At 68.0% G+C, this 57671-nt stretch carries 49 protein-coding genes (2 of these 49 cut by a window edge); 28 read left to right on the top strand and 21 right to left on the bottom strand.

Going from position 1 to position 57671, the window contains the following annotated elements; translation table 11 throughout:
• Positions 1–598, bottom strand: the 5' portion of a protein-coding gene (cbiB, locus tag V7Q42_RS04180) for an adenosylcobinamide-phosphate synthase CbiB (protein ID WP_333822644.1). Its footprint begins 401 nt before the window's first position; only the first 598 of its 999 coding nucleotides appear in the window; it begins with the start codon at positions 596–598; the stop codon falls past the left edge of the window.
• Between cbiB and cobD the strand changes: the two genes are divergently transcribed.
• The 6 genes from cobD to V7Q42_RS04150 all read left to right on the top strand — a co-directional run bounded on the left by cobD (position 597) and on the right by V7Q42_RS04150 (position 6702).
• The gene (gene cobD, locus V7Q42_RS04175; protein ID WP_333822643.1) at positions 597–1664 is read left to right on the top strand and encodes a threonine-phosphate decarboxylase CobD; all 1068 of its coding nucleotides are present in this window, start codon (positions 597–599) and stop codon (positions 1662–1664) included. The two genes, cbiB and cobD, sit on opposite strands and share 2 nt — an antisense overlap.
• 510 nt (positions 1665–2174) lie before the next feature.
• Positions 2175–2642, top strand: a complete 468-nt coding sequence (locus tag V7Q42_RS04170) for a PAS domain-containing protein (RefSeq protein ID WP_333822642.1) — start codon at positions 2175–2177, stop codon at positions 2640–2642.
• On the top strand, positions 2611–3939 hold the full coding sequence (locus V7Q42_RS04165) for a methyl-accepting chemotaxis protein (protein ID WP_333822641.1): 1329 nt from the start codon (positions 2611–2613) through the stop codon (positions 3937–3939). Before V7Q42_RS04170 ends, V7Q42_RS04165 begins: the two co-directional genes overlap by 32 nt.
• A gap of 173 nt (positions 3940–4112) precedes the next feature.
• A protein-coding gene (prfB, locus tag V7Q42_RS04160; protein ID WP_333822640.1) for a peptide chain release factor 2 occupies positions 4113–5244 on the top strand; the annotation gives its coding sequence in 2 pieces (ribosomal slippage) (positions 4113–4181 and positions 4183–5244; 1131 coding nt in all).
• Positions 5245–5549: 305 nt separating this feature from the next.
• On the top strand, positions 5550–6362 hold the full coding sequence (locus tag V7Q42_RS04155; RefSeq protein ID WP_333822639.1) for an undecaprenyl-diphosphate phosphatase: 813 nt from the start codon (positions 5550–5552) through the stop codon (positions 6360–6362).
• Between the two features lie 73 nt (positions 6363–6435).
• The gene (locus tag V7Q42_RS04150) at positions 6436–6702 is read left to right on the top strand and encodes a hypothetical protein (protein WP_333822637.1); all 267 of its coding nucleotides are present in this window, start codon (positions 6436–6438) and stop codon (positions 6700–6702) included.
• A gap of 33 nt (positions 6703–6735) precedes the next feature.
• On the opposite strand, the gene V7Q42_RS04145 is transcribed toward V7Q42_RS04150, so the two are convergent.
• The 5 genes from V7Q42_RS04145 to bcp all read right to left on the bottom strand — a co-directional run bounded on the left by V7Q42_RS04145 (position 6736) and on the right by bcp (position 10706).
• Entirely contained in the window at positions 6736–8049 is a 1314-nt protein-coding gene (locus V7Q42_RS04145) for a M23 family metallopeptidase (protein ID WP_333822636.1), read from the bottom strand.
• 97 nt (positions 8050–8146) lie between these two features.
• Complete coding sequence (locus V7Q42_RS04140; RefSeq protein ID WP_333822635.1) at positions 8147–9304, bottom strand: glutathionylspermidine synthase family protein; 1158 nt, start codon at positions 9302–9304, stop codon at positions 8147–8149.
• Positions 9304–9804 (bottom strand): hypothetical protein, encoded by a 501-nt coding sequence (locus V7Q42_RS04135; RefSeq protein WP_333822634.1) that lies wholly within the window; start codon positions 9802–9804, stop codon positions 9304–9306. Before V7Q42_RS04135 ends, V7Q42_RS04140 begins: the two co-directional genes overlap by 1 nt.
• An 8-nt stretch (positions 9805–9812) precedes the next feature.
• Entirely contained in the window at positions 9813–10217 is a 405-nt protein-coding gene (locus V7Q42_RS04130; RefSeq protein ID WP_333822633.1) for a DUF350 domain-containing protein, read from the bottom strand.
• 30 nt (positions 10218–10247) lie between these two features.
• On the bottom strand, positions 10248–10706 hold the full coding sequence (bcp, locus tag V7Q42_RS04125; protein ID WP_333822632.1) for a thioredoxin-dependent thiol peroxidase: 459 nt from the start codon (positions 10704–10706) through the stop codon (positions 10248–10250).
• 289 nt (positions 10707–10995) lie between these two features.
• On the opposite strand from bcp, the gene V7Q42_RS04120 reads away from it, so the two are divergent.
• The 5 genes from V7Q42_RS04120 (at position 10996) to V7Q42_RS04100 (ending at position 18397) form a co-directional block, all read left to right on the top strand.
• Positions 10996–14514, top strand: a complete 3519-nt coding sequence (locus V7Q42_RS04120) for a YhdP family protein (RefSeq protein WP_333822631.1) — start codon at positions 10996–10998, stop codon at positions 14512–14514.
• 112 nt (positions 14515–14626) lie between these two features.
• The gene (locus V7Q42_RS04115; RefSeq protein WP_333822630.1) at positions 14627–15358 is read left to right on the top strand and encodes a CerR family C-terminal domain-containing protein; all 732 of its coding nucleotides are present in this window, start codon (positions 14627–14629) and stop codon (positions 15356–15358) included.
• Positions 15358–16308 (top strand): HlyD family secretion protein, encoded by a 951-nt coding sequence (locus V7Q42_RS04110; RefSeq protein WP_333822656.1) that lies wholly within the window; start codon positions 15358–15360, stop codon positions 16306–16308. The genes V7Q42_RS04115 and V7Q42_RS04110 overlap by 1 nt, the downstream gene beginning before the upstream one ends.
• A complete protein-coding gene (locus tag V7Q42_RS04105; protein ID WP_333822629.1) occupies positions 16305–17258 on the top strand; it encodes an ABC transporter ATP-binding protein in 954 nt (317 codons plus the stop codon). Before V7Q42_RS04110 ends, V7Q42_RS04105 begins: the two co-directional genes overlap by 4 nt.
• Entirely contained in the window at positions 17255–18397 is a 1143-nt protein-coding gene (locus tag V7Q42_RS04100) for an ABC transporter permease (RefSeq protein ID WP_333822628.1), read from the top strand. The genes V7Q42_RS04105 and V7Q42_RS04100 overlap by 4 nt, the downstream gene beginning before the upstream one ends.
• 28 nt (positions 18398–18425) lie before the next feature.
• On the opposite strand, the gene V7Q42_RS04095 is transcribed toward V7Q42_RS04100, so the two are convergent.
• The 4 genes from V7Q42_RS04095 to V7Q42_RS04080 form a co-directional block, all read right to left on the bottom strand.
• Positions 18426–19163 carry an alanyl-tRNA editing protein gene (locus V7Q42_RS04095; protein WP_333822627.1) on the bottom strand — a complete coding sequence of 246 codons (738 nt, stop codon included), beginning with the start codon at positions 19161–19163 and terminating at the stop codon, positions 18426–18428.
• Between the two features lie 33 nt (positions 19164–19196).
• Positions 19197–20261 (bottom strand): cysteine synthase A, encoded by a 1065-nt coding sequence (locus V7Q42_RS04090; protein WP_333822626.1) that lies wholly within the window; start codon positions 20259–20261, stop codon positions 19197–19199.
• 187 nt (positions 20262–20448) lie between these two features.
• Complete coding sequence (locus V7Q42_RS04085) at positions 20449–22041, bottom strand: MFS transporter (RefSeq protein ID WP_333822625.1); 1593 nt, start codon at positions 22039–22041, stop codon at positions 20449–20451.
• A gap of 113 nt (positions 22042–22154) precedes the next feature.
• Entirely contained in the window at positions 22155–23642 is a 1488-nt protein-coding gene (locus V7Q42_RS04080) for a cryptochrome/photolyase family protein (protein WP_333822623.1), read from the bottom strand.
• A 491-nt stretch (positions 23643–24133) separates the two neighbouring features.
• On the opposite strand from V7Q42_RS04080, the gene V7Q42_RS04075 reads away from it, so the two are divergent.
• On the top strand, positions 24134–25777 hold the full coding sequence (locus V7Q42_RS04075) for a methyl-accepting chemotaxis protein (RefSeq protein WP_333822621.1): 1644 nt from the start codon (positions 24134–24136) through the stop codon (positions 25775–25777).
• 53 nt (positions 25778–25830) lie between these two features.
• Here V7Q42_RS04075 and V7Q42_RS04070 read toward each other — a convergent pair whose 3' ends face one another.
• Positions 25831–27363 carry a TadE/TadG family type IV pilus assembly protein gene (locus tag V7Q42_RS04070; RefSeq protein ID WP_333822619.1) on the bottom strand — a complete coding sequence of 511 codons (1533 nt, stop codon included), beginning with the start codon at positions 27361–27363 and terminating at the stop codon, positions 25831–25833.
• Between the two features lie 283 nt (positions 27364–27646).
• Entirely contained in the window at positions 27647–29155 is a 1509-nt protein-coding gene (locus V7Q42_RS04065; RefSeq protein ID WP_333822618.1) for a TadE/TadG family type IV pilus assembly protein, read from the bottom strand.
• Between the two features lie 240 nt (positions 29156–29395).
• Here V7Q42_RS04065 and V7Q42_RS04060 point away from each other — a divergent pair, with 240 nt between their 5' ends.
• Positions 29396–29806: a DUF2147 domain-containing protein gene (locus V7Q42_RS04060; protein ID WP_333822617.1), complete on the top strand. Its 411-nt coding sequence runs from the start codon at positions 29396–29398 to the stop codon at positions 29804–29806.
• 256 nt (positions 29807–30062) lie between these two features.
• Here V7Q42_RS04060 and V7Q42_RS04055 read toward each other — a convergent pair whose 3' ends face one another.
• Positions 30063–30545, bottom strand: a complete 483-nt coding sequence (locus V7Q42_RS04055; RefSeq protein WP_333822616.1) for a hypothetical protein — start codon at positions 30543–30545, stop codon at positions 30063–30065.
• 291 nt (positions 30546–30836) lie between these two features.
• The gene (gabT, locus tag V7Q42_RS04050) at positions 30837–32126 is read right to left on the bottom strand and encodes a 4-aminobutyrate--2-oxoglutarate transaminase (RefSeq protein WP_333822614.1); all 1290 of its coding nucleotides are present in this window, start codon (positions 32124–32126) and stop codon (positions 30837–30839) included.
• Positions 32127–32290: 164 nt separating this feature from the next.
• Here gabT and V7Q42_RS04045 point away from each other — a divergent pair, with 164 nt between their 5' ends.
• Positions 32291–33265, top strand: coding sequence for a LysR substrate-binding domain-containing protein (locus tag V7Q42_RS04045; RefSeq protein ID WP_333822613.1), 975 nt, complete (start codon positions 32291–32293; stop codon positions 33263–33265).
• A 136-nt stretch (positions 33266–33401) separates the two neighbouring features.
• Here V7Q42_RS04045 and V7Q42_RS04040 read toward each other — a convergent pair whose 3' ends face one another.
• A complete protein-coding gene (locus V7Q42_RS04040) occupies positions 33402–35180 on the bottom strand; it encodes an acyl-CoA dehydrogenase (protein ID WP_333822611.1) in 1779 nt (592 codons plus the stop codon).
• Positions 35181–35294: 114 nt separating this feature from the next.
• Positions 35295–36926 carry an acyl-CoA synthetase gene (locus V7Q42_RS04035; RefSeq protein WP_333822610.1) on the bottom strand — a complete coding sequence of 544 codons (1632 nt, stop codon included), beginning with the start codon at positions 36924–36926 and terminating at the stop codon, positions 35295–35297.
• Between the two features lie 608 nt (positions 36927–37534).
• Between V7Q42_RS04035 and V7Q42_RS04030 the strand changes: the two genes are divergently transcribed.
• Together V7Q42_RS04030 and V7Q42_RS04025 are read left to right on the top strand one after the other, a co-directional pair.
• A complete protein-coding gene (locus V7Q42_RS04030) occupies positions 37535–37951 on the top strand; it encodes a group II truncated hemoglobin (RefSeq protein WP_442958162.1) in 417 nt (138 codons plus the stop codon).
• A gap of 100 nt (positions 37952–38051) precedes the next feature.
• Entirely contained in the window at positions 38052–38462 is a 411-nt protein-coding gene (locus V7Q42_RS04025; RefSeq protein ID WP_333822608.1) for a group II truncated hemoglobin, read from the top strand.
• Positions 38463–38591: 129 nt separating this feature from the next.
• On the opposite strand, the gene ccoG is transcribed toward V7Q42_RS04025, so the two are convergent.
• Positions 38592–40010, bottom strand: coding sequence for a cytochrome c oxidase accessory protein CcoG (gene ccoG, locus V7Q42_RS04020; RefSeq protein ID WP_333822654.1), 1419 nt, complete (start codon positions 40008–40010; stop codon positions 38592–38594).
• A gap of 459 nt (positions 40011–40469) precedes the next feature.
• Here ccoG and V7Q42_RS04015 point away from each other — a divergent pair, with 459 nt between their 5' ends.
• The 7 genes from V7Q42_RS04015 (at position 40470) to V7Q42_RS03985 (ending at position 47446) form a co-directional block, all read left to right on the top strand.
• Complete coding sequence (locus tag V7Q42_RS04015; RefSeq protein WP_333822607.1) at positions 40470–41480, top strand: NAD-dependent epimerase/dehydratase family protein; 1011 nt, start codon at positions 40470–40472, stop codon at positions 41478–41480.
• A gap of 176 nt (positions 41481–41656) precedes the next feature.
• A complete protein-coding gene (locus tag V7Q42_RS04010; protein WP_333822606.1) occupies positions 41657–42967 on the top strand; it encodes a UDP-glucose dehydrogenase family protein in 1311 nt (436 codons plus the stop codon).
• Between the two features lie 101 nt (positions 42968–43068).
• Positions 43069–43623, top strand: a complete 555-nt coding sequence (locus V7Q42_RS04005; protein WP_333822604.1) for a DUF2478 domain-containing protein — start codon at positions 43069–43071, stop codon at positions 43621–43623.
• Positions 43624–43771: 148 nt separating this feature from the next.
• On the top strand, positions 43772–44479 hold the full coding sequence (locus V7Q42_RS04000; RefSeq protein ID WP_442958161.1) for an ABC transporter permease: 708 nt from the start codon (positions 43772–43774) through the stop codon (positions 44477–44479).
• Between the two features lie 5 nt (positions 44480–44484).
• Positions 44485–45210, top strand: a complete 726-nt coding sequence (locus V7Q42_RS03995) for an ATP-binding cassette domain-containing protein (protein ID WP_333822603.1) — start codon at positions 44485–44487, stop codon at positions 45208–45210.
• 85 nt (positions 45211–45295) lie between these two features.
• Positions 45296–46099 carry a substrate-binding domain-containing protein gene (locus V7Q42_RS03990; protein ID WP_333822651.1) on the top strand — a complete coding sequence of 268 codons (804 nt, stop codon included), beginning with the start codon at positions 45296–45298 and terminating at the stop codon, positions 46097–46099.
• A gap of 93 nt (positions 46100–46192) precedes the next feature.
• Entirely contained in the window at positions 46193–47446 is a 1254-nt protein-coding gene (locus V7Q42_RS03985) for a molybdopterin molybdotransferase MoeA (protein WP_333822602.1), read from the top strand.
• Positions 47447–47631: 185 nt separating this feature from the next.
• On the opposite strand, the gene V7Q42_RS03980 is transcribed toward V7Q42_RS03985, so the two are convergent.
• From V7Q42_RS03980 to purM, 4 genes are all read right to left on the bottom strand, one after another.
• On the bottom strand, positions 47632–48690 hold the full coding sequence (locus tag V7Q42_RS03980) for a neurotransmitter-gated ion-channel ligand-binding protein (RefSeq protein ID WP_333822601.1): 1059 nt from the start codon (positions 48688–48690) through the stop codon (positions 47632–47634).
• Positions 48687–49700, bottom strand: coding sequence for a cache domain-containing protein (locus tag V7Q42_RS03975; RefSeq protein WP_333822600.1), 1014 nt, complete (start codon positions 49698–49700; stop codon positions 48687–48689). Before V7Q42_RS03975 ends, V7Q42_RS03980 begins: the two co-directional genes overlap by 4 nt.
• A 102-nt stretch (positions 49701–49802) precedes the next feature.
• On the bottom strand, positions 49803–50507 hold the full coding sequence (gene purN, locus V7Q42_RS03970) for a phosphoribosylglycinamide formyltransferase (RefSeq protein WP_333822599.1): 705 nt from the start codon (positions 50505–50507) through the stop codon (positions 49803–49805).
• Positions 50504–51613, bottom strand: coding sequence for a phosphoribosylformylglycinamidine cyclo-ligase (gene purM / locus V7Q42_RS03965; protein ID WP_333822598.1), 1110 nt, complete (start codon positions 51611–51613; stop codon positions 50504–50506). Before purM ends, purN begins: the two co-directional genes overlap by 4 nt.
• Before the next feature lie 171 nt (positions 51614–51784).
• Between purM and V7Q42_RS03960 the strand changes: the two genes are divergently transcribed.
• From V7Q42_RS03960 to V7Q42_RS03940, 5 genes are all read left to right on the top strand, one after another.
• Positions 51785–52354, top strand: coding sequence for a CDP-alcohol phosphatidyltransferase family protein (locus V7Q42_RS03960; RefSeq protein WP_333822597.1), 570 nt, complete (start codon positions 51785–51787; stop codon positions 52352–52354).
• 34 nt (positions 52355–52388) lie between these two features.
• Complete coding sequence (locus V7Q42_RS03955) at positions 52389–53483, top strand: AI-2E family transporter (protein WP_333822596.1); 1095 nt, start codon at positions 52389–52391, stop codon at positions 53481–53483.
• On the top strand, positions 53476–54201 hold the full coding sequence (locus V7Q42_RS03950; RefSeq protein ID WP_333822595.1) for a hypothetical protein: 726 nt from the start codon (positions 53476–53478) through the stop codon (positions 54199–54201). Before V7Q42_RS03955 ends, V7Q42_RS03950 begins: the two co-directional genes overlap by 8 nt.
• 62 nt (positions 54202–54263) lie before the next feature.
• Positions 54264–56444: an RNA degradosome polyphosphate kinase gene (locus V7Q42_RS03945; RefSeq protein ID WP_333822594.1), complete on the top strand. Its 2181-nt coding sequence runs from the start codon at positions 54264–54266 to the stop codon at positions 56442–56444.
• A 46-nt stretch (positions 56445–56490) separates the two neighbouring features.
• Positions 56491–57671, top strand: the 5' portion of a protein-coding gene (locus V7Q42_RS03940; RefSeq protein WP_333822593.1) for a Ppx/GppA family phosphatase. 304 nt of this gene lie beyond the right edge of the window; 1181 of the gene's 1485 nt are visible here — the first part of the coding sequence; its start codon is at positions 56491–56493; its stop codon lies off the right edge, out of view.

Genomic DNA, 57671 nt, shown 5'->3' with positions numbered 1-57671 from the left:
TCCTGTGGCCGATCATGCTGTCGGCGGTGTTCGCCGCCTTGTAGAGCGCCGCGCCGGGCAGGCCGCCGACAGCCATCCAGAACAGCGGCGCGACGACGCCGTCGGAGAAGTTCTCGGCGAGGCTCTCGATCGCCGCCCGCGCGACGCCGGCCTCGTCGAGGCTCTCGGGGTTGCGCCCGACGATCATCGAGACGGCCCGCCGGCCCTCGTCGAGGCCGCGGTCGAGGGCATCGGCGACCGCCGCGACATGAGCATGGAGGCTGCGTTGCGCCGGCAGGCTGGCGGCGAACACGGCGAGCACGACGAGACCCGGCACCCCCGGCAGCAGCGCCTCGACGACACCGGTGAGCGCCACCGCGACGGCTCCGGTGACGGTGAGGAGGACGAGGAGGGCGACCACGCCGAGGAGGCGTCGACGGCGGTCGGCGTCGCCTTCGTGGTTGAGAGAGCGATCGAGACGGGCGACGAGCGCACCGATCCAGGTGACGGGATGGCCGATCGCGGCGTAGAGAGGAACGGGCCAGCCGACCGCCGCTTCGATCGCCGCCGCGACGAGCGCCAGTTCGGCCATGGGGGCGAGGGACGAGGCGAGAGACATGGAACCGAGCGGCAACCGGTGGGCGGGAACGGACGCGAGCCCCGTCTATCACGGCGGCGACCTCGCGCAAGTTCGTAACCGCTTTCCCGATGCGCCCGAGCCGTGGATCGACCTGTCCACCGGCATCAATCCCTGTCCCTATCCGATCCCGCCGATCCCGGCCGAGGCCTGGACGCGGCTGCCGGAGGCGGCGGAGGTGTCGGACCTCGAACGTGTCGCGGCGGAGGCCTACGGCGCCCACGACCGATTTCACGTCGCCGCGACGCCCGGCACCCAGGCGGCGATCCAGATGTTGCCGCGCCTCCTCGCCGGCGCCCGCGTCGGCATCCTCGGCTTCACCTATCAGGAACATGCGCGGGTATGGCGCGAAGCCGGACGTGAGGTGGAGATCGTCGAGCGGGCGACCGATCTGGCGCGCTTCGACATCGGTCTCCTGGTCAATCCCAACAACCCCGACGGCCGCATGGTCTCGACCGACGAACTCGCGGCCCTGGCGCTCGACATGGCGGCGGCGGGGCGGCGACTGATCGTCGACGAGGCCTTCGTCGACGTGATGGAGGAGGGCGCGAGCCTCGCCCCGCGGCTGCCGATGGGTCGCGCGATCGTGTTGCGCTCCTTCGGCAAGACCTGGGGTCTCGCCGGCCTCCGCCTCGGCTTCTGCCTCGGCGACGCCGATTTCACCCGGTCGATGCGCGCTGCCTTCGGGCCATGGGCGGTCTCGGGCCCGGCGATCGCGATCGGCCGCGCCGCGTTGGCGGATCGGCCTTGGCTCGAAGCGGCGGTCGCACGATTGAAGCGGGATGCCGATCGGCTCGATGCGCTCACCACGGCGGCCGGCTGCCCGACCGTCGGTGGAACGCCTCTGTACCGCCTGATCCGCAGCTCGAACGCGGAGCGATTCGCCGAACACCTGGCTGAAGCCGGGATCCACGTCCGACGCTTTCCGCACGCCCCCGACCTGCTCAGATTGGGACTTCCCGGCGAGGCGGCGGCCTGGACGCGACTGGAAGCGGCACTCCGTTCGGCCTCGTCGCAACAGCGGGCGCGATCAGATTACGCAGGGTAATTTCAATCCCGTGATGAACGATCGAGCAACGGCGGGAACAACTACCATACCAAAGCCGCCGCCATGTCGTGACGGCCGCGTGTGACGCTCAATCGCATGTAGTAACTGCAATAATTGTAGACATTATGCACATAAATATGGCACATTCACCATGTGTGACACATGTGTCAACTACACCGTGCAATTATGGCAGTATAAGAATACGATTAGATATAGCTTTTTGCATATTTCATGTACTTCGGATACTATTTCCGATGATCGAGTACGGCGAATTGTGTATCGCTTTTGATCCTAAACGTTTCGGATCGACGCATGACGCGAGGGGAGCGTTATCGAAAAATTCATCATCCTCCGATCAGATTGTGACGGTCATGTCATCGGGAGGAGAGGATGCTTCAGGGGTTGTGGCGAAAGGGAAGCGGCGCGGCGACTGGACCGATACGCCAGAAATTCGCGTCGGTGGTGAGGCCGACGGGCGTCGAGAGGACCTTTCATCCGGACGACGTGATCGTGTCGAAGACCGACACGAAGGGAATCATCACCTACGCCAACGACATCTTCCTCGAACTGGCGGGGATCACCGAGGCGCAGGCGATCGGCGCTCCGCATTCCGTCATCCGCCATCCCGACATGCCGCGCGCGGTGTTCAAGCTCCTGTGGGACACGTTGCTCGAGGGCAACGAGATCTTCGCCTATGTGCTCAACATGTCGGTCACCGGCGACCACTACTGGGTCTTCGCCCACGTCACGCCGACCTTCACCGTCGACGGTGGCATCACCGGCTTCCATTCCAATCGACGCGTCCCCGAGAAGGCGGCACTCGAAGTGGTGAAGCCGCTCTATGCCTCGCTCAAGGCCATCGAAGATCAGGCGAGCGATCGCGCCTCCGGTCTCCAGGCCTCCTTCACCGCCGTCCTCGAGCTTCTGCGTGACAAGGGAATGTCCTATGACGAATTCGTCTTCTCTCTCACGCGCTGAGTGGGTCTTCGCCGGTCTGACGGCGCTGATGATGATCGGCTCGGTGCTGCACGTCACCGTCGACATCAATTGGCGCAATGCCGGCATGCTGATCTTCATGACGACCCTGTCGGTGCTCGGACTGGTGCTGCTGCGCCGCGCCCGGCGGTCGATCGCCGAAATTTCGCAAGTGTTGGTCAAGGCCGCCAAGGGTGATCTCGAAGCGCGCGTCATCCTGCTCGACGACGCCGGCGACATCGCGCGTCTGGCCAACGACACCAACCGCATCCTCGACGTCTCCGACGCCTTCGTCCGCGAGGCGCGGGCGACGCTCGGCTGCGTCCGCGACGGCAAGAACCATCGCCGCATCATCGAGACCGGCATGGTCGGAACCTACGGTCTCGCCTCGCGCACCATGAACGAGGCGGTGTCGGCGATCGAAGGGCGTCTGCGCGGCTTCGGCCGGGTGATGCGCGAGTTCGAGGACACGATCGGCGGCGTCACCGGGTCGCTCGGCGAGGCGGTGCACGGTCTGTCGCGTTCGGCCGACCAGATGCGCTCCTCCGCCGACGACACCGAACACCGCACCACCACCATCGGGGCCGCGGCCGAGGAGACCTCGGTGACCGTGGCGACGGTGGCGGCGGCGACCGAAGAATTGACCGCGGCGGTCGAGGACATCGCCCAGCAGGCCGAACGCGCCCGCATCGTCTCCGACCACGCTCATCATCAGGCGACCGACTCGCGTGAAGCGATCGCCGACCTGACCCATGCGGTCGGCGACATCGTCGGCGTCCTCGATCTGATCCGTCAGGTCGCCGAGCAGACCAAGCTCCTCGCCCTCAACGCCACCATCGAGGCGGCCCGCGCCGGCGAGGCCGGCAAGGGCTTCGGCGTGGTCGCCATCGAGGTCAAGGCGCTGGCCGATCAGACCGCCACCGCCACCGACGCGATCGCCGATCGCATCCGCGCGGTGGAATCGCGCGCCGACCGCTGCATGCAGTCGATCTCCGGCATCACCGGCGTCATCGACGAGATCGGCGCCGCGGCGGCGGCGATCTCCGCGGCCGTGCAGCAGCAGATCTCGGCCACCCACGAGATCTCTCGCTCGATGCAGATGGCCTCCACCGCCACCGACGACGTCTCCGCCAACGTCACCACGGTGGTCGCCGCCGCCGGCGCCACCGGGCGCGCCGCGGCCGACGTCGCCGGCGCGTCCGACGATCTGGCGCACCAGACCGAGCGTCTGCAGGACTCGGTGCGCCGCTTCCTGATGAGCGCCCGCGAAGTCGCGCAAGGATCTCGCAGCGCCGCCTGATCCGGTCCTGCCGCAGAGACGACCGCCGCCCGCTCCCCCCGGGCGGCGGTTCGATTCCCGGGGTACCCGACCGGTGTCTTTCGACGTTTACACCACCGACCCGCCTCGGTATGGTCCGCGCCCATCGCCCGGGGCGCTCGCCGCCGAGGCCGAGATCACGAAGGTGAAGTCCGATGAAGGCAGAGATCCAGTCCGTCGTGGACGAGATCCAGCAGGCTCTCAGCCTGCTGAGGAGGCATCTTTGACTGGGATGTCGCTCTGAAACGACTGGACGAGCTCAACGCGCTCTCCGAATCTCCCGATCTGTGGAACGACCCGACCCGGGCTCAGAAGCTGATGCGCGAACGCGATCAGCTGGCGAAATCGGTCGACATCGTCCAGGGCATCACCCGCGACCTCGACGACAACGTCGGGCTGCTCGAACTCGGTGAGATGGAAGACGACGCCGAGGTCGTGGCGGAAGCGGAGAACGCGCTGAAGCAGCTCGGCGTCGACGTCGCCAAGCGTCAGGTCGACGCGTTGCTCTCCGGCGAAGCCGACGGCAACGACACCTATCTCGAAATCCACGCGGGCGCCGGCGGCACCGAGTCCCAGGACTGGGCCGAGATGCTGGCGCGCATGTACGTGCGCTGGGCCGAACGGCGCGGCTACAAGGTCGAAGTGGTCGAAGCCTCGGAGGGCGAAGAGGCGGGTCTCAAGTCCGTCACCTATATCATCAAGGGCGAGGCCGCCTACGGTTGGCTCAAGACCGAGTCGGGGGTCCACCGTCTGGTCCGCATCTCGCCGTACGATTCGGCGGCGCGGCGCCACACGTCCTTCGCCTCGGCCTGGGTCTACCCGGTGGTCGACGACAGTATCGACATCGACATCCCGGAATCGGATGTGCGGGTCGACACCTATCGCTCGTCCGGCGCCGGCGGCCAGCACGTCAACACCACCGACTCGGCGGTGCGCCTGACCCACATTCCGACCGGCATCGCGGTCGCCTGTCAGGCCGAGCGCTCGCAGCACAAGAACCGGGCCAAGGCCTGGGAGATGCTGAGGTCGCGCCTCTACGAGGTCGAACTGGAGAAGCGCGAGGCCAAGGCCAACGCCGAAGCCGCCGCCAAGACCGACATCGGCTGGGGCCACCAGATCCGCTCCTACGTCCTGCAGCCCTACCAGATGGTCAAGGACCTCCGGACCGGCGTGCAGACCACCGATCCGCAGCGCGTCCTCGACGGCGACCTCGACGCCTTCATGGAGGCCTCGCTCGCCGCCCGGGTGAAGGGCGGCTCGGTCGACGCGGTCGCCGACATCGACTGATACCGAGCCGACGATGTTTCGACCTTTTCGAAACATCGTCGGCGAAGGCAAGCCCGAACGGGCGTCGGCCGGCCAGGCCGTGACGCTCATGAAACTCGGACGAGTCCGAATTTCATGAGCCCAGTATGAGGCGAAGACGCACGAAAGCGCCCGCGGCCGGCTTTTCCGGCCACGGCGCCCCCGCCGGGTGAGAATTCGACAAACATTTCGCGTTAGAGACGAGGGACGGGGTCCGCCGGGCGGGGCGATCCCGGGGGAGACCGTCGTCTCCCGACGTCGGTCACGCGACGCAGCCGGGGGCGCCCATGGAACTCGTTCATCTGATCAAGGCCTTCGTCCTCGGCATCGTCGAAGGACTGACCGAATTCCTGCCGGTGTCCTCGACCGGCCATCTGATCCTCGCCGGCGATTGGCTGAATTTCTACTCCGGCTCGGGCAAGGTCTTCGAGGTGGTGATCCAGCTCGGCGCCATCCTGGCGGTGTGCTGGCTCTACCGCGAGAAGATCCTGACCCTGGTGCGCGGCGTCCTGGCGCGCGATCCGGCGGCGCTACGCTTCGCCGGGGTGGTGCTCGTCGCCTTCCTGCCGTCGGTCGTCTTCGGCATCCTGTTCATCAAGACGATCAAGGCGGTTCTGTTCAATCCGACCGTCGTGTCGATCTCGCTGGTCGTCGGCGGTCTGATCATCCTGTGGGTGGAGCGCCGCGAAAGGCCGATCGCCTCGCGGACGATGGAAGAGATCGGCTGGTTCCAGGCCTTCGGCATCGGCCTCGCCCAGGTGGTCTCGATGATCCCCGGCGTGTCGCGCTCGGGCGCGACCATCGTCGGCGGCATGGTGTTCGGCGCCAGCCGCACGGCGGCGACCGAGTTCTCCTTCTTCCTCGCCATGCCGACCATGCTCGGCGCGACGGTGCTCGATCTCGCCAAGAACGGGGCGTCGCTCAGCTTCGGCGACTTCGTCACCATCGTCGTCGGCTTCGTCACCGCCTTCGTCTCGGCGATCGTCGTGGTGAAGTTCCTGATCCGCTACGTCGCCCACCACACCCTGAGCGTCTTCGCCTGGTATCGCATCGCCCTCGGCGTGGTGCTTCTGGCCTGGACATGGCTCGCCACCGCCTGAGGATTTCGCGGACGGCCTTGCGGCCGGGTCGCCCCGGGGCCAGGATGAACGAACCAGCAGAGGGAGTGCCCCCATGATCCGCATCGGCGGTCTCGCAGCTCTGGGCTCGATCCTCGTCACCATGCCGGCAGCCGGCGAGGTCTCGGTCTGCGGCATCGCGGTGAAATCGGAGAAGTTCGTCTTCGAGCGCGCGGCCAAATGGTTCGGCAGCGACCGCAAGCAGAAGAAGGCGCTCGGCTCCTTCATCGTCGATTGCGAGTCCGATGGCGCCAAATGGATCGTCTCGAGCCCCGACGGCACCGCAACGCATCCCCAGATCGTCGCCTATCGCTATCGCTGAGCGCCCGTCCGCTCCGGTGTCGCGCGACGCGTCTCAGAATCCGAGTTCGCGCCCGGCTTCGAGCCACGGGCCGGGGTCGACCGGATCGCCGGCGACGCGGGTCTCGTAGTGGAGATGCGGCCCGGTGGAACGGCCGGTGGAGCCGGCGAGACCGACGACGTCGCCCGCCTTCAACGAACGGCCCTTTTCGACCGAGATGCGCGACAGATGGCCGTAGCGGGTGACGACGCCGTTGCCGTGGTCGACGTCGACACAGAGGCCGTACCCACCCATGCCCCCCGCCGCGACCACCGTGCCGGGTCCGGTGACGTGGACCGGATCGCCGGTCTCGGCGCGGAAGTCCATCCCGGTGTGGAGGGCCGGCGTGCCGAGGAAGGGATCGATGCGGCTGCCGAAATTCGACGTCGTCGTGGTGTCGCCCCGGATCGGCCGACCGAGTGGCAGGCGGGCGGCGGCGCGCCGGATCCGGTCGAGGCGGGTGAGAGCGACATCGGCACGCTCCGCGGCATCAGTCGCATCGAAAGGAACGAACGGGCCGCCGACGGCTTCGCCGCCCGTCGGCTTCGGCTTGGGATGGGGCGCATCGGCGACGCGGAAACCGAGGCGGCCGAGGAGCCGCCCGGCCTTGGTGACGTCGGCTTCGGCGAGGCGCGCGAGATCGCTCAACGTCCGGCTCTGCAGGCGCTCGAATCCGTCGAGCGTCTTCTCGACCTCGGCGATCCTGAGACCGACCGACGCGCCACGCACCGCGATGCCGGCATGCGCGGGCGACACGAAGGGGAAGTTCCACGACGAGCGCAGCGGCGTGGCGAAGCGGTCGACGTCGAGCGGCGGCGGCGCCTTCGGCCGGGCGGCATCGACGCTGGGGACCACCGCATCGAGCGGCTGGTCGATCGGCGTGACCGACCCGGTCGCCGGCCCCGGCACGAGGCGTACGCCGGCCGCCGCGGCCCGGTCGACCAGAGCGCCGATGCGCGACTGGGCTTCGCCGAGGGTCGCCTGACGCTTGAGCAGGGTGTCGATCTTGGCCTCGAAGGCCTCCTGATCCATCAACTGGCGCCCGTTGATCCGGTCGATCTCGGCCCGCAGTGTCGCCACCCGGTCCTCGTAGGCCCGAGCCTGTCGGACCTGACGCGAGATGGCGCCGTTGAGGATGTCGTCCCGGAAGAAGAGGTAGCCGGTGGCCGCGACGTAGGCGAGGGAGAAGACGCCGACGACCGCCGCACCCGCGGTCAGCCACCCCATGTCGATCTGGAAGGCGCGGACACGGTCGCCGTGGACGATCGTGACCCGATGGCGTTCCTTGCGGCGTCCGAAGGGGCGGGGATGGTCGTCCGGAGAGGTCATCGCGAGGCGGCTCGTCCTGGGTTTCGAGACGCCACCGATTACAGTCGGTTAAGGTTAATATTCCTTTGCATTTCAGGCGGAAGGGTGGTCGCCGGGGTCAGGCGAGAATGATGTGCGGCAGGAAGCGCGAGCGGTCGGTGGTGATCCGCGTGAAGTCCTCGCGGATGCCGAGACCGCACGGCTGGTGGCCGACCAACCAGCTGCCGAGGACCGGGTAGAAGCCGTCGAAATTGGGCAGCGGACGCGCCGCCTGGACGACGAAACCCTCGGCGCCGTAGTCGCCGCCGGTGCGCTCGACCGGCGCGCGCCCGTCGACCAGTTCGACGTTGCCGCCCTCGCGCGAATAGAGCGGCTTGCGGACGTGCGAGGCGCCCAGACGCTCGGCTCGCGGGTCGTCGTCGAAGAAGGCGGGCAGCAGGTTGGGGTGCCCCGGCGCCATTTCCCACAGGAGCGGCAGGATGCCCTTGTTGGAGAGGATGGCGCGCCACGGCGGCTCAACGAATCGGGTCGTCGCCATCGCCGGGGTGCGGCCGAACTCTTCGGCGAAGAGCCATTCCCAGGGGTAGAGCTTGAACAGCCGATCGATCGGCCGCTCGTCGAGATCGACGAAGCGATCGCCGGCGAGCCCCACCTCGGCGATGTCGAGGATGGTCGCGCCGAGCCCGGCCGCCGTGGCGCAATCGGCGAGATAGGCGATCGTCCCGGTATCCTCGACGCTCTCGGTCTGGCCGGTCAGATGCAGGTGGCCTTCGGGGACGATCGAAGCGAGGCGCTCGATCAGGCGCTCGTGGATCGAATTGAACTGATCGGTGCCTTCGCGCAGCTTGCCGCGCTCGAGCTGATCGGAGAGCCACATCCACTGCACGACCGACGCCTCGTGCAGCGCCGTCGGCGTGTCGGCGTTGAACTCCAGCAGTTTCGCCGGGCCGTGGCCGTCGTAGACGAAGTCGAAGCGGCCGTAGAGGGTGGGATCGTCACGCCGGCGGCTCTCGGCGATCAGGTCCCAGGCCTGTTCCGGGATGCGCAGCCGGGCGAGCAGCTTCTCGTCGGCGATCACCCGATCGACGAGGCTCTCGCAGAGCCGACCCAGCACCTCCGTCGGCGCTTCGATGTCGCTCTCGATCTGGTCGAGGGTGAAGGCGTAATGGGCGTCTTCGACCCAGTAGGGCTCTCCGCCGACATCGGGAAAGGCGAAGTCGATCGCCGCCAGACGCTCTCGCATGTCGGGGCGGGCGGGAAGCGCGATCCGCCGCATCACGAGCCTCCGGAGAAATGGAAAGAGCCGATCGATCCGAACCCGCCGCGTCGCGTCGTCGACGTGGTCGCATGGCTCGACGAGGTCGACGAAGACGATCCGCCGAAGAACGACGAGCCGGAGGAACGCGACGACCAACCCCAGGAGGTGTAGCCGTGCCGGCGGGAAGAGCCCTGCAACGTCGATCTGACGGTGCCGGGCGGGCAACCGTTCGCGGTGGGCGAGCCGGGTGCGGCGCTCTGCCGCACCGGCGCCGCGCCACTCGCCGGGGTCCCGGCCGGGGTGGCCACGCTGCCCGTGGGCGCGGGAAGGCAGATTTCGGTCGATCCGCGCTCGACGAAATGCGTGGCCGCGGCGGCCAGCGCGCCGGCGGAGAAGAGCGAGATCGCCAGCGAGCGCTTGCGCTTCGGGTCCGCCGGTTTCGCCTCGGGCAGGCCCTCGGGCCGGTGGGTGACGACCGGCGGGCCGCGGCGGCCGAACTCGCGCTTGGTGCGGGCCATGGCGCACCTCACTCGGTCATGGCGGCGGCCGAAAGCAGGCCGGCGGAGAGCGACACCGCGCCGAGCCAGATCGCCGCCGAGAGGGAATTCTCCTCGATCGCCCGCGACAGGTTCGGATGGGCGAGGCGCGCCGCATAGTAGGCGCCGATCTGCACCACCAACGCCACCAGACCCCAGGCGGCGAACTCGACGATCGAGGTCGCCTGCGCCACCGCCCGTGCCATCGGCACGACGAAACCGACGAGGCTCGACGCGAGCGCGATCGCCGCCGAGGCGTTGTGCTCCTTGACGATCAGGTCGAACTCGCGATGCGGCGTGATCCGCACGTAGAGCAGCAGGTAGATCACCGCCAACGCGACGGCGCCGCCGAAATAGCCCAGGAATGCGATCAACCCACCGATAAAATGCGCCATCGTCGTTCCCCCCTCGACCGGCGCGGGCGATCAGCCGAGCGCCTTCAACACCGCCGCGGCGTGCCCGGTGACCTTCACCTTCGGCCAGATCGCCGCCACCTTACCGTCGGCATCGACCAGCACCGTGGTGCGCTCGACGCCCATGTACTTCCGCCCGTACATCGACTTCTCCACCCACACGCCCCAGGCCTCGAGCACCGATTTGTCCTCGTCGGAGGCCAGCGTCACCGCGAGCCCGTATTTGGCGCGGAACTTCTCGTGCTTCTTCGGCCCGTCGGGCGAGATGCCGATCACGGTGACGCCGCGCTTCTCGAACTCCGGCGTCAGCGCCGTGAAATCCTGCGCCTCCTTGGTGCAGCCGGAGGTGTCGTCCTTGGGATAGAAATAGACGACGACCCGCCGGCCGCGCAGATCGGAGAGACGAACGCGCCCGTCGCCGTCGGTCGGCAGATCGAAGTCGGGGGCGGTATCGCCGATCTTCAGAGCCATGTCGCCTTCCTTTCGTCGCGAAGAAGTGGTGGAGAGACGCGGTGAGGACGCGCAGACCGCCGGTTCGCCGATGGTTCGGCGTGTCCGAATCACGAGACGGATGGTTCCCCTCCGTCCCGATCGAAGCACGAAGGCGAAGCGTAGTCCGAGCCGATGGAGCCGGGCAAGCGGTTCGACCGGAGGCGGGGAAACGTGTAGTGCTCACGGCGAGGCGAGCCCCTCGTGGAAACGCGATTCGGCCGGCTCGCACTCCGCCGAAGAAGAATCCGACCGCCAGGAACGGCGTAAATTGGACGATCAGGACCCGACCACCGACGCGCCCGCGCTTCCGGGCACGACACTCGGCGCCCGCCGCAGGCGCGCCGCGGGCCTTTTCGGCCTCGTCCTCCTGTGGATCGGCGGCATCGTCCTGGCGCTCGGCGCCCTTCTCGTCGTCGCCCTGGCGGCACTCGTGGCCCACGGGCCGGTGGAGATCGAGACCGCCGCCCGCACCGCCGAGACCCTGCTCGGCGACGTCGCGGGCCCCGGTGGTCGCGCCAAGGTCGGCAGCGCCCGTCTCGACTGGTCTTGGGACAAGGGAATCACGGTCGAACTCGAGAGGATCTCCGTCGAGCGCGAGGGCGTTCTCGACATGGCGGTGCCGCGCGCCGAGGTCAGACTGCGGATGCGGCCGATCCTCACCGGACAGGTTCGCCCCCGCTCGTTGATCCTCGTCGAACCGCGCCTGAAGGTCGACACCGCCGGTCTGGCCGACGCCGGGGCCTTCGTGACCGCCGCGACCGAGAGCCCGCCGGAGAGCGCCCCGGCGCCGGACTCCTCGATGGTGGCGATGCCGGCGACACGCGGGATGGCGAAGCCGGTCGTGTTGCCGCCGCGGCCGGTTCGGGCGATCTCGGAGGCACGCGAGGTCGGCCGCGCCGTCGACCGCGCCGTCGCCCGGGCGCGCGAGGAAGGGATCGAGACCTTCGGAATCCGCAACGGTGCGATCGAACTCCGGCGGATCGACCGCGAAGGCGTCGCCCGCGACGTCACCGTTCCCGACATCGAAGCCGAGGCGGTCGTCGACGGCCCCGGGGGCGATCTCGACGTCGGCTTTTCGGCGCGCGGTGAGATCGGGCGCTGGTCGATGCGGCTGACCGCGGCGCACGAAGCCGACGGACGACGGCGCGTCTCCTTCGTCGCCGACGATCTGATGCACCGCGATCTGTTCGGGCCACCGGGATCGGCCTTCGATCTCGGGATGCCGCTCTATCCGCGCCTCACCCTGCGCTACGGCCCCGACGACCGCTACGACGGCGCCGAAATCGACGTCCGCCTGGGCGCCGGCGAATTCCGCTTCGGTCCGATGCCGGAAGACTCGATGCTGGTCGACGAGGGACAGATCCGGGTCGACTGGAAGGCCGGGGCGACCGACCTCGAGGTGCGCAACCTCACTCTCGCCGTCGGCGAAACCGGCATGACCCTGCACGGACGGCTCGTGCCGCCGCCCGAGCGCGGTGGCGTCTGGGCGGCGGAGTTCGAAGCGAACAAGGGAAGCTTCCGCCCGCGCGACGTCGCCGGACGCCCCCTGGTCGTCGACGGCGGCCGGCTCGAAGCGCGGTTCGACCCGTCGGCGAAAGTGATCGACATCACCTCGGCGGGGGCGAGTTTCGGCGACGGCTGGGTCAAGACGGCCGGACGCATCGACTTCTCCGGGGAAGAACCGCGGCTGAAACTCGATCTCTTCTTCTCGCCGCTCGACACCGAGCAGGTGAAACGGGTCTGGCCCCACTGGGTGGCGCCGGACACCCGCGACTGGTTCATCCGCAACGTGACCGGCGGTCGCCTTCTCGATACCGTGATCCGCCTCGATCTGCCGCGGTTCGACAAGCAGGAGACATGGCCGGGCAACGCGCTGCGCATGTCGTCGCGGTTCGAGGAGGCGCGCTTCGGCGTGTTCGGCAATCTTCCGCCGGTGGTCGGGGCCTCCGGCAGAATGACCATCGACGACCGCAAGATGGACCTGACGGTGGATCGCGCCACGGCCGCCACGAAGGCGTCGCGGCGACCGACGATCGACGGGATGCGCTTCACCGTCGCCGACATCTTCGTCAAACCGCCGAAGGGAACGTTCCGGTTCAAGATCGCGGGGGATGTCGCCGCACTGGCCGAGGTGGTGGACGCCGAGCCGCTCGCCCTGCTCGAAGAGGCCGGGATCCGCAACGACGGTCTCACCGGGACGGCTTCGGTCACCGCTCAGATCGATGTCCTGTTCGAGAAGCAGATCCGCACCTCCTCCGTCGACTACAAGGTCGACGCGTCGCTCGACCGTTTCGCCAGTCCCCACCCGATCCAGGGGCGCAAGTTCCAGGACGGCAAATTCAAGATCATCGCCGACCCGCGCGGCCTGAAGGTCACCGGACGCGCCCAGATCGACGGCGTCGTCACCGACGTCGACATGTACGACGCGCGAGGGAATTCGAAGGCGGAGAAGCGCGACTTCAAGATGGTCCTCGACGAGGCGGCACGACAGCGCATCGGCCTCGATCTCGGCGACCTGGTCGGCGGCGCCATCGGCGTGAACGTCGCGCAGTCGGCCCAGAGCGAGACCCGTCGCAAGGTCGAGGTCGACCTGACGCCGGCGACGCTGACGCTCGCCCCCTTCGGCTGGAACAAGGGAATGGGCGTTCCGGCGAAGGCGACGCTCGACCTCGTCGACGAAGACAAGGGTGTGAGGCTCGAGAACCTCGTCATCGAATCCGAAGGATTGGCGATCGCCGGGACGGTGGTGCTCGACAAGGAGCACCGCCTCGTTTCGGCGGACTTCCCCAAGTTCGCCCTGCGCAAAGGCGACGCGGCGAAGCTGAAGGCGGTGCGCGGGACGGATCAGAACCTCGTGGTGACCTTCGATGCTCAGAGCTTCGACGTGCGCGGCGTGATGCAGGCCGGGCGCAAGCCGGGTCGGGAGGAGGGCGCTCGCGCCTCCACTCCTTCCAAGTCCGCTGACATGACCCTGAAACTGCGCGCCGCGCGTGTCGTCGGCTTCAACGACACGACGCTCTCGGACGCCAGTCTCGACGGCCGCTATCGGGGTGGCGCCTTCGCCTCGCTGCAATTGAGCGCCCGCTCCTCCGGCGGCCGTTCGCTCTCCGCGACGATCCGACCCGAGGGCAACCGCCGTACTCTGACGGTGGGCGCGGACGATGCCGGAGCGCTGTTGAGCTTCTTCGACTTCTTCGATCGGGTCCGCGGCGGCCGATTGGCGATGCAGGCGCAGCTCTCCGGGCCCGGGATCGCGCAGGGTCGCGCCCGGCTCGACGACTTCCACCTGCTCGAACAGCCGAAATCCGGCAAGGCGGCGGCGCAGACGGTCGGTAACGGCGTCCAACAGGTCAAGGTCCGGCAGGTCGAGATCAATCCTCAGACCGATTTTTCGCGCTCCTCGGTGCGCTTCGCCATGCGCGACGGGGTCATCACGGTCACCGAGGGTGTCGCCAAGGGCACCGCCGTAGGTGCCACCGCATCCGGCCAGATCGATCTCAACAACCAGCGCATCGCCCTCACCGGGACCTACATCCCGGCCTACGGCCTCAACAATCTCGCCGGGCGCATCCCGGTTCTCGGCGTGATCGCCGGGGCGGGCTCGAACGAGGGTCTCCTCGGCGTCACCTTCCGCGTCTTCGGCGCGGTCGACGATCCGATCCTCGAGATCAACCCGCTCTCGGCGGTCGCGCCGGGCATCTTCCGCCGTATCTTCGAGTTTCAGAAGGACGGCGATCGCGCACCCGCCCCGGCGCCGAACAACGCCCCGACCCGCATCACACCGTGATGCCGGACCCGCGAAGCCCCCGATCCGGCAACGCCTCGAACCGACGCGGACACGGTCGTCGCAACCTCAATCAAACGATTGACTGAATCGCTCCAGGGCGTATTCTTACCCCATGAAATCCGCCGACGCCCCCATCGACCCGCCGCGCCGCCCGTCCGTCGCCCCGTTTTCGCGCGGCGAAAGCGACGACACGCGATCCGCGCTGATCCGCGCCGGTATCGAACTCTTCGGCCGCAACGGCTTCGACGGCACCTCGACCCGCGAGATCGCCAAGGCCGCGGCGGTCAACATCGCCGGCATCGCCTATCACTTCGGCGGCAAGGCCGGCCTGCATCGCGCCTGCGGCGACGCCATCGCGGCGATCGTGATCGAACATGTCGCCACGGCGACGCCACCGGAGGGCGACGTCTCGTCCCTCGAACCGGAGGAGGCCGCCGATCTCTTCGTCGCGGCGGTCTGCGGCATCGGCCGGTTCATGCTCGGCCGACCGGAGGCTGAAGCGGTCGCTCGCTTCATGGTGCGCGAGCAGATGGACCCGTCCGAAACCTTCGCGACGCTCTACGAGCGACTGATCCGGCCGCGCCACGAGACGATGTGCCGGCTCTTCGCCCGCGCCACCGGCGAGGACGCCGAGAGCGCGCAGGTGATCATCGCCGTGTCGGCGATGTTCGGTCAGGTCATGTTCTTCCGCGTCGGCCGCGCCACCGCGATGGCGCGGCTCGGCTGGGAGACCTTCGACGGCGACCGCCTCGAGGCGGTGCTCGCCGTCGTCACCTCGGCGATTCGCGCCACCATCGCGGCCCGGCGCGCCGCCGCATCGGCTTCGAACGAGACGAACCCATGATGAGCTGGATCTGTTCCTTCGCGCTCGCCGGAAAATTCTTCGCCGCCTGTGCCGGCGACACGCTGGCGGTCGGTTACGTCGAGGGCGATTACGTGTCGATGGCGCCGCTCGAGACGGCCCGCATCGCTGCGGTGTCGGTGAAGCTCGGCGACCGGGTGACACCCGGCGCTGCGATCGCACGGATGGAGACGAACGACATCGAGATCGTCGTCACCGACGCCAACGCACGCCTCGCCCAGGCCGAGAGCGAATTGTCCGACCTGAAGCGCGGGCGTCGCCCCGAAGAGATCGAGGTGATCGCCGCGAGCCTCGCCTCGGCCGAGGCCCAGGCGGAAGAGGCGGAGCGCACGCTCGCCCGGCGCATCGACCTCTCCAAGCGCGGCTTCTCGCCCCAGGCGGAACTGGATCAGGCGACGACGGCGCGCGACGTGGCGCTGGCGCGGGTGCGCGAACTGAAGGCCAATCTCGCGGTGGCCAAGCTTCCGGCGCGCGAGGATGCGATCAAGGCGGCGGAGAACCGTGTCGCCCAGGCGCGCGCGGCCCTCGAGACGGCGAAATGGCGGCTCTCCGAACGCACCATTACGGCGCGGGCGGCCGGCCGCATCACCGATCTGGTGCGCCGACCGGGCGAGGTCGCCGGCCCGCAGGCCCCGGTCGTCTCGATGCTGCCGGACGGGGCGGTGAAGCTGAAACTCTGGGTGCCGGAGAAGGGTTTCGCCAGGCTCGCCCTCGGCGCGGCGCTCGCCGTCCACTGCGACGGCTGCGAGCCGGGGCTGACGGCGCGGATCACCCATCTCTCCGCCGAGCCGGAATTCACCCCGCCGGTGATCTATTCGATCGAGACCCGGCAGAAGCTGGTGCATCTGGTCGAGGCCCGCCCGGAAGGGGCGGCGACCCGCCTGCAGCCCGGCCAGATCGTCGACGTGTCCCTGCCCGGAGGCGCACCGTGAGCGTCGTCGAGGTCCACGGGCTGACCAAACGCTTCGGCGACAAGACCGTCGTCGATCACGTCGACATGACCGTGGAGAAGGGCGAGATCGTCGGCTTCCTCGGCCCCAACGGCTCGGGCAAGACGACGACCATCCGCATGATCTGCGGCCTGCTCACGCCCGACGGCGGCACCGGCACGGTGCTCGGCTACGATGTGCTGACCGAAAGCCGCGAGATCAAGCGCGAGGTCGGCTACATGACCCAGCGCTTCTCCTTCTACGAGGATCTGACGATCGAGGAGAACCTCCAGTTCGTCGCCCGCCTCTACGAGTTGAAGCCGGTCGCGGCTTACGTCGATCGCACCCTCGAACAGCTCGGCCTGACGCGCCGGCGCAAACAGCTCGCCGGGACGCTGTCGGGCGGCTGGAAGCAGCGGCTGGCGCTCGCCGCCTGCATCATGCACGAGCCGAAGCTGTTGCTGCTCGACGAGCCGACCGCCGGCGTCGACCCCAAGGCGCGGCGCGAGTTCTGGGACGAGATCCACCTGCTCGCCGCCGACGGCCTGACGGTGTTGGTCTCGACCCACTACATGGACGAGGCGGAGCGCTGCCACCGCATCCACTACATCTCCTACGGCAAGCTGCTGGCCAGCGGTACGGTGGACGAGGTGGTCGCCGGCGCCGGCCTCACCACCTTCGTCACCAAGGATGGCGAAGCCGGTCATGTCGCCGAGTTGGCGAAATTGCCGGGCGTCGATCAGGTCGCCCCCTTCGGCAAGACGCTGCACATCGTCGGCCACGATCGGGCGCTGCTCGAAGCCTCGCTCGATCGCTTCGCGAAGGAGAGCGGCCTCGTCTTCACCCGCGGCGAGACCAGCCTCGAGGACGTCTTCATCCAGTTCATGGTGCGGGCGGGCAGCGACGCCGGGCCGGTGACCGATCCCGGATCGCTGAAGGGAGGGAAGCGATGAGGTTCGATCTCTCCTTCTCCTTCGCCCGCCTCGGCGCCATGCTCGCCAAGGAATTCGTGCAGATGCGGCGCGACCGCATCACCTTCGCGATGATGCTCGGCGTGCCGATCATGCAGTTGATCCTGTTCGGTTTCGCCATCAACAACGATCCGAAGGGCCTGCCCTCGGCGATCCTGGCGCTCGGCAACGATCACTACACCCGGGCGATCGTCTCGGCGCTGGAGGTCACCGGCTACTACCGCTTCGAGGAACGGCCGGCGAGTGCGGCCGAGGCCGAACATCTGATCGAATCCGGGCGGGTCTCCTTCGTCGTCACCATCCCCTCCGATCTGGCGGCGCGGGTCGACCGCGGCGATCGTCCGCAGATCCTGATAGACGCCGACGCCACCGATCCCGCCGTCGCCTCCGGCGCGATCGGGACACTCGGCACCGTGGCGCGCAACGCGCTGTCGCGGGAGAAGGGCGAGGAGGCGGCGATCCAGGCGGAGGAGGACAAGCGCCTCTCCGTCGTCGTCCACCGCCGCTACAACCCCGAAGGGGTGTCGCAATACAACGTCGTGCCGGGACTTCTCGGCGTCATCCTGCAGATGACCATGGTGATGATGACGGCGATGGCGCTGACCCGCGAGACCGAGCGCGGCACCATGGAGAACCTGCTCGCCATGCCGGCGACGCCGATGGAGATCATGCTGGGGAAGGTGTTGCCCTACCTCGGGGTCGGCGCGGTACAGATGGTCGTGGTTCTGACCATGGCAAAGTTCGTCTTCCGCGTCCCCTTCGTCGGCTCGCTGTCGCTGCTGCTCTTCGCCGTCCTCACCTTCGTGATGGCATTGGTACTGCTCGGTTATTTCATCTCGACCTTCGCCGAGACGCAGATGCAGGCGATGCAGCTGACGTTCTTCTTCTTCCTGCCGTCGATCATGCTCTCCGGCTTCATGTTCCCCTTCTCGGGCATGCCGCACTGGGCGCGGACGATCGGCGAGATCTTCCCGCTCACCCATTTCCTCCGGGTGATCCGAGCGGTGATGCTGAAGGGCGCCGAGATGCCGGCGGTCGCCTGGGAGATGACCATCCTCGGCGGCTTCATCCTGCTCTACGGCGGCCTCGCGCTCGCCCGCTTCCGCCGGACGCTGGACTGACGCGGCGCGGACTCCGCTCCGCCGGGCGTCACACGAAGCGGATGCGGACGCGCCGGTTGATGCGCCCCTTCTTCTCGACCTTGGCGATCTCGAACCGGCCGATCTCGCCGGTCGACTTCACGTGCGTGCCGCCGCAGGGCTGCAGGTCGACAGACGCTTCGCCCCCGATCCGCACCAGCCGCACCCGCCCCGAGCCGCGCGGCGGGGCGACCGACATGGTCTTGACCAGATCCGGCGCGGCGTCGAGCTCGGCATCCGTGATCCACTCGAAGGAGACCGGGTGATCGGCCGCCACCAATTCGGCGAGCCGGGCATTGAGCGCGTCGCGATCGAGATCGGCCTCGGGGATGTCGAAGTCGAGCCGGCCCTCGTCCTCGCCGACCGAACCGCCGGTCACCGCATAGGGCAGCACGACGGAGAGCAGATGCAGCGCCGTGTGCATGCGCATCAGCTTGTGGCGGCGCTCCCAGTCGAGCTTCGCCGTCACCTTCGCCCCGACCGGCGGGATCGGCATGCCCTCGATCGCCACATGGGCGATCACCGTCTTGGCCGGATCTTCCCACACCGTGGTGGCGATCGCCGTCTCGGTGCCGTCGGCCTGGACGAGGACGCCGCAATCGCCCGGCTGGCCGCCGCCGGTCGGATAGAAGATCGTCCGATCGAGGAGGATGCCGCCCTTTTCGCCGATGGCGACGACGGTCGCCTCGCACGAGGTCAGATAGGGCTGATCGCGGTAGACGGGTTCGGTCGCGGCTGTGGTCTTCATCGGGGGCCTTCTCTCCTGAGAGGGCCCATCCGATCACGGCACGGCTTCGAAGGGAACCGGGATTTCGCGACGGCGTTCCAGCCATGCGGGCACCGGCAGCCCCTTGTCGCGCAGGAACGCCGGGTTCCACAGCTTCGACTGATAGCGGCTGCCGTGGTCGCAGAGCACGGTGACGATGGTGTGGCCCGGTCCGAGATCCTTCGCCAGCCGCATCGCGCCGGCGACGTTGACGCCGGTCGAACCGCCCATCACCAGCCCCTCGTGTTCGGCGAGGTCGTGCAGCACCGCCACCGCCTCTTCGTCGGAGATGCGATAGGCGCGATCGATCGGCGCGCCTTCGAGATTGGCGGTGATGCGGCCCTGGCCGATGCCCTCGGTGATCGACGAGCCCTCGGCCTTCAGCACCCCGTTCGCCACCCACTCGTAGAGCGCGGCGCCGTGCGGGTCGGCGAGCGTGATGGCGACGTCCGCCTTCTTGGCCTTGAGGCCGATGCCGACGCCGGCGAGGGTCCCGCCCGAGCCGACCGCGGCGACGAAACCGTCGATCTTGCCCCCAGTCTGAGCCCAGATCTCTTCCGCCGTCGACTCCACGTGCGCTTGGCGGTTGGCGACGTTGTCGAACTGGTTGGCCCAGATCGCACCGGACGCTTCCGTCTTCGCCAGCTCGGCGGCGAGCCGGCCGGAGAGCTTCACGTAGTTGTTCGGGTTCTTGTAGGGCACCGCCGGGACTTCGACGAGCTCGGCGCCGGCGAGACGCAGCGCGTCCTTCTTCTCCGCCGACTGGGTCTCGGGGATGACGATCACGGTGCGGAAGCCGAGCGCCGAGGCGACCAGCGCCAGTCCGATACCGGTGTTGCCGGCGGTCCCCTCGACGATGGTTCCGCCGGGGCGCAGCTCACCGCGGGCGATGGCGTCGCGGACGATCCACAACGCCGCGCGGTCCTTGACCGACTGGCCGGGGTTCATGAACTCGGCCTTGCCGAGGATCTCGCAGCCGGTCGCCGCCGAGGCCCGGGTGAGGCGGATCAGCGGCGTGTTGCCGATCGCCTCGACGACACCCTTCGCCACGCCCGTCGATCCGTTTCCCGCCGCACCCATGCGATTCTCCCGCTTCCCCGGCCCTGCGCCGGAACCGCGCAGTCTGGGAGGGCGAACATCGGCGGAAAAGAGAAGAAATTTCCTTTCGGAGGGATGGATGGGAAATCCGTTCTACCGAAATTCCGCAGCCGGCCACGGTTGCCGCGGGAGGTGCGGCGGTGGCGACCTTGCCGCGGCGCGGTTCGGATCAGGCTGGACGGCCTTCTTCTTCCTCGCGCTCGGCGCGACGATGGGCCTCGATCTGGGCGCGCAGCTGCGCCTGTTCGGCCGGCCCGATCGGGAAGTTCCACACCAGCCGGACCGCGATGAGCTTCAACACGATCGGCACGACGCAATAGAGGAAGACCAGAGTCCAGGTCGCGAGCGGCGTCTGCTTCACCGGCTTGTCGCTCTCGCCGTTGTTCTTCGACGAGTGCTTCCGCTTGGCCTTGCCCGGCGCGTTCTTGACGGTTTCGGGCGGCGTCACCGCGACCGCGCCTTCGACCGGCGGGTTCGTCACCACATGAACCTGCGCCGGCGTCAGCGTGTCGCCGTGGTGGTTGCCCTTGTCGTAGCCGACGATGCCGAGCAGGACGAAGCCGATACCCAGCGCGATCGACAGGGCGATCTTGTTGGCCAGCGCCCAGGAGGCGAAATAGAAGCCGGTGTGCTGCTCGCCGGTGCGCGCCGTGTCGACGTCGATCACGTCGGCCTGCATCGATACCGGCAACATCAGGTCGGCACCGACCGACATGCCGGCGAGGATCATGATGATGCCGAAGGCCCACACGGCGTTGTCACCGAGGACGTCGTACCCGGCGAAGGGCGACCAGACGAAACCGGCGCAGGCCACCAGCATGGCGAAGGACCAGGCGCGGTGCTTCGAGGTCCGCTTCGCCAACCACAGCCACAAGGGTGTCGAGAGCACGCCGAACAGAAAATAGAGCAGCAGGAAGAAGCGCTGCGTCTCCTCGTTGCCGTGGACGTAGTCGCGGACGTAGTAGAGCAGCAGCGTCGCCGGCACGCCGTTGCCCATGTTGGCCAGCGCGTAGGCGCCGAGCAGGCGGACGAAATATTCGTTCTTGAAGAGGTTCTTCAGCCCGTCGACGAAATTGAGGTGGTGATGCGAGACGTGCGGCGGCTCCGGCACGGTGAAGACCGTGATCAGCGCGAGCAGCGGCAGCGCGATCGCCACCATGATCGACAGCGCGACCAGCACCGGCTGATCGCCGTGCCAACCCAGTCGGCTCATGACGAAGGGCAGGGCGGTCGCCACCAGCGTGCCGATGACGGCGAAGACCTCGCGCGCGGCGAAGATGCGGTTGCGGCCGTAGTAGCTGGTCGAGATCTCCGCACCCCAGGAGAGATGCGACAGCGACAACGCCGTGTAGCCGACCGACAGCATCATCGACCAGACGAAGAACCACGCCCCCCAGAACAGCGTGTGGTCGGTGCCGATATCCGGGAACGGATTGAAGACGAAGAGCGCGCCGACGGTGGTCGGAATGGCGGCGAGGCCGAACCAGGTGCGTCGGCGTCCCCACCGCGGCCGCGTGTGGTCGGCGTAATAGCCGACGAACGGGTCGAGGAAGGCGTCGATCAGGCGGACGATGGTGATGATCGCCCCGACCGCGATGAACGACAGGCCGACGTTCTCGGCGTAGAATTTCGGGACCAGGATGACGAAGGGGAGCTGGAACGCCGCCACCGGCAGGGCCGGAAACGCGAAGGCGAGGAGGCGTGACAGGCCGAGCTCGTTCGCCCCCGGGGTGTCGCCCGCGCGGGGCACGCTTTTCGTCATCTGCGGGCTGCTCTCACGTCAAGAATACCCGTCGATGTCCAACGAGGTTCCGCGGGTGGGGGCGACGCGATGTGATGCGTCGCTCCTGTCCTGCACGATTACCTTCCACCCTGTCAATCGAAGCCCGGTCGAGGCGGTCGCTCGTTCCCGTTCACGTGGCCGGCGAGGGCGGCGAGCGCCCGCTCCCGGGCGAAGGCATGGTCGACGATCGGTGACGGATAGGTGACGCCGAGACGGAGATCGGCGACGGCCGCCACGTCCGCCGCGGCGGTCCACGGCGCATGGATCGCGCCGGCCGGCAGTGCCGCGAGTTCCGGCAACCAGCGGCGCAGATAGTCGCCGGCGGGGTCGAACTTCACCCCTTGGGTGACCGGATTGAAGATGCGGAAGAACGGCGCGGCGTCGGCGCCGCAACCGGCAACCCATTGCCAGCTCGCCGGGTTCACCGCCGGGCAGGCGTCGACCAGCGTGTCGAAGAACCAGCGCTCACCCTCCCGCCAGTCGACGAGGCCGTGTTTGACGAGGAACGAGGCGACGACCATCCGCACCCGGTTGTGCATCGTGCCCGTCGCCCACAGCTCGCGCATGCCGGCGTCGACCAGCGGATAGCCGGTGCGGCCCCGTCGCCACGCCTCCAGGAAGGCCTCGTCGGTCTTCCATGGAAAGGTCTCGAACCGCGGTTGGAATTCGCGCCGCGACAGGTCGCCGAAATGAAAAGCGAGGTGGTGGGCGAATTCGCGCCAGCCCAGTTCGGCGAGGAATTTTTCCGCGTCCGCCGCGAGCGTCGGATCCGCCGCGACCCGCATCGCGACGGCCGAGGCGATGGTGAAGGGCGAGATCTCGCCGAAGCGCAGATGCGGCGACAGACGCGAGGTGTGGCCGAGGTCGGGACGGTCACGCCCGGCCGCATAGCCGCGCAGCCCCTCGCCGAGGAAGCGCTCCAGGCCAGCCGCCGCACCTTCCTCGCCGGGCGTCCAGGTCGCGTCCAGACCCGCTGCCCAATAGGGCGCGCGCGGCAGCAACCCGAGGTCGTCGAGCGCGTGCGAGGGGGGTGGCGCGGCGGCGCCACGGATCGCCCGAGGCGGCGGCAGGGGCGCGCGTGGCGAACCCGCTCCACGAGCGGCGCGCCAGAACGGCGTGAAGACCCGAAACGGCCCGCCGCCGGCCGTCTTCACCGTGTGCGGCTCGTGGAGGAGGTTCGCCTGGAAGCTCTCCGCCGCTCGCCCCTCGGCGCGCAGGCGGCGTTTCAGGTCGGCGTCGATCGCCGTCAGCGCCGGCAGATAGCGCCGGTTCCAGACGACTTCGGCCGCGTCGATCTCCACCGCCGACGCGGCGACGATCTCGCTCGCCGGTCCCCGCCCGAGACGGAGCGTCCCGCCGAGCCGAGCGAAACGATCGGCGAAGCCGGCGAGCGAGCGATGCAGCCACCAACGCGAGGCCCCGCCGAGAGGGCGGATGTCGGGAGACACCTCGTCGAGAACGAAGAGTGCCACGACCGGACGTCCGCTCTCGACGGCGCGAACGAGAGCGGGATTGTCGGCGATGCGCAGATCATCGCGCAGCCAGAGCAGAACGGGACGGTCTGGTTCGGATGTCGTCACGATCGGTTCCGAGGAAGATTCGACACACTATGCGCCCGACCGTCGACGGGCTCCAGCCACCGACGATCGTCGGTGGCGCCGTCGCACGACGTCGAAAGAAGAAACGCCGCGCCACACGTGATATTCCAGGGCGATCGAAAGGTTGGACACCGCGTTGTCGCGGCCGAAGAGTCCGTTCGACCTTCGCCGCCCCGCTGATCGGCTCCATGATCACCATATTACGTAACGTAACCTAAGCCTTCCCCCGGTAACATCCGGAAAATTCGAGACGAATGCGGCAAACCACGTAGGTTCGATAGTTTATTTTAACATCTTGGTAAGCGTGTCGGCGGCAATCATGCAGCAACAATCGTCGAGGACTCATGATGTTCCATTTCGGATCCAAATCGGTTCGGAAGTCCACACCCGCCCAGACCGTCGAAACATCGCCGAGCGAACCCGCGGCGAAAACCATCCGGCCGAGCGGCGAACGCGCGCGCGCCAACGGATCGATGCGACAGGTGGTCGAACTGCTGGAAGCCGACCTGAAGCGGGCCTCGCGCCGGCTCGGAGCGACCGGCTCCAAGACCAAGCAGCAGGTCGTCGAGGGCACCGAGATCATGAACGGCCTCAAGTCCGAGACCGACATCCTCACCAGCCACACCGGGCTCGCTCTCGAACACGTCAATCGTCTGGCCCAGGGTTGCCAGGAACTGCACCAGTCGGCCGAGGAGGTCGGCCGTCGCGCCGAGGCGTCGCAGCGCCTGATCGACGACGCCAGTGGCGTGGCGCAGGACGCGGCGCGCTCGGTCGACGAGTTGAAGCAGGCGATCGAGCAGATCCAGGCCGTCGTGGCGCTGATCTCCGACGTCGCCGGTCAGACCAATCTCCTCGCCCTCAATGCCACCATCGAGGCGGCCCGCGCCGGTGAGGCGGGCCGCGGCTTCGCCGTCGTCGCCAACGAGGTCAAGGCGCTGTCGGTGGAGACGCAGAAGGCGACCACCGAGATCGGCACCACCATCCAACGCCTGCGCTCGACGGCGGAGGCCAACATCGAAGCGGTCGGCAAGATTCTCGGCCTCGTCGGCGACATCGGACCGGTCTTCGGCGAGGTGTCCCGTTCGGTCCAGATGCAGGTGGAGACGACGGCGGAGATCGGCCGCTCGGCCTCCGAGACCGCGCGCTTCGTCGACGAAGTGGCCGAGAAGGCGCGTCGCATGAGCGGCGAGATGGAGCGGGCGGCGATCCTCGGCCTCGAGGTCGAAAAGGCGACGGACGGCATGAACGGCGCCGTCTCCGACATGACCCGACAGCTCGTCACGGTTCTGCGCCAGGGTTCGGAAGCCGATCGCCGCAAACACGACCGCTGGCCGGTGGAGATGCGCGGCGAGATGCGCATCGCCTCGACGCGAGTGGCGGTCCGCACCATCGACGTGTCGATGGGCGGGACGCTCGTCGTGCCGGAGGGCGAAGCCGGGATCGCGACGGGCTCCCGCGTCGAGCTGGACCTCACCGGCCTCGGCCACGTCACCGGGACGATCGTCGGCAAGAGCGCCCTCGGCCTGCACGTCAGGTTCCTCGAGGACGACGCAGATGCGCGAACCCGCGTCGGCGCCTGCGTCGACCGCATCGGCGAGGAATTCCGCCCGCTGGTGATGCGCGCCCAGACCGCCGCCGGACAGATCATGGCGGCGCTCGACGCCGCGATCGAAAAGAGCGACCTCAATTTCGGCGATCTCTTCGACACCGAGTATCGCGCGGTCCAGGGATCCGACCCGATCCAGTACGAGACCAACGCCATCGCCGCCCTCGAACGCATTCTGCCGCCGCTACAGGAGGCGATCCTCGGCGAGGACGAGCGCATGGCCTTCTGCGCCTGCGTCGACATCAACGGCTGGCTGCCGGTCCACAACAAGGTCTATTCCCAGCCCCAGCGCCCCGGCGAAGTCGCCTGGAACACGGCGAACTGCCGCAACAAGCGCATCTTCGACGATCGTACCGGCCTGCTCGCCGCCCGCAACACGCGGCCCTTCCTTGTGCAGAGCTACCTGCGCGATCTCGGCGGCGGCAAGATCATCCCGATGAAGGAAGTCGACGTCCCGATCATCGTCAAGGATCGCCACTGGGGTGGCTTCCGAACCGCCTATCAGATGTGACGCCGGGCGAGGCCTTCGAGCCCCGCTTTCCTATCCCGCGTCTCGCCCCGAGCTCACGAGGCGATGCGCAGCTTCGAGATCTTCTTGGCGATGTCGTCGAAGACCGACTGGAGCTGCGCCGCGGTGGGTGAGTCGTAATAGAAGCCGGTTCCCGACGAACAGTCGGCGAGAAGCTGCTGGCCGGCGGTATCGGTGATCATCAGGCCGATGGTGTAGATCTGGATCCCGGCCGCCTTGACCTTGGTGCAGATCGTCCGCATCTTGGCGTCGAGCCCGTCTCGAAGATCGACACCCGGGTTGGCGCCGAGCCGGCCGCTGGCCGGAAAGCCCCAGCTCGAATAAGCGCCGCCGAGCGCGGTCGGAAAGGTGTTGATGGCATTGGTGCCGTCGGTCAACACCACCAGGACCTTGCGGTTGTCGGAAACCGAATAGGAGGCACCGTCGGCGAACGGCCCCTTCGGCGACAACACGCGCCAGCCCCAGGCGAGACCTTCCGGGATGTTGGTGCTGCCCGCCGGCGTCAGCACCGAGATCGCCGTCTTCACCGTCGCCGACGACGTCGTGAGACGGGTCAGCGCATTCGACGAACACAAGAATTCCGGTCCCCTGGGAGCGGAATAGTTCGCATAGAGCGTCGAATTGGAATAATTGACGTTCACCGGGCTCGTGTATTTCGCCGCATTGATCATCCGCGTCCAGTCGTCGCCGGAGAACAGCTTGTCCCCGAGATAGTTGTTTCCGTAGTAGGAGTTGAAGGTGTCGGGCTCGTCCGGGTGGAACGACGGGACGAAGAGGGTGTTGGGGTTGGAGACCGTCGGCGCGGTGTCGTCGACGTCGTAGGGCGACGGCCGCGTCTCGACACAGCCCTTCCAGCTCTTGCCGAGCGCCGTGTAGGTCGTCAGCCGGTTGATCTGGCTGCTGAAATAGGCGTCGTAATAGCTCGACCGTGCCGCCGCGCCCTGGTCGATCCACGCCGCCGCGGCATTCCCCGGACCGACGTTGACGAAATGCGAGAACGGCACGATGCCGAATTTGACCGAGGACGATGTTCCCGCCTTGGCGAAGACGCTGTCGACCATCGAAGTCGCCGCGCTCTTCAACTGACCGATCTTGTCGCTGTCGGCCATCGATCCCGTCGTGTCGAGCACCATGGCCACCTCGATCGACGTCGTCGACCAGGCCACCGACGAAACGGTCGTCGTGGTCAACGAGTCCAACCCGATGATCGGCAGGAAGAAGGCGTGAACTCGCGCGTCGGCAGTGACCGTCAGGCTCGCCGTTCCGGCGGTGGCGGTGACGTTGCCGATGGTCGCGTCGTGATCGGTGAAGGTCTGATCGAGGATGGTCCGCGTGGCGGAAGTGAGAGCGTCCGCCGTCGTCTCTCCGGCCTTGTAGCGTCCTGCGACCATCAGTGCCGCCCCGTCGACGGCGTCGCGCAAACGCGAGCGCGCTTCGAGATAGCGGGTGAGGTCGATCGAGCCGCCCGCCGCCACGACGAGGAGCGTCGCCAAGAGGCCGAATATGACGGTGTAGTTACCACTGCGGTCGAGCCACAGACTGCGCAGCAGCCGATACTTTCGCTTCAAAGCTAGCCCCTCGACGAGAGGGCTCGATCCGCCATTCTCGAGCCGATGTTCCGCGACGATTCGCCGTCTCATGATAGCTCGTTCCGTCCGACCGGTTTCGAAACGGAAACGTTCGAATCCCCTGAAATGCGCGTGATCGACACGACTTTCGGCGCAGACCGACCTGAATGACGCGGATTTTCGGCAATGGATGACCCGATTTCGACGAAAAACCCCTCGCCGCCGCGGTTCGGGCGTCGAGGGGCTGAGATCGTCTCCGGGTCGATCGGTCGCAGCCGAGAACTCAGGAAGAGATGCGCATCTTGGAGATCTTCTTGGCGATGTCGTCGAAGACCGCCTGAAGTTTGTCGGCCGACGGAGTGTTGTAGTAGTAGGCCGAACCCGAGGAGCAGTCCGACAGCAGCTGCTGCCCGTCGGCATCGTCGATCATCAGGCCGATGGCGTAGATCTTGACGCCGGCGGCCTTGGCCTTGGCGCAGACCGAGCGGGTCTTGGCGTCGAGGCCGGTGCGCAGGTTTGTGCCCGGGTTGGAGCCGAGCCGGCCGCTCATCGGATAGCCCCAGCTCGAATAGGCGCCGCCGAGATCGGTCGGGAAGGTGTTGATCGCGTTGGTGCCGTCGGTCAGCACCACCATGACCTTGTCGTTGTCGCTGTCGTTGTAGGCCTTGCCGTCGGCGAACGGCGCCTTCGGCGACAACGCCCGCCAACCCCAGGCGATCCCTTCCGGCACATTGGTGCTGCCGGCCGCCGCCAGAGCATCGATCTGGCTCTTCACCGAGGTGTAGTTCGACGTCAAACGCTGGATCGGCTTGGTGTCGCAGAGAAACTGAGGTCCCTTCGGCACCTTGTAGTTCGAATACAGATTCGATTTCGAGAAGTCGATGCCGGTGGGGTTGTCGTATTTCTTCTTGTTCTTCATCTTGGTGACCTGGTCACCCCAGGTCTGATCGTTCATGTAGTCGTTGGCGATGTAGGAACCGCTGTCGGGCTCGTCCGGATGCACCGCCGGCACGAAGAGCGTGTCGGGGGCATCCGTCGACGGCGCACTGTCGTCCATGTCGTAGGGCGCCGGACGGGTCTCGACGCAGCCGGGCCAGGTCTTCCCGAGCTTGGCGAAGATCGCCATGCGATCCGCATGCTCGGAGAAATAGGCGTCGTAGTAGGACGAGCGCTTGGGTCCGCCCTGATCGATCCACGCGGCGGCGCCGTTGCCCGAGCCGACGTTGACGAAGTTGGCGAAGGGAACCAGCGAGAACTTGATCGACATCGACGGCGACGCCTTGGCGGAGAGCGTGTCGACCATCGTCTTCGCCGCGCTCTTCAGGCTCGTCAGCTTGTTGGAGTCCGCCATCGAACCGGTGGTGTCGAGCACCAGGGCGATCTCCATCGACGACGTCGACCAGGTTACGGTCGACTTCGCCGACGACGCCAGCTTGTCGAGCTTCATGATCTTGAGGAAGAAGGTGTCGAGCCCCGCCTGCGCGGTGATGGTCAGCGAATTCGCGGTCGCGGACGCGTCGACGTCGCCGAGAGAACCGAAACGCGGATCGAAGACCTTCGTGAGATAGGATTTCGCGAGAGCTTTCGAACCTTCGTCGAGGTTTTCGCCGTTCTTGTGACGCGTGGCGACGAAGAGCGCGGTCGCATCGACCGCGTCCTGGAGTTTGGCGCGGGTGTCGAGGTAGCGCATCATGTCGGTCGTTCCGCCGGCGGCGAGCACCAACGTGAGGCCCGTGAGCCCGAACGCGATCGCATACCCCCCGTGCCTGTCGGCCCAGAGTTTCCTGATCATGGTACTTCCCTCGAAACCAATGACGTCCGGGTACGAGCCCGGTTCCTATGGTTCGAAAGTCTGACCCTGAAATATTGATTTTGCGTTCCCCGATACCCGACTCCCCGGCCGTATTCCGCCGTTTCGTCGAAAGCGCCGCGGCATCGTCGGCGTTTTGCCGGCGTTCTTGACGGCATGGTTCAGGAATGGGAAAGAAAATCGACCGACGACGAAAGTCGGATCCAGCGGAGGAATTCGCCCATGAAGTTCGTGCTCGCCACGGCGCTCGCCGTCGCAACTCTCGCCGCAACCCCCGCACTGGCGGGTGACCCCACCGGTGTGTGGATCCGCTCCAGCGGCACCGGCAAGATCCGCATCGACAATTGCGGTTCGGCCGTCTGCGGCACGGTGGTGTGGGAGAAGAACCCGCGCAAGGACATCCACAATCCCGACACGGCCAAGCGCGATCGCCCGGTGACCGGCGTGCGCGTGCTGCTCGGCATGAAGCCGTCGGGAACGCCCGATCAGTGGAAGGGCGAGGTCTACAATACCGACGACGGCAAGACCTACACCGGCTACATCACCCTCCAGGGCGCCAATTCGATGAAGCTGCAGGGCTGCGTCCTCGGCGGTCTCATCTGCAAGAGCGACACCTGGACCCGGACGAAATGAGGCGCGCGCCGCGCCCGTGAGGCCGGTGGTCCCCGTGAATTCGGCTTTCGAAACCGTGCCGCGCTCCGCCTCGCAGGGAGGCAGCCGATCGGCCTCCACCCGAGGTCGCGCATCGGCGCTCCGCTCGTGTGGATCCGGCCCGACACCGACCCGCGACAGGTGGGCACCCCGGAAAGCGAGACGGCCCCGTGTCACCACGGGGCCGTCTTCATGTCTGCCGCCTCTCACGCCCGCAGGCGCGAGTGCGTGGCGCGGCTCACTGGCCGGCGGCCTTGAGGCGCTTGTTGCAGTCGCTCCAGTACTGCGGCCACTTCTGACCGGCCTTGATCTTGCCGGCCTCCTTGGCCGCGGTCCACTCGGCGCCGCACTTCTTGATGCGTTCGCGCGCGGCGAGCTGGCCCGGGGTCAGCTGCTTCTCGCCCGGCGCATTGGCGGCCGGCTTGGCGGCGGTCGCAGGAGCGGCGGCCGGCTTGGCGGCGGTCGCAGGAGCGGCAGCCGGCTTGGCGGCCGCCTTGGGCTCCGGCGGCACCGCGGCGTCGTCGTCGGCATGACGCTTGCGGCACTCGGCCAGGAAGCTGTTCCAGGTCTCGCCCTGTTTGACCTTCTTCGCCTCCTTCGCGGCCTGCCATTCGGCGCCGCAGGCCTTCATCACGTTCGCCTGGGCGAAAGCGTTGCCCGCACCGAGCACCATGGCCAGGGCGAAGAGGGCGGAACCAATTCCATAGGAACGACGGACCATCGCGGCCTCCCTGCACAGAACCCGCATCCGCCTCCTCCAGGCCGAACACGGGGCGTCTCCGGCCGTGCTCGGTCGGAGATCGAAAGCAGTTCCAATCTTCAGTAAATCGCGGCGAATTTCCAGTCCGCCGGCGCGTTCGCCGGTGGAGAATTCGCCCGGACGGTGTCGAGTTGTCGTTGCGGCAGGTTCTCTTGGCCCCCGAACCGGGAAACGAGGTGCGAGCGAGACGGCAGGGACCGCCACGAGTGCCACTCCGCCCCCGACCGTCACGCCTCGATTCGCCGAACCCTCTCAGCCCCTGGCCGCGTCGACCAGCGCCGCCTCCAGGATGTCCATCCCCTCGTCGAGGACGGCATCCGACACGGTGAGGGGCACGAGAATGCGCACGACGTTGGCGAAGACGCCGCAGGAGAGCAGGATCAGGCCGCCGGAAAGCGCCTGCGTGGTGACGCGCTTGGTCGCCTCCGCATCGCCCTCGTAGGCGCCGCGCGACTTGACGATGTCGAAGCCGATCATCGCGCCGTTGCCGCGGATGCCGGTGATCGGCACGACGTCGTTGCGCGCCGCGATCTTCTCGAGCCGGCCCTTGATCCGCGCGCCGATGGCGTTCGAACGCTCGAGGAGCTTCTCCTCGTCGATCGCTTCGAGCACCGCCAGCGCCGCCGCGCAGGCGATCGGCGAGCCGCCGTAGGTGCCGCCGAGGCCGCCGGGTTCCGGCGCGTCCATGATCGCGGCGCGACCGAGCACGCCGGAGAGCGGGAAGCCGCCGGCGAGCGACTTGGCCATGGTGATCAGATCCGGCTCGACGCCGGTGTGTTCGACGGCGAAGAGTTTGCCGGTGCGGCCGAAGCCGGTCTGCACCTCGTCGGCGATCAGGACGATGCCGTGATCGTCGCAGATGCGGCGCAGTGCCCGCCACAGCTCGACCGGCGTCTCGTAGAAGCCGCCTTCGCCTTGCACCGGCTCGATGACGATCGCCGCCACCCTTTCCGGCTCGACGTCGGCGCGGAACAGGAAGCCGAGCGCATCGAGCGACTGTTGCACCGAGACGCCGTGCAGCGCGTTGGGGAAGGGCACGTGGAACACCTCGGCCGGCATCGGGCCGAACTTCTTCTTGTAGGGCGCCACCTTGCCGGTCATCGCCATGGTCAGCATGGTGCGGCCGTGGAAGGCGCCGGTGAAGGTGATCACCGCCGAACGCCCGGTGTGGGCACGAGCGATCTTCACCGCGTTCTCCAGCGCCTCGCCGCCGGTGGTGAAGAAGATGGTCTTGGCCTCACCCGAGAACGGTGCGCGGGCGTTGAGCTTCTCGGCCAGTTCGACATAGGGCTCGTAGGCGGTCACCTGGAAGGCGGTGTGGGTGAAGCGCGCCATCTGCGCCTCCACCGCCGCCATGACCTTCGGGTGGCGATGGCCGGTGTTGAGCACGGCGATGCCGCCGGCGAAGTCGACGTAGCGCTTGCCCTCGACGTCCCACAGCTCGGCGTTCTCCGCCCGGTCGGCGAAAATGGGGAAAGCGGTGCCGACGCCGCGCGGAACGGCGGCGGTGCGGCGGGCGAGGAGCGAGGCGTTGTCGGTCATGGTCGATCCGTGATCTGCGGCGTCGGGATCCCCCCATGGTGCGCGCGTCGGCGCGCCGCCGGGAGACGCTTTTTTCGCGCCGCCGTGGTGCTATCATGGCACCACTCGACAGCGGTCCGCGGTTCCGGTCGGCGCGTCGCGATCACCCCGGAGTGTCGCCCTCCATGGCGAAGCGTTCGACCCCGCCGCCGCCACACGATCCCGCCGACAACGGCGCGGAGCGCGGGCGCATGCCGCCGCTGACGATGGTGCGCGCCTTCGAGGCGGTGGGGCGGACGGCGTCGATGCGCCGCGCGGCAGTGGATCTCGGCGTCTGCCACACCGTGGTGTCCCGCCACGTGCGCAATCTCGAGGGCTGGCTCGGCGCCAGGCTGGTCGAGAGCGGACCGCGCGGCGTGGTGCTCACCGACGAGGGCCGCGCTTTCCATCGCGCCGCCGCCGCCGCCTTCGACCTCATCGCCGAGGCGACCCGGGAATTGAAGCCGGCACGGACGCGCGGGCTCCTCAGGGTGTGGTGCGTGCCGGGGCTGGCGGCGCGCTGGCTGGCACCGCGGTTGGCCGATCTCCAAGCGGCGTTGCCGGAGGTCGAGATCGTCCTCAAGGCGACGACCGAACGCCCCGACTTCGCCCATCACGAGGCCGACGCCGAGATCCGCTACGCCGCCGGCCCCGACGCCGCCGGCCGTTCCGTGCTGCTCGAACGGTCGCGCCTGTTCCCGGTCGCGTCCCCTGCCTGGGTGTCGACGCACGAGCCGATCGTCCGCCTCGCCGACCTCGAACACCAGCGGCTCATCCACGAGGAGAGCCGCGACCAGTGGCGGCGTTGGTTCGAGGCGACCGGACACCGTCCGCGCGGCGATCTCGCCGGCCCGCGGCTGTGGTACGCCTCCTCGGCCCTCGACGCGGCGGTGGCGGGGCAGGGGGTGGCGCTGGCGACCCGGCTCCAGGCCGCCGACGACATCGTCGCCGGACGGCTGGTCGAATTGCTCGAGACCGAGGTCGATCTCGGCGGCTATTGGTTCGTCGCCCCCGAGGCGCGGTGGAACGATCCGCTGCTCGCGCGCTTCCGCACCTGGCTCGCCCGGTCGGTCGCCGAGACGCGCGGCGGCGAGACGAACCGCCCCGCCGCGCCCGTCTGATACTGGGCTGATGAGATTCGGACTCGTCCGAATCTCATCAGCGTTGCGGCCTGACCGGCCGACGCCCACTCGGGCTCGCCTTCGCCGCCGAAGTTTCGAAAAGGTCGAAACATCGTCGGCTCGGTATGATCACCGATCAGAGCATCGCGTCGTCGAAGGCGAGGACCGCGGCGCTCGAGCCGCGGATCGCCTCGAAGCGCGCCGCCACCTGCGGCAGGTACTGAGCGGCGAAGATGTCGGCGATGGCGATGCGCGCCTTGCGGAACTCGGCATCCGGGCCGGCGCCCTTGGCCGCGGCGACGGCACCGCGGGTGAGCATCCAGCCGCCGGTGAGGAGCCCCATCAGATGGAGGAAGGGGACGGAGGCGGCGAAGGGCAGACGCGCCTCCTCGTTCGCCGCCTCGCCGAGCCAGTCGAGTGCCTCGCGCGCCGTCGCGAGCGCCGCGCCGAGGGCGGCGCCGGCCTTGGCCACTTCGGCGAGGCGCGACGCCGCGTTCACCGTGGCGTCGATCTCGGTGAAGAGTTCGCGCACCCCGAGGCCGGCTTCACGCAGCACCGACCGGCCGACCAGCGCGTTCGACTGGATCGCCGTGGTGCCCTCGTAGATCGGGGTGATACGGGCGTCGCGGAAATGCTGGGCGGCGCCCGTCTCCTCGATGTAGCCCATGCCGCCGTGGATCTGGACGCCGTCGGAGGTGACCTCGCAGCCGGTCTCGGTCGACCAGCCCTTGGCGATCGGCGTCAGCACGTCGACCTTGCGCTTGGCGGCGGCGCGCACCGCGGCGTCCGGGTGGGCGTGGGAGACGTCGCCGGCGGCGGCGGTCTCGTAGATGATGCCGCGCATCGCCTCGATGCGGGCCCGCATCGACACCAGCAGTCGCTTGACGTCCGGGTGGGCGACGATCGGCGGCGTGGCCGGATCGCGCCAGCCGACCGGCTTGCCCTGGATGCGCTCGGCAGCATAGGCGCGGGCCTGCTGATAGGCGCGCTCGGCGATCGACAGGCCCTGCAGTCCGACGTTGAGCCGGGCGTGGTTCATCATCGCGAACATGTACTCGAGGCCGCGGCCGGGCTCGCCGACGATCTCGCCGAGCGCGCCGCCCTTCTCGCCGAAGACCAGGACGGCGGTCGGCGAACCGTGGATGCCGAGCTTGTGCTCGATCGAGGCGCAGACGACGTCGTTGCGCTCGCCGATCGAGCCGTCGGCGTTCACCAGGAACTTCGGCACGATGAACAGCGAGATGCCCTTTACCCCCGGAGGGGCGTCGGGGAGGCGAGCCAGCACCAGATGGACGATGTTCTCGCTCATCTCGTGTTCGCCGTAGGTGATGAAGATCTTGCTTCCCGAAATGCGGAACTTGCCGCCCTCCGGCACGGCGCGCGAGCGCACCGCCGCGAGGTCGGAACCGGCCTGCGGCTCGGTGAGGTTCATCGTGCCGGCCCAGGAGCCCGGAACCATCTTCGGCAGATAGGTCGCCTTCTGGGCGTCGGAACCGTAGATCGAGATGGCGTTGACCGCGCCTTGGGTGAGAAGCGGGCAGAGCGAGAAGGCCATGTTGGCCGACTGCCACATCTCCAAGACGCCCATGTTGAGGAGGTTGGGCAGGCCCATGCCGCCGTAGTCGGCCGGGTAGGGCAGGCCGTTCCAGCCGCCCTCGACGAGCGCGTCCCACGCCTCCTTCCAGCCGTCGGGAAGCGAGACACGGCCGGCGTCCCATTTGGCGCCGATGGTGTCGCCGGCGCGGTTGAGCGGCGCCAGCACGTCGCCGGCGATCTTCGCCGCTTCGTCGAGGATCGAGGCGGCGAGATCGGGCGTCGCCTCCTCGAAGCCGGGAAGCCAGGCGATGGCGGGCAGTCCCACCACGTCCTGGAGCACGAAAGTGATGTCGGAAAGAGGGGCGGTATAGCCGGTCATGGCCGTCTCCGGGTCTTCTTGGGCGATCCGCGCATCGGCGCGAAGCAGGAATGTGGCGGTGGACCACGCGAGGTGGTCGAGGTGCGGCCGGCGACGAGCGCCGGCCCCGGGGCATCAGAGATCCTTGGCCGCGCCGCGCAGCATGAACTTCTGGATCTTGCCGGTCGAGGTCTTGGGCAGCGGTCCGAAGACGATGGTCTTGGGCAGCTTGTAACCCGCCAGATGCAGGCGGCAGAAGGCGATGATGTCGGCTTCCGTCGCGGTCGCGCCATCCTTGAGCAGGATGAAGGCGCAAGGCGTCTCTCCCCATTTCTCGTCCGGGCGGGCGACGACCGCCGCCTCCATCACCTCCGGGTGCTTGTAGAGCACATCCTCGACCTCGATCGAGGAGATGTTCTCGCCGCCCGAGATGATGATGTCCTTGGAGCGGTCCTTGATCTCGACGTAACCGTCCGGGTGCATCACGGCGAGGTCGCCGGTGTGGAACCAGCCGCCGGCGAAGGCCTCCGCCGTCGCCTTCGGGTTCTTGAGATAGCCCGACATGACGTTGTTGCCGCGCATGAAGATCTCGCCGATGGACCGGCCGTTCGGCTCCACCGGCTCGAGGGTGATCGGGTCGGCCACCATGACGCCTTCGAGCATCGGTCCGCGCACGCCCTGGCGCGCCTTGATCCGCGCGCGCTCGTCGAGCGGCAGGTCGCTCCATTCGTCCTTCCAGACGTTGAGCATGGTCGGGCCGTAGACCTCGGTCAGTCCGTAGACGTGGGTGACCTCCCAGCCCATGCCCTCCATGCCGGCGATGACGGCGGCCGGTGGCGCGGCGCCGGCGACCATCGCCTTGACCTTGTGGGAGACCTTCTCCTTCAGGGCCGCGGGAGCATTGTTGAGCATGTTGAGGACGATCGGCGCGCCGCAGAAATGAGTGACGTGCTCGCCGGCGATCGCCTCGTAGACCTTGTCGGCGCGCACGTGCCGCAGGCACACCGAGGTGCCGCCGACCACCGCCATGGTCCAGGGGAAACACCAGCCGTTGCAGTGGAACATCGGCAGGGTCCACAGATAGACCGCATCACCGCCGAGATTCCACGAGAGCGCATTGGAGACGGCGTTCAGATAGGCGCCGCGATGGTGATAGACGACGCCCTTCGGATTGCCGGTGGTGCCCGAGGTGTAGTTGAGGGCGAGAGCCTGCCATTCGTCCTTCGGGAAGGTCCACGGATGGTCCGGATCGCCCGCGGCGATGAAGGCCTCGTAGGTCGTCTCGCCGATGAGTTCGCCGCCGTCGAAACTCGGATCGTCGATGTCGACGACCGGGATCGGCGACGCCAGCAGGGCGAGCGCGGCCTTGGCGACCTTCGAGAATTCGCGATCGACGAACAGGATCTTCGCCTCGCCGTGACCGAGGATGAAGGCGATCGCCTCCGGGTCGAGCCGCGTGTTGATGGCGTTGAGCACGCCCCCCATCAGCGGCACGCCGAAATGCGCCTCGAAGAGCTCGGGCGTGTTGGCGGCGAGGAAGGCGATGGTCACGCCCTTTCCATACCCCTTCCGGGTCAGCGCCGAAGCGAGGCGGCGGCTGCGCGACGCGGTCTCCGCCCAGGTCCGGCGGATGTCGCCGTGGACGACCGCGACGCGATCCGGCCAGACCGCCGCCGAGCGCTCCAGGTAGGTGAGGGGGGTGAGGGCGACGAAGTTGGCGTCGTTCCGGTCGAGATCGATCTCGTAAGGGGAGGCGGAGCCGGTCACGGGCGGGTCCTCGTGCAGGGTGGCGCACGCCGATTCGGCGGCGCGATGTTCCGGAAACGGGGCCGCGAACCGCTCGGGGGCGACGACCGAAGGGCGTCGAATGTCGCAGAGCTTCCGCGATTGGTCGAGAGCGGTTCTCGCCCCCTGCCGATCCGCATTTCGGACGAGGTACCGCGGTCGCGGACGGCGCGGCGGATCGTCGCGCGGCTATCCGGGGTGGGGACAAAAATGACGGAACTCCAAGGATTCTCGGCCTCGTTTCGCAGCCGGGAAGCCGGCGGCGCGCCGTCGCTCGAGCCGCAGTCCCGCAAACATTTATGGACGATCTATGTTTCGTCTTGTAAATTAGAAAAATCGGATGTGTGAAACGGCACTCGTGGATCGGACAACGCCTCAGGAGCTCCCAAGCGATGACGACGGTTCCCGATCCTCGACTCCCCCCCCTCGCCGTGGATGATGTCCGATCCCGGTCGTACCCTCTGTCGCCTCTGCGGGACTTCGCCGACGACGTGGAGCCCCCCGCTCCCTCCGACGCGTCCGCGGAGGCGACCCTTTCCGGGTCCGATACGGACGACGGCGAGATCGAGGCCGGCGAAGGCCGTCCGCGTCTGCGTCGCCCCTCGCAGCTCAATGCGCGATCCACCAGCGGCCGTAGTCTCTACGAGCGGATCGGCCGCACCGTCGGCGTGCGCCGGCTGGTCCGTCGCTTCTTCGATCTGATGGACACGCTCCCCGAAGCGGCGCCATGCCGCGCGGTGTTCCCCGCCGATCTCGAGGACAGCCGTCAGAAGTTCTTCGAGTTCATGAACGGCTGGCTCGGTGGGCCGAAGCTCTATCTGAAGCGCCGCGGCGCACCGAAACTGCGCCGGCGGCATTTCCTGGTGAACATCGGTTCGGCCCAGCGCGACGCCTGGCTGCTGTGCTTCCGTCGTGCGGCGGAGGAGACGATCCCCGACCGCGCCGCCCTCGACATGCTGATGCCGCAGGTCGAGAGCATCGCCTATTATCTGCAGAACCGCGACTGATCCGCCGACCCGACCGAACCCGGCCGCGGTGCCTCCGCGCGCGGCGTTGTCGATTTCGATGCCGTTGGCGCCGGTCTTCCCGAGAACGAGGACGATACCCATGACCGATCGACCGAACGGCGAGACACCGCCGCCCGGCCCGACCCTCTACGACCGTATCGGCGGCGAAGACGGCGTGCGCCGCCTGACCCGCCGCTTCTACGCGGTGATGGACGAAGCGCCGGAGGCGGCCGCCTGCCGCGCCATCCATCCGCCGAGCCTCGAGGAATCGGAGCAGAAACTCTTCGAGTTCCTCTCCGGTTGGCTCGGTGGACCGCAGCTCTTCGTCGAGCGCCGCGGCCCGCCGATGCTGCGCCGCCGTCACATGGTCGCGCCGATCGGTCGCGAGGAGACCGAGGGCTGGCTCCTCTGCTTCCGTGGGGCGCTCGAAACCGTCGAAGACGCCGGGCTCCGCGGCCAGATCCTGCCGCAGATCGAGTTGGTCGCCCACAACATGCAGAACCGGGCCTGAGGCGGATCCACCTCCTGGACCGGACGCTCGGGGCGCCGGTGTCGCTCTCCACCACCTCCCGAACGTGAGAAGGCCGCCGCACCCTGGGGTACGGCGGCCTTCTCGTTTTCCCGGATCGGCGATCCCGCCTCACGGCGCCTTGAAGAAGTCCTTGGCGGTCGCCGTCTTCTTGTCGGCGATGTCGGTGATGCGGAACGAGATGTCGCTCGACTTCGGCAGGCCGTCGCCGGGGGCGGTGACGGTGACGCGCAGCTCGCGGGTGCGGTCGGCGCCGATGTCGATCACAGGGTTGCCGTCCGTCTCACGATCGATGCCGACCGCATCGATGCGCGTGCCCTCGGGCATGCCTTCGACCGACAGCATGATGTCGCGCGCACGGCCCGCCCGGTTGAGCAGGCGCACGGTGTAGCCGTTGCGCACCGAGCCGTCGGAGTTGACGACGTACTGCGGATTGCGGTCGTGCAGGACGTTGACGCTCTCGAAGGTGCGGTTGGCGAAGGTGTAGACCATGATACCGGCGACCAGGAAGATGATCGCGCCGTAGAGCATGGTGCGGGGACGGATGAGCTTGAAGACCGGCGCCAGACCCTCGCGGCGGCGGTCGAAGTTGATCGGCGTGTCGTAGCCGACCAGCCGCGTCTCGCGACCGAGCTTGGTCATGATCGAGTCGCAGGCGTCGATGCACAGGCCGCACTGGATGCAGGAGAGCTGCGAACCCATGCGGATGTCGGTGCCGGTCGGGCAGACGGCGACGCACTGATAGCAGTCGACGCAGTCACCGACGTCGGCGCCGGCCGCCTTGAGCTTCTTGCCTTCCTTCACCGAGGCGCGCGGCTCGCCGCGGTCGAGACGGTAGGTGACGTTGAGGGCGTATTCGTCGGTCAGCGCCGCCTGGATGCGCGGCCACGGGCAGGCGTAGATGCAGACCTGCTCGCGCATGTACCCGGCGAAGAAGTAGGTGGTGAAGGTGAGGATGCCGATCCACATGTAGGTGGAGAAGGCGGCCTTGCCGGTGAACACCTCGACGATCGTCGTCGGCGCATCGGCGAAATAGAGCACGGCCGCGCCACCGGTGCCGGCGGCGATCAGCAGCCAGGCGATCCACTTCATCACCTTCTTGCGGATCTTCTCGAAGTTGAGCGGGCCTTCGTCGAGACGGATGCGGTCACGACGATCGCCTTCGATCAGACGCTCGACACCGAGGAAGAGGTCGGTCCAGATCGTCTGCCAGCACAGGTAGCCGCACCACACGCGACCGGCCAGCGCCGTCATCAGGAACAGCGACAGGGCCGAGAGGATCAGGATGCCGGTGAGATAGTAGACCTCCTGCGGCCAGATCTCGATGAAGAAGAAGTAGAGACGCCGCCCGGGCATGTCGACGAGCACCGCCTGGTTCGGCATGTCCGGACCGCGGTCCCAGCGCAGGAACGGCACGAGATAGTAGAGGCCGAGCCAGACCGCCAGGATCGCCCACTTGATGCGGCGATAGGTGCCGCTCACCGCCGCCGGATAGACCTTGATGTGCTCCTGATAGAAGCTCTCCTCCATCGCGTCCGCGGGGTGAGCGGGCTTCTCGAAGGCCTTCACTGCCTTTGACATCGTGGACTTCTCCGGACGGTACGGGTGGCGCTTTCGGCGGCCGATGCGCAGGAACACTGCGCGGCTCGGCGGACCTCGGCTTTGCGCCAGATCAAAAGATCGACGGAATATGCAAGTTATCTGATATCAAGTCGAGGTCGGTAATCTTCCTTATCGCCAGAAGTGGCATTCCTGCATCGAAAAGCAGCGGGAAACGCGGCCCGACCGCGGGCCGTCGCCGTTCGGTCATCGCGACGAAGAGAAATATCAGCGGTCACGGCACCACTCGTCGAGCCGATTCGCCATAGCCGAACCGGCTGCGCCGGGATGTCGGGGTGCTTGCTGCTCTCGACACGAGAGGATAGGCAGAAGCGCGTTCGCGGGGCGGGCCCGATGTTCCGCCGATCTCGGACGCGGCGAGGAGACGTCATGCGTTGGTTCATCACCGGAACCGCCGGTTTCATCGGCTTCCATCTGGCGCGCCGGCTCCTCGCCGAGGGTCACACGGTGATCGGCTACGACGCCATGACCGACTACTACGACCCGGCGCTGAAGGCGGCGCGTCACGCGGTTCTCGCCCGCACCAACGCCTTCACCGCGACGGTCGCCTGGCTCGAGGATCACGAACGGCTGCGGCGCGCCATGGAGGACGCCGCCCCGGACGTCATCGTCCATCTCGCCGGCCAAGCCGGGGTGCGCCATTCGATCGACAACCCGCGCGCCTATGTCGACGCCAATCTCGTCGGCTCGTTCAACGTCATCGACATCGCCAAGGATCTCGCCCCGCGCCACCTGCTGCTCGCCTCGACCTCGTCGGTCTACGGCGGCAACGAGGTGATGCCCTTCCGTGAGGTCGACCGCACCGATTGGCCGGTGTCGCTCTACGCCGCGACCAAGAAGGCGATGGAGGCGATGAGTCACTCGCACGCCCATCTTTTCGGCGTGCCGACCACCTGCTTCCGCTTCTTCACCGTCTACGGCCCCTGGGGTCGGCCGGACATGGCGCTGTTCAAGTTCGTCGCCGCGGCGCTCGAGGGCCGCGCCATCGAGATCTACGGCAACGGCGAGATGCGGCGCGACTTCACCTATGTCGACGATCTGGTCGAGGGCATCGTGCGGCTCGCCGAAGCGGTCCCGGCGGTCGGGGCGCCGACGGCCGGCGAGGGGATCGCCGACACGCTGTCGCCGGTGGCGCCGTGGCGGGTGGTCAACATCGCCGGCGGTTCGCCGGTCGACCTGATGGACTTCGTCGCGGCGATCGAGACGGCGCTCGGTCGGCCGGTCGCGCGGACGATGTTGCCGATGCAGCCCGGCGACGTGCGCGCCACCTGGGCCGATCATCGCCTGCTCGAGGCCCTGACCGGATACCGCCCGGCGACATCGGTCGCCGAGGGCGTCACCGCCTTCGTCGAGTGGTATCGCACCTATCACGGCGTCTGATCCGCGCGGCGCGCATCCCGGCCGTCGGCCCGACGACTTGCGCCGGATCGGGCGGCTCGGCAAAAGAAGCGTTCGAACGCGGAATACCGCCGGCGAATCGTCGTGAGAGGTTCGCAGTTCCGTGCTCGGTATGGCCCATGGTCACGACCGACACGGACGGATCGAAGGATGAGTGCATGAAGATCGTGATGATCGGCTCCGGTTACGTCGGTCTGGTTTCGGGCGTCTGCCTCGCCGATTTCGGTCACTCGGTCACCTGCGTCGACAAGGACGAGAGCAAGATCGAGGCGTTGCGGCAGGGGCGGATCCCGATCTACGAGCCGGGGCTCGAGGATCTGGTCGCCTCCAACGTCCGCGACGGCCGGCTGACCTTCGCCACCGGCGTCGCCGGTCCGGTCGGCGAGGCCGATGCGGTGTTCATCGCCGTCGGCACGCCGTCGCGGCGCGGCGACGGCCATGCCGATCTCTCCTATGTCCACGCCGCGGCGCGCGAGATCGCACCGGCGCTGACCGGCTTCACGGTCGTCGTCACCAAGTCGACGGTTCCCGTCGGCACCGGCGACGACGTCGAGCGCATCATCCGCGAGACCGCGCCGCAGGCCGACGTCGCGGTCGTCTCCAATCCCGAGTTCCTGCGCGAAGGCGCGGCGATCTCCGACTTCAAGCGGCCCGACCGCATCGTCGTCGGGCTCGAGGACGAACGCGCCCGCGACGTGATGACCGACGTCTATCGCCCGCTCTATCTCAACGCCGCGCCGCTGCTCTTCACCGGCCGGCGCACCGCCGAGCTGATCAAATACGCCGCCAACGCCTTCCTGGCGATGAAGATCACCTTCATCAACGAGATCGCCGATCTCTGCGAGAAGGTGGGCGCCGACGTCCAGCAGGTGGCGCGCGGCATCGGCGCGGACAACCGCATCGGCTCCAAGTTCCTGCATGCCGGCCCGGGCTACGGCGGCTCGTGCTTCCCCAAGGACACGCTGGCGCTGGTGAAGACCGCCCAGGATCACGATTCGCCGATGCGGCTGATCGAGACGACGGTGTCGATCAACGACACCCGCAAACGGGCGATGGCGCGCAAGATCGTCCAGGCGGCGGGCGGTGACGTCCGCGGCAAGACGATCGCCGTGCTCGGTCTCACCTTCAAGCCCAACACCGACGACATGCGCGACGCGCCGGCGCTCTCCATCATCCAGGCGCTGCAGGATGCCGGCGCGTCGATCCGCGCCTACGACCCGGAAGGTATGGATCAGGCGCGGCCGCTGGTCCGCGACGTCGCCTTCTGCACCTCGCCCTACGAGGCGGCCGAAGGGGCGAGCGCCGTGGCGATCGTCACCGAATGGGACCAGTTCCGCGCCCTCGATTTCGATCGCCTCGGCGAGGTCGTCGCCGATCGCGTGCTCGTCGACCTGCGCAACATCTATCGCCCGGACGAGATTTCCCGCCACGGATTCCGCCACCTCGGCATCGGTCGCGGCAACGGCTGACGGTCGGACCGCGGCCCGACACCGCGACGACGCCGGGCTCGACCGGATCGGCCCGGACGGTTAGGCTCGCGCGACCAACCACGAGCGAGGCGATCGACACCATGGCCGAGGAGCCGACCGGCGACACCCACCGCCTGGCAGGCGTCGTCTATTCCGGCGATACCGAGATCGAACTGCTCCTGGCCGACCTGCGCGAGAGGCTCACAGCGCGTGGCTCGCTGCGCCTCGGTGGGGTGGTCCCGCGCTACGGCGGCCTCATGGCCAACGGTCGGCGCGAGATGCTGCTCGACGATCTGCGCGGCGGCGCGGCGATCTCGATCTCTCAGGAACTCGGCGCCGGCGCCGAGAGCTGCATCCTCGACGTCGACGGATTGGCGCGCGCCAGTCTGGTGATCCTGGCGGCGGTGGAGGAGGGGGTCGACCTCGTCCTCGCCGGTAAGTTCGCCAAACAGGAGGCGGCCGGCCACGGCGTGCGCGACGAAATCGGCGCCGCCATGGTCGCCGACATCCCGACCCTGGTGGTTCTGCGCGAAAACCAGCTCGGCCGGTGGCGGGAGTTCGTCGGCGACGACTGGGCACGCCTTCCCCCCGATGTCGACGCGATCCTCGCCTGGGTCGACCGCGCGACCGCCGCCGCGTCGAACCGCCCCGACTGACCCCCGGGGAAACGGAGGCGAAACGAGCCTCTGGCCATCGCCCTCGAAAGCGCTATGATCACCCGGACGCGACGCATCACTGCGCCGCACGACGGTGATGGCCGCTCCTCGAAAAGCGGCGGGTGAAACTCCGGGAGGATGCGACGACGTGGCGACGGATTTCGCCTCCGCCCTGGCGGCCGCTTTCGGACTGATCGTCGGCCTCGATCCGGCCTTTCTCGGCGTCGTCGCGCTCAGTCTCCAGGTGACGCTCTCGGCCCTGGCGATCGCCGCGGTGATCGGCCTGCCGCTCGGCGCGCTCCTCGGCATCTCGCGCTTTCCCGGACGCACCGTGCTGGTCGTGGTGGTCAACGCGCTGATGGGCCTGCCGCCGGTGGTGGCCGGCTTGCTGATCTTCCTGCTCCTGTCGCGCTCGGGGCCGCTCGGCGCCTTCGGCCTCCTGTTCACGCCGGGTGCGATGGTGGTGGCGCAGACCGTGCTGATCCTGCCGATCGTCGTGGCGCTCACGCGTCAGGTGATCGAGGACCTGTGGAGCGAATACGGAGACCATCTGCGCTCGATCGACCTCGTCGGCGCCCGCGCCGTGCCGACGCTGCTGTGGGACGGCCGCTTCTCGCTGACGACGGCGCTCCTCGCCGGCTTCGGCCGCGCCTCGGCGGAGGTCGGTGCGGTGCTGATCGTCGGCGGCAACATCGCCGGCCACACCCGCACGATGACCACCGCGATCGCCCTCGAAACCTCCAAGGGGGATCTGCCGCTGGCGCTCGGCCTCGGCATCACCCTGGTCGGCCTGACGCTGGCGATCAACGCGGCAGCCTTCATGGCCGGGCGCATCGGCGCCCGCTTCGCCGGATGATCCCGATGCGCGAAACCACCTCCATCCTACCGTTGCGATTCGAAGGTGTCGGCTTCTCGGTCGGCGGCCAGGATCTCGTTCGTGATCTCGACCTCACCGTCGAACGCGGCCACACCACCGTGCTGCTCGGGCCGAACGGCGCGGGAAAGTCGATCCTGCTGCGTCTCGCCCATGGACTGCTCGCCCCGAGCCGCGGCCGCATCGACTGGGCGGCGGGGGAGGGGGAGACGACCGGTCGCCGCCGCCACGCCATGGTGTTCCAGAAGCCGGTGATGCTGCGCCGCTCGGCCCACGACAATCTCACCCACGCCCTCGCCGCGGCAGGCGTCGGCTGGCGGGCCCGGCGCGCCAAGACGGCCGAGACGCTCGAGCGGTTCCGCCTCGCCCATCTCGCGGGGCGGCCGGCGCGGCTGTTGTCGGGTGGCGAGCAGCAGCGCCTCGCCATCGCCCGGGCCTGGGCGCTCGACCCGGAACTGCTCTTCCTCGACGAGCCGACGTCGCAGCTCGACCCGGCGGCGACGCGGACGATCGAGGAGATGCTCACCGGCCTGACGGCGGAGGGCCGGACGCTGATGATGGCCTCCCACGATCTCGGGCAGGCGCGGCGTCTGGCGACCCGCATCGTCTTCATGAACCGCGGCCGCATCGTCGAAACGGGCCCGGCGGCGGTGTTCTTCGCGCGCCCGAGAACCGAAGAGGCCGTGCATTTCTTAGACGGCGAACTGATTTGACGTCTCGAACGAAAATCCCAGGGAGGAAGACGACATGATTCGAATCGACCGCAGAACCTTCGTGGCCGCCGCCGCGGCGCTGGTGATGGCGAGCGGGGCTGCGCTCGCGCAGACGGCAGCGCCGGCCGGCGGCCGCTCGATCACCGTCGCGTCGACCACGTCGACCCGAGATTCCGGGCTTTTCGACCATATTCTGCCGCTCTTCAGCAAGAAGACCGGCATCGAGGTCAAGGTCGTGGCACAGGGCACCGGTCAGGCGCTCGACACCGGACGGCGTGGCGACGCCGACGTTCTCTTCGTCCATGCCAAGCCGGCGGAAGAAAAGTTCGTCGCCGAAGGATTTTCCAAGGCGCGCAAGCCGGTGATGTACAACGACTTCGTCCTGATCGGTCCGAAATCGGATCCGGCCGGCATCAGAGGCACGACGGACATCGCCGCGGCGTTGCGCGCCATCCAGGCGAAACAGGCGCCGTTCGTCTCTCGCGGCGACCGGTCCGGCACCCATCAGGCCGAGTTGGCGCTGTGGAAGAAGGCGGGCGTCGACATGGCGACGGCCAAGGGCGCCTGGTACCGCGAGATCGGCCAGGGCATGGGCGCGGCGCTCAACATCTCCTCGTCGATGGGCGCCTATGTGCTCGCCGACCGCGGCACCTGGATCAGCTTCAAGAACCGCAGCGATCTCGACATCGCCGTCGAAGGCGACAAGGCGCTGTTCAACCAGTACGGCATCATGCTGGTGAACCCGGACAAGTTCGCGCACGTCAAGGCGGCGGACGGTCAGGCCTTCATCGATTGGGTGGTCGGCCCCGAAGGTCAGAAGGCGATCGCCGACTACAAGATCGGCGGACAGCAGCTGTTCTTCCCCAACGCGAACGACGCCGGGGCGTGAGCCGGCTGGCGGAGCGCGCTCGGGATGCTAGATAGGGAGGGGCGGGCGACCGCCCCTCGCTTCTTTCGTGACACTCGCAACGACGGACGGATCATGGCGCAGCTGAGCGACGACGCCTTCGCCTTCGGCGGAGAACTGATGCGGATCGAGGAGGGCCTCGCCCTGGTCGCCGATCGGGTACCGGCGGTCACCGAGACCGAGATCGTCCCGCTGACGCACGCCGACGGCCGCGTGATCGCCGAGGAGCTCGCCGCGCCGATCGATCTGCCCGCCTTCGACAATTCCGCCGTCGACGGATACGCCGTCGCCCATGCCTCGCTCGCCGCCTCCGGTGAGACCGTCCTGCCGGTCTCCGGCCGCATCGCCGCCGGACACGGCGCCGGTCATGCGGCCGGGGAGGGGGTGGCGGTGCGCATCTTCACCGGCGCGCCGATGCCGGTCGGCTGCGACACGGTCTTCATGCAGGAGGACGTCCGCCTCCTCGACGACGGCCGAGTCTCGCTGCCGGCGGGGCTGAAGCCCGGCGCCAACGCCCGCCCCAAGGGCGAGGATATCGCCCGCGGTACGCCGGCGCTGCCCGCCGGGCGGCGGCTCGACCCGCGCGACGTGGCGCTGCTCGGCGCGCTCGGCGTCGCCGAGGTCACCGTACGCCGGCGGCCGCGCGTCGCCGTGTTCTCGACCGGCGACGAGATCCTCGAGCCCGGCAGCCCGCTGGCCCCGGCCTCGCTCTACGACAGCAACCGCTTCTCGCTGATGGCGATGCTGACGCGGGCGGGATGCGAGGTCACCGACCTCGGCATTCTGAAGGACGAGATCGGCGAGACGGGCGCCCGCATTCTCGAGGCGGCGCGTGGCCACGATCTCGTCGTCACCTCGGGCGGGGTCTCGACCGGCGAGGAGGACCACGTCCGCGCCGCGCTCACCGCCCACGGCTCGCTGGCCTTCTGGCGCCTCGCCATCAAGCCGGGCCGGCCTGTGGCGATGGGAGTGATCGAGGGCACGCCCTTCGTCGGCCTGCCCGGCAATCCGGTGGCGGTCTTCGTCACCTGGGCCCACGTGCTCCGCCCGCTGGTGATGAAGCTCGCCGGCTCTGCGGCCTTGCCGGTGATGCCGCAGACCGTCGTCTCCGACTTCGCCTACAAGAAGAAGACCGGGCGGCGCGAATATGTGCGGGTGTCGCTCGAGCTGCGCGACGGGCGGCCGGTGGCGGTGAAATACCCGGTCGACGGCGCCGGCGTCGTCACCTCGCTCACCCGCACCGACGGCCTCGTCGAACTCGCCGAGGAGCGGACCAGCTTGGCGCCGGGCGAAGAGGTGGCGTTCCTGGATTACCGGCTGATCTTGTGAGCGTGCGGCGAAGATGCCGTAGGGCGGAACAGCGAAGCGTATTCCGCCGCCCTCGCACCGTCACCGCGCCCGAGCCGACGAATTTTCGATCTGTTCGATGCGTCCGCGGCGGATGTGTGAGCCGCGGCGATCGAGGGCTACCGCTCCGTCGTACGAGATCCGGCGGCTCGCTTCGCGACGCCGGATCACACCGGCAACGCCCGCAGGACGACGCCGAGACACACGGTCGTCATGATCGCGGGCAGCGCCCAGGACACCTGTCGGCGAATCTCTCGGCAGGGTCGGTGCAGGCGCGAAAGCGGCTTGCCGCAGGGAACCCCGAGCAAGCTGTCGAAGAGCAGCACCGCCACGAGGTACACGTAGCCGAGCGAGATGATCTGGGCGATCGGCGTGTTGAGCGAGATGCAGCCGGGAAAGCTCGATTCGAAGGTGAAGCTGATCGCCGCCAGCGCGAGCAGTGCGGAGAAGATCAGCCCCCCCTTGTCGGTCGGGCCGAGGCCGGGCGCCCACAGCACGTAGATCGATACCGCGAGCACCGCGACGATCGGAATGAAGATGCGCAGGATGTATCGCTCCGACAGACGCTCGATCGACAGCGTGGCGTCGAGACGGGAGTAGCTGCGCGCGTTCCAACCCGCCGTCTCGGTATTGGCGAAAACGAGCCCGAGGGCGCGCCAGTCGGTGACGGCGAGGCGATCGGCGACCTTCGAGAAACCGCGGTCGGCATCGGTGCTGACGAGCAGGACGTCCTGCTTGGCCCAACGCGGCGCGGAGAAGGACAATTGGATCTTCTGCTGATCGAAGGGGAATGCGGTCATGTCGGTGGCGACCCGGAAATCCGCTTCGTAGCGCTCGACGACGACGACCTCGCCGTGCTCGTGGGTCGACACCGCGACCGTCCGGCCGTCCGCGTCGCCGATCTGGTTGTCGATGACGATGCCGGGCGTCCAGACCGCCTGCAGATGGCGTTGCGCCTCCTCGCCGACCCGGTCGACGCGCGGCGTGCCGACCGCGATGGGATCGAAGGCGTTGCGCGGATCGCGCCAACGCTGGGTGATCTCGACGAAGAGCCGGGCCTGACCGGCGACCTCCTTGATCTCCGTGACGTCGAGGATGCGCAACGCCAACCGCACCTTCAGCGGCAATTCGATCCCATCGGGCAGATCGATCTCGGCGGCGCGCGCCGCCGGCGCCGCCCCGAAGAGCGTCAGCAGGGTGAGAAGCGCGGCCAAGAACCGGATCATGTCTCGTTCTCCCGCCGTCCGACGACGCCGAAGGCGAGCACCGAGAAGACGGCGAAGGCGAGGATGCCCCCGACGATCGCGACCACTGACAGGTCCGTCGAGATCCGACGCTCCTGCGCGGCCTGTTCGGGGAAGGCGTCGTGGAGCAACAGGTTGCCGACGAGGCGCCCGGAGAAGTCGACGAGCGGCATGCGAAGCAGCGCGTCTTCGACGTCGCCTCCGGCGAGCGAGCCGATCTCGGTCTCGCGCACGATCGGCAGGCGGCCGGCCCGCAACGCCTCGAGGAACCGCACCGGATCGGTCGTCGCAGTGATCATCAGATCGCCGGCCGCGCCGTCCGCCGCCGGCAGACCGGCGAGAGAGCGGCTGAGCACGACCGCCAGATCGGTGTTGGTCGCGGCTCTCACCTGATCGAGGATCGGCTGCAGGTCGAGGCCGACCTCCATCGTGCCGACGAGCCGGTCACCGAGCCGGATCGGCGCGACGCCGCGCACGCCGACCAGGCCGGTGACGCCGATCTCGATACCGACCTGCGAGCGACCACTCTTGTTGGCGGCGAGCACCATCGGCCGTTGCCGAGAAACGTCGTCGCCGTGGCTCTCCGGCTTGTGGACGCGGAGGAGGTAGCGCATGTCGGCCGAGTGATAACCGTAGATGGTGACGCCGCTCTGTTCCTTCAGATAGGCCCAGGGACCCTCGGACAGCTCGCCCAGCGCCGCACGGTCCTCGATGGCGAGCGCCTTCTGGACGGCCGGGCGCCGTGCGGTGGTCTCGGCCTGGGCGAGGGCGAAGCGGCCGGCCCGATCGATCGCCGAGGTGAGCGCCTGGCCGGTGGCGCGCATGCGGGCGAGGCGGTCCTCGCGCGCGATTTCTCGTTGCGCCGAAACCGCCAGATGCAACATCGCACCGAGCGTCGCGGCGATCACGACGGCGGTCCCGATCGAGATCGCCAAACGCGATCGCAGACGTTCGAGGAGTGCAGGGCGGCTCGGCGGTTCGTCTTCGATCACGGTCGAGGTTCCCCACATCCAATCTTACGACATCGAAAACGCCTCCCCGATGGTGGGGAGGCGTGCGCGACTCGAAATGTTAGACAGGCCGAGCCGGGGTGATCAAGTATCGGCATGGTTTCGCATCGGCGCGATCAGAGCCGCCTCCGACGCCGACGAACGGTTGGTCCTGACCACCTCGTTGCCCTCGCCATCCCGCACCACCGTCGCCGCGCCGGTCGCCACGCGGGCCAGCGCCAGCGGATAGATGCGGTGCTCCTGGGTGAGGACGCGAGCCGCCAACGTGTCCGGCGTATCGTCGTCGAGGACCGGCACCGCCGCCTGGACGATGATCGGGCCGACGTCCATCTCGGGGCGGACGAAGTGCACGGTGCAGCCGGCGATCTTGACGCCGTCGGCGAGCGCCCGGGCATGGGTGTGGAGACCCTTGTAGGAGGGCAGGAGCGCCGGATGGATGTTGATCAGCCGATCGTGCCAGCGCTCGATGAACCAGGGAGTCAACAGCCGCATGAACCCGGCGAGCGCCACCAGTTCGACCTGCGCCGCCTCGAGTTCGGCCTGGACGGCGCGCTCGAAGCTCTCGCGATCGGGATGATGCTTGTGGTCGACGACCACGACGTGCGGCACGCCGGCGGCACGCGCCTTGGCGAGACCGCCGGCGTCGGCGCGGTTGGAGATCACGCAGACGATCTCCGCCGGATAGGCGGGGTCCTGCGCCGCCGCGATCAGCGCCGCCATGTTGGAACCACCGCCGGAGATCAGGATCCCGACGCGGCGGCGGGTGACGGGGGCGGCGCCCGCGGTCATCGGCGCGGCGGCCACGTGAGGTCGAGCTTGCCGCGGGTGTCGACCCAGGCGCGCTTGCCGTGTTCGTCGGCATCGCGGCCGGAGCCGTCCTGGAGCCAGCCGAGGGTGACGCAGGTCTCGCCCTTGGCGCGGAAGGCCTCCGAGATGTCGTGGGCCTTGTCGGCCTCGACGATCAGCACCATGCCGATGCCGCAGTTGAAGGTGCGCAACATCTCGGTCTCGGAGATACCGCCGACGCTCGCCAGCCACTTGAACACCGGCGGCACGGCGCAGGCGTAGAGGTCGATCTCGGCGACGCAGAGTTCGGGCAGCACCCGCGGGATGTTCTCGAGGAAGCCGCCGCCGGTGATGTGCGCCATCGCCTTGACGCCGCCGATCGAGCGCATCACCTCGAGGATCGGTTTGACATAGATGCGGGTCGGCTCGAGCAGGGCGCGGGCGACCGAGGTGCCGGGCTGGAAGGGCGCCTCGTCGTTCCAGTCGAGGCCTGCCTCCTTCACCAGCCGACGGACCAGCGAATAGCCGTTCGAATGGACGCCGGAGGAACCGAGGCCGAGGAGGACGTCGCCGGGGGCGGTCGTCTTCTTCGGCAGGATCTCGTCCCGTTCGACGGCGCCGACGGCGAAGCCGGCGAGATCGTAGTCGTCGGCCTTGTACATGTCGGGCATTTCGGCGGTCTCGCCGCCGATGAGGGCACAGCCGGCCATCTGACAGCCGCGGGCGATCGAGGCGATGACCCGCTCGGCGACCTCGAGGTCGAGCTTGCCGGTGGCGAAATAGTCGAGGAAGAACAGCGGTTCGGCGCCCTGGACGACGAGATCGTTGACGCTCATGGCGACGAGGTCGATGCCGATGGTGTCGTGGATGCCGGTCTCGATCGAGATCTTGAGCTTGGTTCCGACGCCGTCGTTGGCGGCGACCAGGACCGGATCGCGGAAGCCGCAGGCCTTCAGATCGAAGAGGCCGCCGAAGCCGCCGATCTGGGTGTCGGCCCCGATCCGGGACGTCGCCTTGGCGAGCGGCGCGATACGGCGGACGAGCGCATTCCCGGCTTCGATGTCGACGCCGGACCGAGCGTAGGTCCAGCTGTTCTTGCCCTCGGACATTTCACTTCTCCGCGTGGGAACCGACCGCCGTGGGGATGGACGATCGGCGGCGCTTTGGCAAGCCCGTAACTGGACGGGGGGTGCGGATATTCGGCAGTTCTCCTCTTGGAAGAAAGGCCGTTCGGGACCACATTGGGATGGGGAAGCCGTCGATCGTGGAGAAGGGGACCCTTGGGCCGCACCATCACCATTCCGAACCTGATCTCGATCTTCCGGCTGGTGCTGGTGCCGATCGCCATCGACGCCATTCTCTCCGGACGGTTCGCGCTCGCCTTCTGGGTGTTTCTCGTCGCCGGCGTCTCGGACGGCATCGACGGTTTCATCGCCCGCGCCTTCGACCAGAAATCCGAACTCGGCTCCTATCTCGACCCGCTCGCCGACAAGTTGCTGCTGGTCTCGATCTTCGTCACCATGGCGGTGATCGGGGCGCTGCCGGTGTGGCTGGCGATCCTGGTCCTGTCGCGCGACGTACTGATCATCGGCGGCGTCGTGCTGTCCTGGGGCCTCGGCATGCGGCTGCCGATCCAGCCGAAGATGGTGTCGAAGGCCAACACCACGGCGCAGATCGGCTTCGCGGCGATGGTGTTGGCGCACAAGGCCTTCGGCTGGTTCGCCGATGGGCTGTGGACGGTGGGTATCGTGCTCGTCGTCGGATTGACCGTGGTTTCCGGCATCGCCTATGTCGTCGATTGGCTCCGCGTTATGTCGTCGGAGCCGGGAGACCCGGGCCGGGCGGGATGAGATCGAACCATCGCGGTTCGCAGGAGAAATCGACGTGACGCTCGAACGGCAACTGCGGTTCTGGCTCGGCGCGCTCGCCGGCTTCGTGCTGTTCCTGTGGCTGTTCAAGGGCGTGCTGCTGCCCTTCGTCGCCGGGATCGCACTCGCCTATCTGCTCGACCCGGTCGCTGACCGGCTGGAGAACTGGGGCTTTTCGCGCGGTGTCGCAGCGCTCACCATCGTGCTCGCCATCTTCATCGGTCTGGTGGTCGGCCTGATCCTCGTCGTCCCGCTGCTCGGCCATCAGCTGTCCGGACTGGTCGAACGGCTGCCGACCCTCTTCGCGCGTCTGCAGGAACTCGTCGGACCCTATTTCGACGGCGAGCTGCGCAAACTCCTCGGCGGCGACGTCAAATCGCTCGAGGGCGGCATGCAGACGGCCCTGTCGCAGGGCGCCGGCTGGATCACCAAGCTGTTGCAGTCGCTGTGGAACGGTGGCCAGGCGATCGCCTCGGTGGTGTCGATCCTGGTGATCGCGCCGGTGGTCGCCGCCTACATGCTCGTCGACTGGGACCGCATGATCGCCGGGCTCGACGACTGGGTGCCGCCGCGCCATCGCGACACGGTGCGCCTCCTCGCCGGCCGCATGAACGACGCCGTTTCCGGCTTCGTACGCGGGCAGGTGTCGGTGTGCGTCGTCATGGGGATCTACTACGGCCTCGGGCTCGCCCTCGTCGGACTCGAATTCGGGCTGCTGATCGGCTTGATGTCGGGCCTGCTCGGCATCGTCCCCTATGTCGGTTTCGGCTCCGGTCTGGTGGTCGGGCTGATCGTCGCGTTGGTGCAGTATTGGCCGGATTGGCACGGGCTGGCGCTGGTGGCGGCGATCTTCGCCGGCGGACAGGCGCTCGAAAGCTACGTGCTGACACCCAGCTGGGTCGGCCGCTCTGTCGGGCTCCATCCGGTGTGGCTGCTGTTCTCGCTCTTCGCCTTCGGCTCGCTCTTCGGCTTCGTCGGCATGCTGGTGGCTGTGCCGACTTCGGCGGCGATCGGCGTTTTGGCGCGTTTCTCGGTCGAACAGTATCTGGCGAGCCCGCTCTATCTCGGCGAGCCGGCGGCATCCGATCCGGTGGAGACCAGAGATGGCTGAACCGCCGCGCCAGTTGCCGCTCGCTCTGCCGGTCGAGGCCGCGCACGGGAGCGAGGACTACGTCGTCGCCGAGCCCAACCGCGCCGCCTTCGACCTCGTCACCGCGACGCGCTGGCCGAGCGAAGTGTTGCTGCTCGTCGGCCCGGAAGGCGCCGGCAAGACCCATCTCGCCGCGCTCTTCGCCCAGGAGACGGGCGCGCGGGTGATCGCGGCGGCCGACCTCGGCACTCACGATCCGCTGGCGGCGGCCGAACGGGCGATCGTGGTCGAAGACGCGGGGCAGGGGGTCGACGAGCGGGCGCTGTTCCACCTCCTCAACGCCGTTCGCCAGGGCGGCGGGCGCTGTCTGATCACGGCGCGCCGGCCTCTCGTCGCCTGGGGGATCGTCCTCGCCGATCTCGCCTCGCGTCTGCGGGCGGCGACACCGGTCGATCTCGGGCTTCCCGACGATCGGCTGCTCGAGGCGGTGCTCGCCAAACTCTTCGCCGATCGCCAGACCACCGTCGATCCGGCGGTCGTCGCCTACCTGTCGCGGCGCATGGAACGCAGCTTCTCCGCCGCCGTTCATCTCGTCGAGGCGCTCGACCGCGAGGCGCTGGCCACCAAGGGGCCGATCACCCGGGCGCTCGCCGCCGCGGTGCTCGCCCGCGGCTTCGGCGCCGAACCGCAACTCACCGGACTGGACGAAGCCCCTTCGACGGAAAACAATCCGTCATGAAACGACGATAAGAACGGCGGCCGGGCGCAGCCCTGCGCACCGCCGCGAGGAGACGTCACGACGTGACCGCCAGGACCGAGAAGACCCCCGTTCCCGACGCCGCCGACCTGATCGGCAGCCCGTCCCGCTTCCTCAACCGCGAGCTGTCGTGGCTCGCCTTCAACCGGCGTGTGCTCGAGGAGAGCGCCAACACCGACCACCCGCTGCTCGAGCGGCTGCGCTTCCTGTCGATCTCGGCCAACAACCTCGACGAATTCTTCATGGTGCGCGTCTCGGGTCTGGTCGAACAGCAGCGCGCCGGCATCCTGGCCCGCTCCGACGACGGCCTGACGCCGGCCGAACAGCTCGTCGGCCTCGGCGAAGCGGTCGGCGAACTCACCGCCGAGCAGCAGCGGCTGTGGCGCGAGTTGCACGTCGAGCTTCAGAACGCCGGCATCGTCCTGGTCGACGGCGACGGCCTGACCGGCCCGGAGCGCAAGTGGCTGGAGAGCCACTTCCTCACCCACATCTTCCCCGTCCTGACGCCGCTCGCCTGCGATCCGGCGCACCCCTTCCCCTTCATCCCCAATCTCGGCTTCTCGCTGGTGCTCGATCTGGTGCGCAGCAGCGGCCGCGGCGGGGAGGGGATGACGGCGCTGATCCGCATGCCGTCGACGCTCACCCGCTTCCTCGAGCTGCCGCCGGTCGAGGGCCTGCCCGGCGTCAAACGCTTCATCGCGCTCGAGGCGGCGATCTCGCTGCACATCGAGGGGCTCTTCCCCGGCTACAAGGTCAAGTCGAAGGGCGTCTTCCGCGTCATCCGCGACAGCGACATCGAGATCGAGGAAGAGGCCGAAGACCTCGTCCGGGTGTTCGAGTCGATGCTCAAGCGCCGTCGCCGCGGCAGCGTCATCCGGCTGGAGATCGAAAGCTCGACCCCGGAGCGGCTGCGCGACTTCGTCGCCGAGTCGCTCTCCTGCGACGCCGACGGGGTGTTCCTGGTCGAGGGTCTGCTCGCCCTCAACGAACTCTCCGAACTCGTCTCGATCGATCGACCCGAGCTGAAGTTCGGCCCCTACGCGCCGCGCTTCCCCGAGCGCATCCGCGAATTCGGCGGCGACTGCTTCGCCGCGATCAAGGCCAAGGACCTCGTCGTCCATCACCCCTACGAGAGCTTCGACGTCGTCATACAATACCTGATGCAGGCGGCGCGCGATCCCGACGTGGTGGCGATCAAGCAGACGCTCTACCGCACCTCCAACGACAGCCCGATCGTCAAGGCGCTGTCGGAAGCCGCCGACGCCGGCAAGTCGGTCACCGCCGTCGTCGAACTCAAGGCGCGCTTCGACGAGGAGGCCAACATCCGCTGGGCGCGCGATCTCGAGCGCGCCGGCGTGCAGGTGGTCTTCGGCTTCATGGAACTGAAGACCCACGGCAAGCTGTCGATGGTGGTGCGCCGCGAGCAGGGTCAGCTCGCGACCTATTGCCACATCGGCACCGGCAACTACCACCCGATCACCGCGCGGATCTACACCGACCTCAGCTATTTCACCGCCGATCCGGCGATCGGCCGCGACGTGGCGCGGATCTTCAACTTCATCACCGGCTACGCCCAGCCGGAGGAACTCGAGCGCATGGCGGTGAGCCCGTTGTCGATGCGACAGCGCCTCGTCGGCCACATCGAGGGCGAGATCGAACACGCCAAGGCCGGTCGTCCGGCGCAGATCTGGATGAAGATCAACAGCCTCGTCGACCCGCGCATCATCGACAAGCTCTACGAGGCGAGCCGGGCCGGGGTGAAGATCGACATCATCGCCCGCGGCATCTGCTGCCTGAGGCCCGGGGTGCCGGGCCTGTCGGAGAACATCCGGGCGAAATCGATCGTCGGACGCTTCCTCGAGCACTCCCGCGTCTTCTGCTTCGGCAACGGCCACGGCCTTCCCTCGGCGCAGGCGATCGTCTACATCGGATCGGCCGACATGATGCCGCGGAATCTGGACCGGCGCGTCGAGGTGCTCGCTCCGATCACCAATCCGACGGTGCACGAACAGATCCTCGATCAGATCCTGGTCGCCAACCTGAAGGACAACCAGCAGAGCTGGCGCCTCCTTCCCGACGGCGGTCACGAACGGATCCGTCCGGCGGAGGGCGAAGAGCCCTTCAATGCGCACAAGTACTTCATGACCAACCCATCGTTGTCGGGCCGTGGCAAATCCTCCAAGACAGACCAGCCGCGCAGCATCGTCCGCAACCGGCGCAAGTGAGCCGGGCTGGCAGGGCCTCGTCTGCGACCCGAATGCGCCCGGCCGCATGGGCGGGGCGGCGCCGATCGCCGTCATCGATATCGGCTCGAATTCGGTGCGCCTCGTCGTCTACGAGCGCCTGACCCGTGCGCCGACGGTGATCTTCAACGAGAAGGTGCTGGCCGGACTCGGCAAAGGTCTGTCGAAGACCAACACGCTCGGCGACGGCCCGGTGCGCAGCGCGCTGGCGGCGGTCAAGCGCTTCAAACACATCTCCGATCAGTGCGGCGCCGCGACGCTGCACGTCCTCGCCACCGCGGCGGCGCGCGAGGCCAAGAACGGCAAGCGCTTCGTCGCCGAACTCGAGCGCATCTGCGGCGTCCCGGTATCGGTTCTGACCGGCGCCGACGAAGCGCGGCTCGCCGCCTTCGGCATCGTTGCCGGCATCCACGATGCCGACGGTATCGCCGGCGATCTCGGCGGCGGCTCGCTCGAACTCGTGGACATCAAGGGCGACGACATCGGCGAGGGCCTGACCTATCCGCTCGGCGGCATCCGTCTGTCGGAAGCGGCGGAGGGATCGATCCGCAAGGCCGAACGCATCGCCCAGCAGGTGCTGGAGACCTCGCCGGTACTCGCCGGCCTCGAAGGCCGCAGCTTCTACGCCGTCGGCGGCACCTGGCGCTCGCTCGCCAAGCTGCACATGCATCAGGTCGACTACCCCCTCCACGTCATGCACAACTACGCCCTGCCGGCGGAAGTGGCGCTCGACCTCTGCAAGCTGGTCGGCCGCGGCGCGGTGGAGACCCTGCCGAAGATCGAGACCGTGTCGAAGCAGCGCCGCGATCTTCTGCCCTTCGGCGCCGTGGTGCTCGCCCAGATCATCAAGGCCGGCAAGCCGAAGGACGTCGTGCTCTCGGCCCTGGGCCTCAGGGAAGGTCATCTCTACGAGCTGCTGACGCAGGAGGAGCGCCGCCACGATCCGTTGATCGACGCGGCCAAGGAACTGGCGTTCCTGCGCTCGCGCTCGCCCCGCCACACCGAGGAGATGGCGACGTGGACCGAGATGGTGTTCCGCGCCATGGGCATCGGCGAGACGCGCGAGGAGGCCCGCCTCCGGGTCGCCGCCTCGCATCTGACCGACATCGGCTGGCGGGCGCATCCCGACTATCGCGGCGAGCAGAGCCTCAACATCATCTCCAACGCCGGCTTCATCGGCGTCGACCACCCCGGCCGGGCCTATCTGGC

Source organism: Pinisolibacter sp., from assembly GCF_036782435.1.
Lineage (GTDB): Bacteria > Pseudomonadota > Alphaproteobacteria > Rhizobiales > Ancalomicrobiaceae > CALBKH01.
The sequence above is the reverse complement of the archived record's forward strand: the minus strand, read 5'-3'. Positions and strand labels throughout refer to the sequence as shown.

What these genes read in the sequence shown, in the direction of transcription:
- cobD (WP_333822643.1), top strand. Translation starts at nt 597, where the DNA reads ATGGAACCGAGCGGCAACCGGTGGGCGGGAACGGACGCGAGCCCCGTC.
- V7Q42_RS04165 (WP_333822641.1), top strand. Translation starts at nt 2,611, where the DNA reads ATGACGAATTCGTCTTCTCTCTCACGCGCTGAGTGGGTCTTCGCCGGT.
- V7Q42_RS04155 (WP_333822639.1), top strand. Translation starts at nt 5,550, where the DNA reads ATGGAACTCGTTCATCTGATCAAGGCCTTCGTCCTCGGCATCGTCGAA.
- V7Q42_RS04150 (WP_333822637.1), top strand. Translation starts at nt 6,436, where the DNA reads ATGATCCGCATCGGCGGTCTCGCAGCTCTGGGCTCGATCCTCGTCACC.
- V7Q42_RS04145 (WP_333822636.1), bottom strand. Translation starts at nt 8,049, where the DNA reads ATGACCTCTCCGGACGACCATCCCCGCCCCTTCGGACGCCGCAAGGAA.
- V7Q42_RS04140 (WP_333822635.1), bottom strand. Translation starts at nt 9,304, where the DNA reads ATGCGGCGGATCGCGCTTCCCGCCCGCCCCGACATGCGAGAGCGTCTG.
- V7Q42_RS04135 (WP_333822634.1), bottom strand. Translation starts at nt 9,804, where the DNA reads ATGGCCCGCACCAAGCGCGAGTTCGGCCGCCGCGGCCCGCCGGTCGTC.
- V7Q42_RS04130 (WP_333822633.1), bottom strand. Translation starts at nt 10,217, where the DNA reads ATGGCGCATTTTATCGGTGGGTTGATCGCATTCCTGGGCTATTTCGGC.
- bcp (WP_333822632.1), bottom strand. Translation starts at nt 10,706, where the DNA reads ATGGCTCTGAAGATCGGCGATACCGCCCCCGACTTCGATCTGCCGACC.
- V7Q42_RS04115 (WP_333822630.1), top strand. Translation starts at nt 14,627, where the DNA reads ATGAAATCCGCCGACGCCCCCATCGACCCGCCGCGCCGCCCGTCCGTC.
- V7Q42_RS04110 (WP_333822656.1), top strand. Translation starts at nt 15,358, where the DNA reads ATGAGCTGGATCTGTTCCTTCGCGCTCGCCGGAAAATTCTTCGCCGCC.
- V7Q42_RS04100 (WP_333822628.1), top strand. Translation starts at nt 17,255, where the DNA reads ATGAGGTTCGATCTCTCCTTCTCCTTCGCCCGCCTCGGCGCCATGCTC.
- V7Q42_RS04095 (WP_333822627.1), bottom strand. Translation starts at nt 19,163, where the DNA reads ATGAAGACCACAGCCGCGACCGAACCCGTCTACCGCGATCAGCCCTAT.
- V7Q42_RS04090 (WP_333822626.1), bottom strand. Translation starts at nt 20,261, where the DNA reads ATGGGTGCGGCGGGAAACGGATCGACGGGCGTGGCGAAGGGTGTCGTC.
- V7Q42_RS04085 (WP_333822625.1), bottom strand. Translation starts at nt 22,041, where the DNA reads ATGACGAAAAGCGTGCCCCGCGCGGGCGACACCCCGGGGGCGAACGAG.
- V7Q42_RS04075 (WP_333822621.1), top strand. Translation starts at nt 24,134, where the DNA reads ATGCGACAGGTGGTCGAACTGCTGGAAGCCGACCTGAAGCGGGCCTCG.
- V7Q42_RS04065 (WP_333822618.1), bottom strand. Translation starts at nt 29,155, where the DNA reads ATGATCAGGAAACTCTGGGCCGACAGGCACGGGGGGTATGCGATCGCG.
- V7Q42_RS04060 (WP_333822617.1), top strand. Translation starts at nt 29,396, where the DNA reads ATGAAGTTCGTGCTCGCCACGGCGCTCGCCGTCGCAACTCTCGCCGCA.
- V7Q42_RS04055 (WP_333822616.1), bottom strand. Translation starts at nt 30,545, where the DNA reads ATGGTCCGTCGTTCCTATGGAATTGGTTCCGCCCTCTTCGCCCTGGCC.
- gabT (WP_333822614.1), bottom strand. Translation starts at nt 32,126, where the DNA reads ATGACCGACAACGCCTCGCTCCTCGCCCGCCGCACCGCCGCCGTTCCG.
- V7Q42_RS04045 (WP_333822613.1), top strand. Translation starts at nt 32,291, where the DNA reads ATGGCGAAGCGTTCGACCCCGCCGCCGCCACACGATCCCGCCGACAAC.
- V7Q42_RS04040 (WP_333822611.1), bottom strand. Translation starts at nt 35,180, where the DNA reads ATGACCGGCTATACCGCCCCTCTTTCCGACATCACTTTCGTGCTCCAG.
- V7Q42_RS04025 (WP_333822608.1), top strand. Translation starts at nt 38,052, where the DNA reads ATGACCGATCGACCGAACGGCGAGACACCGCCGCCCGGCCCGACCCTC.
- ccoG (WP_333822654.1), bottom strand. Translation starts at nt 40,010, where the DNA reads ATGGAGGAGAGCTTCTATCAGGAGCACATCAAGGTCTATCCGGCGGCG.
- V7Q42_RS04015 (WP_333822607.1), top strand. Translation starts at nt 40,470, where the DNA reads ATGCGTTGGTTCATCACCGGAACCGCCGGTTTCATCGGCTTCCATCTG.
- V7Q42_RS04010 (WP_333822606.1), top strand. Translation starts at nt 41,657, where the DNA reads ATGAAGATCGTGATGATCGGCTCCGGTTACGTCGGTCTGGTTTCGGGC.
- V7Q42_RS04005 (WP_333822604.1), top strand. Translation starts at nt 43,069, where the DNA reads ATGGCCGAGGAGCCGACCGGCGACACCCACCGCCTGGCAGGCGTCGTC.
- V7Q42_RS03995 (WP_333822603.1), top strand. Translation starts at nt 44,485, where the DNA reads ATGCGCGAAACCACCTCCATCCTACCGTTGCGATTCGAAGGTGTCGGC.
- V7Q42_RS03990 (WP_333822651.1), top strand. Translation starts at nt 45,296, where the DNA reads ATGGCGAGCGGGGCTGCGCTCGCGCAGACGGCAGCGCCGGCCGGCGGC.
- V7Q42_RS03985 (WP_333822602.1), top strand. Translation starts at nt 46,193, where the DNA reads ATGGCGCAGCTGAGCGACGACGCCTTCGCCTTCGGCGGAGAACTGATG.
- V7Q42_RS03980 (WP_333822601.1), bottom strand. Translation starts at nt 48,690, where the DNA reads ATGATCCGGTTCTTGGCCGCGCTTCTCACCCTGCTGACGCTCTTCGGG.
- purN (WP_333822599.1), bottom strand. Translation starts at nt 50,507, where the DNA reads ATGACCGCGGGCGCCGCCCCCGTCACCCGCCGCCGCGTCGGGATCCTG.
- purM (WP_333822598.1), bottom strand. Translation starts at nt 51,613, where the DNA reads ATGTCCGAGGGCAAGAACAGCTGGACCTACGCTCGGTCCGGCGTCGAC.
- V7Q42_RS03950 (WP_333822595.1), top strand. Translation starts at nt 53,476, where the DNA reads ATGGCTGAACCGCCGCGCCAGTTGCCGCTCGCTCTGCCGGTCGAGGCC.